The organism is Pseudomonas sp. EU05-FHT14B02 (assembly GCF_058791055.1).
The window spans coordinates 1-56,640 of record NZ_JBYTDD010000035.1 but is presented as its reverse complement, the minus strand read 5'-3'; the positions used below and the strand labels follow the sequence as shown (position 1 = coordinate 56,640).

At 59.9% G+C, this 56,640-nt stretch carries 52 protein-coding genes, 1 tRNA gene and 4 pseudogenes (1 of these 57 only partly in view); 26 read left to right on the top strand and 31 right to left on the bottom strand.

The window, feature by feature from the left end; genetic code table 11:
• Positions 1-177 carry the final stretch of a DUF934 domain-containing protein gene (locus AC3WTM_RS26025; RefSeq protein ID WP_102671342.1) on the top strand. 318 nt of this gene lie to the left of the window's left edge, so 177 of the gene's 495 nt are visible here — the last part of the coding sequence; the start codon falls outside the window, past its left edge; its stop codon occupies positions 175-177.
• A gap of 50 nt (positions 178-227) precedes the next feature.
• On the opposite strand, the gene AC3WTM_RS26020 is transcribed toward AC3WTM_RS26025, so the two are convergent.
• Together AC3WTM_RS26020 and sohB are read right to left on the bottom strand one after the other, a co-directional pair.
• Entirely contained in the window at positions 228-4,115 is a 3,888-nt protein-coding gene (locus AC3WTM_RS26020; RefSeq protein WP_102671341.1) for a dermonecrotic toxin domain-containing protein, read from the bottom strand.
• Between the two features lie 187 nt (positions 4,116-4,302).
• Positions 4,303-5,325, bottom strand: a complete 1,023-nt coding sequence (sohB, locus tag AC3WTM_RS26015; protein WP_090455662.1) for a protease SohB — start codon at positions 5,323-5,325, stop codon at positions 4,303-4,305.
• Positions 5,326-5,526: 201 nt separating this feature from the next.
• On the opposite strand from sohB, the gene AC3WTM_RS26010 reads away from it, so the two are divergent.
• The 5 genes from AC3WTM_RS26010 to AC3WTM_RS25990 all read left to right on the top strand — a co-directional run bounded on the left by AC3WTM_RS26010 (position 5,527) and on the right by AC3WTM_RS25990 (position 9,941).
• Entirely contained in the window at positions 5,527-6,237 is a 711-nt protein-coding gene (locus AC3WTM_RS26010) for a histidine phosphatase family protein (protein WP_102671340.1), read from the top strand.
• Between the two features lie 65 nt (positions 6,238-6,302).
• Positions 6,303-6,617 carry an SCP2 sterol-binding domain-containing protein gene (locus tag AC3WTM_RS26005; RefSeq protein ID WP_007946492.1) on the top strand — a complete coding sequence of 105 codons (315 nt, stop codon included), beginning with the start codon at positions 6,303-6,305 and terminating at the stop codon, positions 6,615-6,617.
• Between the two features lie 132 nt (positions 6,618-6,749).
• Complete coding sequence (locus AC3WTM_RS26000) at positions 6,750-7,613, top strand: LysR family transcriptional regulator (RefSeq protein ID WP_102671339.1); 864 nt, start codon at positions 6,750-6,752, stop codon at positions 7,611-7,613.
• A gap of 106 nt (positions 7,614-7,719) precedes the next feature.
• A complete protein-coding gene (locus AC3WTM_RS25995) occupies positions 7,720-8,865 on the top strand; it encodes a sterol desaturase/SRPBCC family protein (RefSeq protein ID WP_102671338.1) in 1,146 nt (381 codons plus the stop codon).
• On the top strand, positions 8,862-9,941 hold the full coding sequence (locus AC3WTM_RS25990; protein ID WP_102671337.1) for an SMP-30/gluconolactonase/LRE family protein: 1,080 nt from the start codon (positions 8,862-8,864) through the stop codon (positions 9,939-9,941). The genes AC3WTM_RS25995 and AC3WTM_RS25990 overlap by 4 nt, the downstream gene beginning before the upstream one ends.
• 147 nt (positions 9,942-10,088) lie before the next feature.
• On the opposite strand, the gene AC3WTM_RS25985 is transcribed toward AC3WTM_RS25990, so the two are convergent.
• The 4 genes from AC3WTM_RS25985 to AC3WTM_RS25970 all read right to left on the bottom strand — a co-directional run bounded on the left by AC3WTM_RS25985 (position 10,089) and on the right by AC3WTM_RS25970 (position 13,781).
• A complete protein-coding gene (locus AC3WTM_RS25985; protein ID WP_173677945.1) occupies positions 10,089-10,250 on the bottom strand; it encodes a hypothetical protein in 162 nt (53 codons plus the stop codon).
• A 107-nt stretch (positions 10,251-10,357) separates the two neighbouring features.
• The gene (locus AC3WTM_RS25980; protein ID WP_102671336.1) at positions 10,358-10,591 is read right to left on the bottom strand and encodes a DUF465 domain-containing protein; all 234 of its coding nucleotides are present in this window, start codon (positions 10,589-10,591) and stop codon (positions 10,358-10,360) included.
• Positions 10,592-10,815: 224 nt separating this feature from the next.
• The gene (locus tag AC3WTM_RS25975; RefSeq protein ID WP_102671335.1) at positions 10,816-12,927 is read right to left on the bottom strand and encodes a hybrid sensor histidine kinase/response regulator; all 2,112 of its coding nucleotides are present in this window, start codon (positions 12,925-12,927) and stop codon (positions 10,816-10,818) included.
• 164 nt (positions 12,928-13,091) lie between these two features.
• Positions 13,092-13,781, bottom strand: coding sequence for a GntR family transcriptional regulator (locus AC3WTM_RS25970; protein ID WP_007973313.1), 690 nt, complete (start codon positions 13,779-13,781; stop codon positions 13,092-13,094).
• Between the two features lie 140 nt (positions 13,782-13,921).
• Here AC3WTM_RS25970 and AC3WTM_RS25965 point away from each other — a divergent pair, with 140 nt between their 5' ends.
• The 8 genes and pseudogenes from AC3WTM_RS25965 to AC3WTM_RS25930 all read left to right on the top strand — a co-directional run.
• Complete coding sequence (locus tag AC3WTM_RS25965; protein WP_102671334.1) at positions 13,922-15,007, top strand: ABC transporter ATP-binding protein; 1,086 nt, start codon at positions 13,922-13,924, stop codon at positions 15,005-15,007.
• A 1-nt stretch (position 15,008) separates the two neighbouring features.
• The gene (locus AC3WTM_RS25960) at positions 15,009-15,926 is read left to right on the top strand and encodes an ABC transporter permease (protein WP_102671333.1); all 918 of its coding nucleotides are present in this window, start codon (positions 15,009-15,011) and stop codon (positions 15,924-15,926) included.
• Entirely contained in the window at positions 15,923-16,711 is a 789-nt protein-coding gene (locus AC3WTM_RS25955; protein ID WP_057714357.1) for an ABC transporter permease, read from the top strand. The genes AC3WTM_RS25960 and AC3WTM_RS25955 overlap by 4 nt, the downstream gene beginning before the upstream one ends.
• 16 nt (positions 16,712-16,727) lie before the next feature.
• Positions 16,728-17,795: an extracellular solute-binding protein gene (locus AC3WTM_RS25950; protein ID WP_102671332.1), complete on the top strand. Its 1,068-nt coding sequence runs from the start codon at positions 16,728-16,730 to the stop codon at positions 17,793-17,795.
• 136 nt (positions 17,796-17,931) lie between these two features.
• Positions 17,932-19,128: an amidohydrolase family protein gene (locus tag AC3WTM_RS25945; RefSeq protein WP_102671331.1), complete on the top strand. Its 1,197-nt coding sequence runs from the start codon at positions 17,932-17,934 to the stop codon at positions 19,126-19,128.
• Positions 19,125-20,612, top strand: a complete 1,488-nt coding sequence (locus AC3WTM_RS25940) for an amidohydrolase family protein (RefSeq protein ID WP_102671330.1) — start codon at positions 19,125-19,127, stop codon at positions 20,610-20,612. The genes AC3WTM_RS25945 and AC3WTM_RS25940 overlap by 4 nt, the downstream gene beginning before the upstream one ends.
• A 12-nt stretch (positions 20,613-20,624) precedes the next feature.
• Complete coding sequence (locus AC3WTM_RS25935; RefSeq protein ID WP_057714349.1) at positions 20,625-21,287, top strand: flavin reductase family protein; 663 nt, start codon at positions 20,625-20,627, stop codon at positions 21,285-21,287.
• Positions 21,288-21,328: 41 nt separating this feature from the next.
• A pseudogene (locus AC3WTM_RS25930) lies at positions 21,329-21,406 on the top strand (outer membrane lipoprotein carrier protein LolA); the annotation flags it as partial.
• Positions 21,407-21,419: 13 nt separating this feature from the next.
• On the opposite strand, the gene AC3WTM_RS25925 reads toward AC3WTM_RS25930, so the two are convergent.
• The 7 genes and pseudogenes from AC3WTM_RS25925 to AC3WTM_RS25895 form a co-directional block, all read right to left on the bottom strand.
• Positions 21,420-24,518, bottom strand: coding sequence for an error-prone DNA polymerase (locus AC3WTM_RS25925; protein ID WP_173677944.1), 3,099 nt, complete (start codon positions 24,516-24,518; stop codon positions 21,420-21,422).
• Positions 24,494-25,909, bottom strand: a complete 1,416-nt coding sequence (locus tag AC3WTM_RS25920) for a Y-family DNA polymerase (protein ID WP_102671328.1) — start codon at positions 25,907-25,909, stop codon at positions 24,494-24,496. The genes AC3WTM_RS25925 and AC3WTM_RS25920 overlap by 25 nt, the downstream gene beginning before the upstream one ends.
• 7 nt (positions 25,910-25,916) lie before the next feature.
• Complete coding sequence (imuA, locus tag AC3WTM_RS25915) at positions 25,917-26,534, bottom strand: translesion DNA synthesis-associated protein ImuA (protein ID WP_057714343.1); 618 nt, start codon at positions 26,532-26,534, stop codon at positions 25,917-25,919.
• Positions 26,534-27,151: a transcriptional repressor LexA gene (lexA, locus tag AC3WTM_RS25910; protein WP_007987463.1), complete on the bottom strand. Its 618-nt coding sequence runs from the start codon at positions 27,149-27,151 to the stop codon at positions 26,534-26,536. The genes imuA and lexA overlap by 1 nt, the downstream gene beginning before the upstream one ends.
• Positions 27,152-27,316: 165 nt before the next feature.
• Positions 27,317-27,437 (bottom strand): annotated as a pseudogene (locus AC3WTM_RS25905) (gamma-butyrobetaine hydroxylase-like domain-containing protein); the annotation flags it as partial.
• Positions 27,419-28,651, bottom strand: coding sequence for an MFS transporter (locus tag AC3WTM_RS25900; RefSeq protein ID WP_102671327.1), 1,233 nt, complete (start codon positions 28,649-28,651; stop codon positions 27,419-27,421). The pseudogene AC3WTM_RS25905 and the gene AC3WTM_RS25900, both read right to left, overlap by 19 nt.
• A gap of 66 nt (positions 28,652-28,717) precedes the next feature.
• Positions 28,718-28,830 (bottom strand): annotated as a pseudogene (locus tag AC3WTM_RS25895) (gamma-butyrobetaine hydroxylase-like domain-containing protein); the annotation flags it as partial.
• Between the two features lie 444 nt (positions 28,831-29,274).
• Between AC3WTM_RS25895 and AC3WTM_RS25890 the strand changes: the two are divergent.
• A complete protein-coding gene (locus AC3WTM_RS25890) occupies positions 29,275-30,018 on the top strand; it encodes an ABC transporter permease (protein WP_102671326.1) in 744 nt (247 codons plus the stop codon).
• Entirely contained in the window at positions 30,018-30,737 is a 720-nt protein-coding gene (locus AC3WTM_RS25885; RefSeq protein ID WP_102671325.1) for an AAA family ATPase, read from the top strand. The genes AC3WTM_RS25890 and AC3WTM_RS25885 overlap by 1 nt, the downstream gene beginning before the upstream one ends.
• 70 nt (positions 30,738-30,807) lie before the next feature.
• Here the strand turns inward: AC3WTM_RS25885 and AC3WTM_RS25880 are convergent, their stop codons facing one another.
• From AC3WTM_RS25880 to AC3WTM_RS25830, 11 genes are all read right to left on the bottom strand, one after another.
• Entirely contained in the window at positions 30,808-31,086 is a 279-nt protein-coding gene (locus AC3WTM_RS25880) for a DUF971 domain-containing protein (protein ID WP_102671324.1), read from the bottom strand.
• Positions 31,083-32,045, bottom strand: a complete 963-nt coding sequence (locus AC3WTM_RS25875; protein WP_102671323.1) for a HEAT repeat domain-containing protein — start codon at positions 32,043-32,045, stop codon at positions 31,083-31,085. Before AC3WTM_RS25875 ends, AC3WTM_RS25880 begins: the two co-directional genes overlap by 4 nt.
• The gene (locus tag AC3WTM_RS25870) at positions 32,042-32,890 is read right to left on the bottom strand and encodes an ABC transporter ATP-binding protein (protein WP_102671322.1); all 849 of its coding nucleotides are present in this window, start codon (positions 32,888-32,890) and stop codon (positions 32,042-32,044) included. Before AC3WTM_RS25870 ends, AC3WTM_RS25875 begins: the two co-directional genes overlap by 4 nt.
• On the bottom strand, positions 32,890-33,672 hold the full coding sequence (locus tag AC3WTM_RS25865) for an ABC transporter permease (protein ID WP_102671321.1): 783 nt from the start codon (positions 33,670-33,672) through the stop codon (positions 32,890-32,892). Before AC3WTM_RS25865 ends, AC3WTM_RS25870 begins: the two co-directional genes overlap by 1 nt.
• Positions 33,673-33,818: 146 nt before the next feature.
• A complete protein-coding gene (locus AC3WTM_RS25860) occupies positions 33,819-35,225 on the bottom strand; it encodes an ABC transporter substrate-binding protein (RefSeq protein WP_173677943.1) in 1,407 nt (468 codons plus the stop codon).
• A gap of 167 nt (positions 35,226-35,392) precedes the next feature.
• Positions 35,393-35,638 (bottom strand): 4Fe-4S dicluster domain-containing protein, encoded by a 246-nt coding sequence (locus AC3WTM_RS25855; RefSeq protein ID WP_008050632.1) that lies wholly within the window; start codon positions 35,636-35,638, stop codon positions 35,393-35,395.
• Positions 35,639-35,662: 24 nt separating this feature from the next.
• The gene (locus AC3WTM_RS25850; protein ID WP_102671320.1) at positions 35,663-37,393 is read right to left on the bottom strand and encodes a fumarate reductase/succinate dehydrogenase flavoprotein subunit; all 1,731 of its coding nucleotides are present in this window, start codon (positions 37,391-37,393) and stop codon (positions 35,663-35,665) included.
• Complete coding sequence (locus AC3WTM_RS25845) at positions 37,390-38,142, bottom strand: GntR family transcriptional regulator (RefSeq protein ID WP_102671319.1); 753 nt, start codon at positions 38,140-38,142, stop codon at positions 37,390-37,392. The genes AC3WTM_RS25850 and AC3WTM_RS25845 overlap by 4 nt, the downstream gene beginning before the upstream one ends.
• A gap of 231 nt (positions 38,143-38,373) precedes the next feature.
• Positions 38,374-39,342 carry a Gfo/Idh/MocA family protein gene (locus tag AC3WTM_RS25840; protein WP_102671318.1) on the bottom strand — a complete coding sequence of 323 codons (969 nt, stop codon included), beginning with the start codon at positions 39,340-39,342 and terminating at the stop codon, positions 38,374-38,376.
• A 16-nt stretch (positions 39,343-39,358) separates the two neighbouring features.
• Positions 39,359-40,246, bottom strand: coding sequence for a Dyp-type peroxidase (locus AC3WTM_RS25835; RefSeq protein ID WP_102671317.1), 888 nt, complete (start codon positions 40,244-40,246; stop codon positions 39,359-39,361).
• A gap of 93 nt (positions 40,247-40,339) precedes the next feature.
• Positions 40,340-41,380: an AraC family transcriptional regulator gene (locus tag AC3WTM_RS25830; RefSeq protein ID WP_102671316.1), complete on the bottom strand. Its 1,041-nt coding sequence runs from the start codon at positions 41,378-41,380 to the stop codon at positions 40,340-40,342.
• A gap of 208 nt (positions 41,381-41,588) precedes the next feature.
• Here AC3WTM_RS25830 and AC3WTM_RS25825 point away from each other — a divergent pair, with 208 nt between their 5' ends.
• The gene (locus AC3WTM_RS25825; RefSeq protein WP_102671315.1) at positions 41,589-42,536 is read left to right on the top strand and encodes a SphA family protein; all 948 of its coding nucleotides are present in this window, start codon (positions 41,589-41,591) and stop codon (positions 42,534-42,536) included.
• Between the two features lie 105 nt (positions 42,537-42,641).
• Here the strand turns inward: AC3WTM_RS25825 and AC3WTM_RS25820 are convergent, their stop codons facing one another.
• The 3 genes from AC3WTM_RS25820 to AC3WTM_RS25810 all read right to left on the bottom strand — a co-directional run bounded on the left by AC3WTM_RS25820 (position 42,642) and on the right by AC3WTM_RS25810 (position 45,728).
• Positions 42,642-43,850, bottom strand: coding sequence for a DSD1 family PLP-dependent enzyme (locus tag AC3WTM_RS25820; RefSeq protein WP_173677949.1), 1,209 nt, complete (start codon positions 43,848-43,850; stop codon positions 42,642-42,644).
• A gap of 74 nt (positions 43,851-43,924) precedes the next feature.
• Positions 43,925-45,319 carry a D-arabinono-1,4-lactone oxidase gene (locus AC3WTM_RS25815; protein WP_102671313.1) on the bottom strand — a complete coding sequence of 465 codons (1,395 nt, stop codon included), beginning with the start codon at positions 45,317-45,319 and terminating at the stop codon, positions 43,925-43,927.
• Between the two features lie 22 nt (positions 45,320-45,341).
• Positions 45,342-45,728, bottom strand: coding sequence for a c-type cytochrome (locus tag AC3WTM_RS25810; protein WP_256586093.1), 387 nt, complete (start codon positions 45,726-45,728; stop codon positions 45,342-45,344).
• Positions 45,729-45,990: 262 nt separating this feature from the next.
• Between AC3WTM_RS25810 and AC3WTM_RS25805 the strand changes: the two genes are divergently transcribed.
• Together AC3WTM_RS25805 and AC3WTM_RS25800 are read left to right on the top strand one after the other, a co-directional pair.
• On the top strand, positions 45,991-47,616 hold the full coding sequence (locus AC3WTM_RS25805) for an NADP-dependent glyceraldehyde-3-phosphate dehydrogenase (RefSeq protein ID WP_102671312.1): 1,626 nt from the start codon (positions 45,991-45,993) through the stop codon (positions 47,614-47,616).
• 35 nt (positions 47,617-47,651) lie between these two features.
• The gene (locus tag AC3WTM_RS25800; protein ID WP_256586092.1) at positions 47,652-48,701 is read left to right on the top strand and encodes an FUSC family protein; all 1,050 of its coding nucleotides are present in this window, start codon (positions 47,652-47,654) and stop codon (positions 48,699-48,701) included.
• Positions 48,702-48,717: 16 nt separating this feature from the next.
• Here the strand turns inward: AC3WTM_RS25800 and AC3WTM_RS25795 are convergent, their stop codons facing one another.
• Complete coding sequence (locus AC3WTM_RS25795) at positions 48,718-49,611, bottom strand: DMT family transporter (RefSeq protein WP_102671311.1); 894 nt, start codon at positions 49,609-49,611, stop codon at positions 48,718-48,720.
• 136 nt (positions 49,612-49,747) lie between these two features.
• Here AC3WTM_RS25795 and AC3WTM_RS25790 point away from each other — a divergent pair, with 136 nt between their 5' ends.
• Both AC3WTM_RS25790 and AC3WTM_RS25785 read left to right on the top strand, forming a co-directional pair.
• Positions 49,748-50,185 carry an Lrp/AsnC family transcriptional regulator gene (locus AC3WTM_RS25790; protein WP_046038550.1) on the top strand — a complete coding sequence of 146 codons (438 nt, stop codon included), beginning with the start codon at positions 49,748-49,750 and terminating at the stop codon, positions 50,183-50,185.
• A 56-nt stretch (positions 50,186-50,241) separates the two neighbouring features.
• The gene (locus AC3WTM_RS25785) at positions 50,242-50,571 is read left to right on the top strand and encodes a YceK/YidQ family lipoprotein (protein WP_102671310.1); all 330 of its coding nucleotides are present in this window, start codon (positions 50,242-50,244) and stop codon (positions 50,569-50,571) included.
• A 60-nt stretch (positions 50,572-50,631) separates the two neighbouring features.
• Here the strand turns inward: AC3WTM_RS25785 and AC3WTM_RS25780 are convergent, their stop codons facing one another.
• On the bottom strand, positions 50,632-51,303 hold the full coding sequence (locus tag AC3WTM_RS25780; RefSeq protein WP_057714309.1) for a Bax inhibitor-1/YccA family protein: 672 nt from the start codon (positions 51,301-51,303) through the stop codon (positions 50,632-50,634).
• Between the two features lie 123 nt (positions 51,304-51,426).
• Between AC3WTM_RS25780 and AC3WTM_RS25775 the strand changes: the two genes are divergently transcribed.
• A tRNA-Ser gene (locus AC3WTM_RS25775) sits at positions 51,427-51,514 on the top strand.
• A gap of 156 nt (positions 51,515-51,670) precedes the next feature.
• On the opposite strand, the gene AC3WTM_RS25770 is transcribed toward AC3WTM_RS25775, so the two are convergent.
• Entirely contained in the window at positions 51,671-52,132 is a 462-nt protein-coding gene (locus AC3WTM_RS25770) for a hypothetical protein (RefSeq protein WP_102671309.1), read from the bottom strand.
• Positions 52,133-52,542: 410 nt separating this feature from the next.
• Between AC3WTM_RS25770 and AC3WTM_RS25765 the strand changes: the two genes are divergently transcribed.
• The 3 genes from AC3WTM_RS25765 to AC3WTM_RS25755 all read left to right on the top strand — a co-directional run bounded on the left by AC3WTM_RS25765 (position 52,543) and on the right by AC3WTM_RS25755 (position 55,381).
• Positions 52,543-52,752 carry a hypothetical protein gene (locus tag AC3WTM_RS25765; RefSeq protein WP_102671308.1) on the top strand — a complete coding sequence of 70 codons (210 nt, stop codon included), beginning with the start codon at positions 52,543-52,545 and terminating at the stop codon, positions 52,750-52,752.
• A gap of 203 nt (positions 52,753-52,955) precedes the next feature.
• Positions 52,956-53,405, top strand: coding sequence for a hypothetical protein (locus AC3WTM_RS25760; RefSeq protein WP_102671307.1), 450 nt, complete (start codon positions 52,956-52,958; stop codon positions 53,403-53,405).
• Positions 53,406-53,722: 317 nt separating this feature from the next.
• Positions 53,723-55,381 carry an arylsulfatase gene (locus AC3WTM_RS25755; protein WP_102671306.1) on the top strand — a complete coding sequence of 553 codons (1,659 nt, stop codon included), beginning with the start codon at positions 53,723-53,725 and terminating at the stop codon, positions 55,379-55,381.
• A 109-nt stretch (positions 55,382-55,490) separates the two neighbouring features.
• Here the strand turns inward: AC3WTM_RS25755 and AC3WTM_RS25750 are convergent, their stop codons facing one another.
• A complete protein-coding gene (locus AC3WTM_RS25750; RefSeq protein ID WP_371918597.1) occupies positions 55,491-56,285 on the bottom strand; it encodes a transporter in 795 nt (264 codons plus the stop codon).
• A gap of 225 nt (positions 56,286-56,510) precedes the next feature.
• On the opposite strand from AC3WTM_RS25750, the pseudogene AC3WTM_RS25745 reads away from it, so the two are divergent.
• Positions 56,511-56,640: pseudogene (locus AC3WTM_RS25745) on the top strand (transporter); the annotation flags it as partial.

The following is a 56,640-nucleotide window of genomic DNA, read 5'->3' as shown; positions in this document are numbered from 1 at the left end:
CGGGCCATTGGCGACGTGCTGCGTGACCAACTGTTCTACATGCATCGCTGCGGTTTCGACGCGTTCGCCATTCGCGCCGACAAAGACCCGCACGAAGCCCTTGAAGGCCTCAAGGACTTCTCGGTTACCTACCAGGCCGCTACCGACGAACCGCTGCCGCTGTTCCGTCGTCGCTGACCGTCACCCCTTGAACCCCGCCCCGGGGTTCAAGGGGTTTACCCTTCGCGCTAAAACACCGGATTATCCACCAGCGGAATCGGACGCCCCATGGCGACCCAGTCGCGGTACAGCCGGGCTCGATCTTCCAGCACCACGAATAGCCTGAACGGATTGTCCGCATCGGCCATCCGCGTTTCGACACAGCGCAGCAACCAGCCCCACAACTCTTCTGACGCATCCGCTTCGTGGAGCAAGCGCCACACACGCGCCTGCAGCGACCAATAACCAACCCGAAAATCCGCCGTCAGGCTCAATCCATCCACGACCCGGAGCAACGCACTGCCCGATGGCTTGACGGCCAATCGTTGCCAGATCTGTTGCCGCATCTCGCGCACACTTACATCACCCTCCTCCAGCCAGGGCGTCGCACTGCCGTAATCGGCACCCGGCTCACTCAACCACAAGTTGATACCGGTGCGCTCACGATGACTCACCAGGCGCATCAACGTGTCTTCATCCGTCAGCGGATTACCCCACAGTTTCACCCGGTCCCGGGACACCGCCTGATTCAGTATCGAGTAGGGAACCCGACCGATACGGTTGCCTCGCAAGTCGAGCGAGGTGAAGTACGGCTGATCGGCAATGCCTATCGGACAATGGCTGATTCCGGTGTTCCTCAGGTTCAACACACGCAGCTCATTCATCCCCAATACCACGGGCGGTACAGTCAACGGGTTGTCACTCAGATCCAGCATTTGCAAGCTCACCAGCTCACAAAACTGCGAAGCCGTGCGCTCCTGAAGCTGCAAAAAGGTGGAACTCAGATTGAGCGTAGTGAGGTGGGTCATTTGCCGAATCGGTGGGGGCAACACACCTTCCAGCACTCCGTCTGTGCTGAGCCGCCGCAGGTCGACACGTTCCAGGTTCAGGGAACGCAGGTTCGGAAAACTTTCGAGAAAGACGCTCAGGCTCTCGCGCTCGACCAAGTGCAAGCCCCGCATCGATAGCTCGACGACCTCATTGAAGCGCACGTTCATCGTTGGCAACCTGTGGTAATCCTCGAAACTCAGATCCAGCCTGTAACCAGAGAACGTCTCGCCGGACATGACTCTATTGATCTGGGGCGGGCATTTTTGCCAGATGCCCATCAGTTCGTCGCCCAATTCAGTTCGCGTTTCACGCTCAAAGCCGATCACGGTTTGCAGCAGTTCGACATTGTGTGCCGCCACCTGCTCAGGGCTCATGCCGGCGGCGTCATCATCGTCCACCGCAAGAAAATCCACCTCCATGTCATCGACATCCAGCACGGCCTGGTCGATCCACTGGCGCAGATCGGCATGCAACTGCTGCATCTCGAGAATCAGGCGGTCCACCAGCGCTTGAGCACCGTTACCCGCCATCAGGAGCAGCTCATCCGCCTGGGCATCGGTGAAATCCGGATACAGATTCTTGACCTGCAGTCGCATGACTTCATGGGTCAGCGCAGCGGCCTGTGGCGTATTCGGAAAGCCGCCGCCGCGCAACCCCCTGGCTTCGAAGGGCAACCGCGAATCCATTCGATTCAAGCCGAGTATCAGCTCGGAGCGGGACAAGGCATGTGTACCAATACGCAAGCGCAACTGGCTGGCCGCGTCTGGGGAGCGCAGCGACATCGCCGCGCGCTCCTCCCCTGACAATAGATCGACCAGTGCGGTAAACAGGTCCGAACCGTCGCCGTCGGTAGCCGCCATCGTGGAATACCGATAGCGATCACCGACCTTGATCAAGCGCCGGCAATCCGCCGAATCGGGCGGGCCGCAACGGTCCAGGACCCGGCCACTGATTGACCCGTCGTGCACTTCGATGCGTAAGTCTTTCGGCCAACCGGGCAGGCGTGGCAGGGAATGCAACGCCAGGACATCGGTTTCCGGATGGGCGATCGAACGCAAGTACAGACCCTCATAAGCCCGGTTGAGTCGTACATGTTGTTGATACTCCCGCGACTTGCTGTCCAGACGTTTGAACAGTAACAGCGCCTCGTCAGCATCGACGGGGCGATTGATATCAACTCCCGAACGGTCGAGGATTTGCTCCACGGCGCTTTTCGGCAAACCTTGGTATTCCCGCTGAAACAGGCGAACCCACTCATGATCCGAGTGCTGGAGCGCCTGATATCGGGCGTTGAACAATCCGGCACGTGCTTGCGGGTCGGCGACGATTTCGAGTTCCTGATCGAGCTTGAAGCGTGTGATAGTGTCGGCGAGCAACGGCGTCGGCGGGCGGCCAGTCTGCATCAGACGCAGCATATCGTCGTCGACCGTACTGACCCGGGCGATCTGCGCCAATACCTCATCACTGAAGGCAGCAAGGGGGGTACAGACGCCACGCATCAGCTCCACACGTGTCGACACGGGCACCGGAGCCGGTCCGGGGGCGGGCTCGGCCGGCGTTTCGGGATGCGGATCGCTCCCGGGTTCCCGGGGTTCGTGCAACGTTCCGGCGATTTTTTCTTCGCCCTTGAGTGCCGCCACCGCCCCAACCAGCGGGAGTGCATTGAGCAAGCCGAACACCGTGCGCGTCACACCCTCGGAGCGCTGCTCCGGTGTTTTACCGTTGATGGCCTGATCGAGGCCATAGCCGGCGTCGATCAGCCCGGCCAGTACCAGGACGCCCTCGCCTCCCGGAATGAACAATGCCAATGGCCCCAGCCGGTTGATCCACTGAACGAGCGGCTCCACCACCGCGCTCAGGTTATCGCGATTGACCTGGGCATCGTCACGGATGGTTTTGACACTGGCCATGGAGGCCTGCTTCATGGTCAGCACCAATTGCGCGAACGGATCGGTGTCAGTCTTCGCGCGCTCAAGGTCGATGTAGTCCTGGGGGGCCCAGAAACCGTCGTTGTTGAACAACCCTGCGTTCTTTTTCAGCCAGTGTTCCTTCGGGTAAACCGCCATGCCCTCCAACGCCGTCGATACCCCCGCATGGAAGGTACCGTCTTCACGATCGTCCTCGGCAAAATGCGCGACCAGCGCTTGCCGTGTGGCGGCAACCCTGCCTTGGTCCACGATCCATTGGCGCAGGTGCCGGAAGTCGGCGAATTCATGCAAGGGTGAAGAGTTGCCGGGAATGTTCAGCAAGACCCGGCCGCTGTGACGGTGGCGATAACACCAGATATCGTCCGATGTATAGCGATAGATCGTCAGCCGCCCGACCTCGATCGGCGCACTGATGCGGGTGGGCGCCTGCACCTGGCCGATGGTCAACGCATTCCAGGTCTGCTGCGCTGGCAATCCGGCGGCCTGCATGGCCAAGACCAGGCCTTCCTGACTCAAACTGCCCTCCTGATGTTGCAGGCAGGCGCTCATGATAAAGGCGGCCTTGACTGAGGTTCTCAGGTCGTAAGGCGCCGCCTGGACGATACGCTTATCGGAGGGCCACGCGCGATCAAGGTAAGCCTGATAGCGGGTTTGCAGATCCAGATCCCATACCCACTGTTTGAATGCCGCTGGCTTCAGGGCAATTTGCGTTGCCGGCCCATAGACCTGGGGCGTGGTCTGGCGATAGATGCCTTCGTAGGTGTGGTGATTGCCATTGCCGTGATCGGCGAATTCATCGACATGCTCCACGATGCGAACGGACGGACCGACATCGGGCGGTGTGTACAAGCCAAATGCGCTTTCGGCAAAACGCCCGTCACCGACGGTCTGGTAGTTCGCCAGCAACGCCTGCACCAGGGTTAGCGTGTTTGCCACCTGGCCTTGCTCAATACCGCCCTGCGGTGGGTGCCCGCGATAGCGGTAATCCAGGGTGACCAACAGGGCCTTTTGCGGGTCGATGTCTGGCCCCCATTTTGCTTTGATCAACTGGGCACCGAACTGCTCGGGAGACTGCGGCAAAGCCGCGCCCACCACAGACGTCAGTATTTCGCGCAGCGGCGCAAGATCGGGAAAAAGCGGTGTCTGATGGTCATTCATATGCGTTCCATGGCAATTGTTCCGGAACACCAACATAACCAGCCACCGCATTGCCGAAAGCAGGAACGGTCGCCTGCTGCCTACAGAGATTTCGCCGGGCCGTGGAGGACATCAGGCAAGTATTCGCAGGCAAAAAAAAACCGGGGCAAATGCCCCGGCTGGTTGTTTTGCAATATCTCCTGCCCCGTTACCAGAAGCGTTGCTGGGTCAAACGGCTCCACCAGCTCAGCAACACACGATCGACCGAGCCGCTGGCGGCCATGCCAATGCGCTCTTGCAGGCTTTTGCGCTCGGCATAGTGCAGGTGATAAAGCTCGGACTGCCTGGCGCGTTCGGCTAGGTACTCGTCGCTGGTCTTGAGTTCGTCGACCAGGTGTTTTTCCAGCGCTGCCACGCCGAGCCAGATTTCGCCGGTGGCCACTTCATCGATCGCCAGTTGCGGGCGATAGCGCGACACGAAGTTTTTGAACAGTTGATGGGTGATGTCCAGGTCTTGCTGGAACTTCTCCCGGCCCTTCTCGGTGTTTTCGCCAAACACGGTCAGTGTGCGTTTGTACTCACCAGCGGTCAGCACTTCGAAGTCGATGTCGTGCTTTTTCAGCAAGCGGTTGATGTTGGGTAACTGCGCCACCACGCCAATCGAGCCGAGGATCGCGAAGGGTGCGCTGATGATCTTCTGGCCGATGCACGCCATCATGTAGCCACCGCTGGCCGCGACCTTGTCGATGCACACGGTCAAGGGCACGCCGGCCTCACGGATACGCGCCAGTTGCGAAGAGGCCAGGCCGTAGCTGTGAACCATGCCACCGCCGCTTTCCAGGCGCAGCACCACTTCGTCCTTCGGTGTGGCCAGGGTCAGCAAGGCAGTGATTTCGTGGCGAAGGCTTTCGGTGGCCGAAGCCTTGATATCGCCATTGAAATCGAGCACGAACACCCGGGGCTTGGCCTCGGGTTTTTTCTTCTGTTTCTTGTCGGTTTTAGCTTGGGTCTTGCGCAAGGCCTTGAGCTGATCCTTGTCGAGCAGCGTCTGCTCCAGGCGTTCGCGCAGCCCTTTGTAGAAATCATTGAGTTTGCTGACCTGCAACTGGCCCGACGACTTGCGCCGCCCCTTGCTGCGCAAGGCCGCAAAACTGGCCAGGACCACCAAAATGGCGATCACCAGGGTCACGGTCTTGGCCAGAAAAATGGCGTACTCGGAAAAAAACTCCACAGGGACTCCTCAAACGATGCGCGGCTTGAACGCGCGCGGGATACCTCCAGCATACCCATGCGCCGACCTTGCTACCAGCCGTGAAAGCTCTGGTAACAGGCCTGTAACGGCCATTTCAAACAAGCGTATGTTTTTTCATTGACAGCACACCGCCATCCTCATAACCTCGCCAAACCTTCAACGTACCGGGAAGACGCGGACGTGGGCAGCATCTATTTGATTCGACATGGCCAGGCCTCCTTCGGTGCAGACGACTACGACGTGCTGTCGCCGACCGGTATTCGTCAGGCGGAAATCCTGGGTCGACACCTGGCCGAACTCGGAATCAGCTTCGACCGCTGCCTGGCGGGGGATCTGCGCCGACAGCAGCACACGGCCAACAGCGCGCTGGAACAATTCGCCGCGGCAGGCCTGCCGGTGCCGCTGCTGGAAACTGACTCCGCCTTCAATGAGTTCGACGCCGATGCAGTGATCCGCGCACTGCTGCCGGCCATGCTGCCGGACGAACCCGAAGCGTTGCACATCTTGCGCAACGCCGCGCAAAACCGTGGTGAGTTCCAGCGTATCTTCGCCCTGATCATCGAGCGCTGGCTGGCCGGGACCTACGACACACCGGGCCTGGAGAGCTGGCTGGGGTTTGTCGAGCGGGTGCGGGCCGGTCTGCACCGCATTCTCGACCAGGCCGACAACACCCAGAAAATCGCCGTGTTCACGTCCGGAGGCACCATCACCGCCCTGCTCCACCTGATTACGCAAATGCCTGCCCGGCAGGCCTTTGAATTGAACTGGCAAATCGTCAACACCTCGCTCAACCAGCTTAAGTTTCGTGGTCGCGAGGTGTCCCTGGCTTCCTTCAACAGTCATGCACACCTGCAACTGTTGAAGGCCCCGGAACTCATCACGTTTCGCTGAGTCCGGATTATTGTGACCCCTGGCTGTAATCACCCAGCTCTTATTACCCAAGAAAGGATCGAACCATGACCTCCGTAGCTGATGCCGTACAAGCAATGAAAGCCAAGTTCAACCCAGCCGCTGCCGCCGGTCTGGACCTGGTCTTCGGTTTCCGCATCGACGACACCAAGAACTTCTCGCTGATCGTCAAAGACAGCACCTGCGAACTGCAGGAAGGCGAGAACCCGGACGCCCAGGTGACCCTGGTGATGGACGGCGAAACTCTGCAAGGCATCGTCGACGGTTCGACTGACGGCATGCAAGCGTTCATGGGCGGCAAACTGCGCGCTGAAGGCGACATGATGCTGGCGATGAAACTGTCCGAACTGTTCCCGTCGTAAGCACCTGGTTCCCGAACTTCGGGAGCATGCTTGCTGCAAACGAATCCCGCCCTTAGTGGCGGGATTCGTCGTTTTTGCCTGCCCTGTTGCAAGGGAGCTTACAATGCCTGAACTTCCCACACCGGCCACCCCATGGACATCGACCTCGCCCGCACCTTCCTCGAAATCGTTCGCCATGGCAGCCTGGCCGCGGCTGCCGAGAAGCTCCATGTCACCCAGACCGCGATCACCGCACGGGTACAAAAACTCGAGGGCCAACTGGGCAGCACCCTGTTCGTGCGTAATCGTGCCGGCGCCCGTTTGACGCCCAATGGCGAAGCGTTCGTGGTGTACGCCAATCAGCTGGTGCAAACCTGGGAAGCCGCGCGGCGTGATTTGCCGTTGCCCGAAGGTTATCGCGATGTGTTGCACATCGGTGGCGAGGTGAGTCTGTGCAACCCGTTGATGCTCGGCTGGGCCGGCGAAATTCGCAAGAACATCCCCAGCCATGCCCTGCGCATGGAAATCCGCGACGGCGAAAACCTGCTGCGCCAACTGGAGTTGGGCGTTCTGGATGCCGCGCTGGTGTATCAGCCCGAATATTGGCCACGTCTGCAGGTCGAGCAGATTCTCGAAGAAAAACTGATTCTCGTGCGCCTGGCCGACAAGCCCGATCCTTATGTTTACATCGATTGGGGGGCTGATTTTCGACGCCAACACGACGCCGCGCTGCCGGAGAAGGCCAAGGCTGCGCTGAGTTTCAATCTGGGCCCGCTGGGCTTGCAGTATCTTCTCGAAAACGGCGGCAGTGGCTACTTCCGCACCCGCGTCGTGCAGAGTTATCTGCAAAGCGGCGCCCTGGAGCGGGTGCCCAAGGCGCCGGAATTCAACTACCCGACCTATCTGGTCTACTCGCGCGATCGTGACTCGCCGACGCTGCAACGCGCCTTCGACCTGCTGCGTAAAGTCATCGACTCCGACGAAGACTGGTCGCAGCGATGGGATCCGCTGACCTGAGACCGGTTTGCACCGGATCATGGCCGTTGTGTCCTTAAGGTTCGGTCCGTCAAATCACCGGGATCGGCTAATCTGAAAGAGATAACAAAAACGACAGGTGATTGCAGTGAGGCAGACCACCGAAGGATTCCGCGGCCGTTACCGCGCCGACATTCATCCGCTCTACAACCCTTGGCTGCATGGCGCGTTTGTCCTGGTGTTCGGGGCACTGGCGATCAGCGTCTTCTGGAGCAACGTCCATCAGGTGCGGCCAACGGAATGGCTGGCGGTGCCCGTCACGCTGCTGTTATTCAACCTTGGTGTGTACATGGTGCATCGCCACCTGGGGCATCATAAAAAGAGCTTCGCCCGGCTGTTTTACGCCCGTCATGCAGGCGACCACCACAGCTTTTTCACCCCCGGCCACATGACCTACGACAGCGCCCGCGACTGGCGGGTGATTCTGTTTCCAGCGTGGCTGATCGTGCTGCATACCCTCGCCGTCGCCCTGCCCCTCTGGTGGCTGCTCAAGCACATCAATACCAACATCGCCGGATTGGTCGGCGGCCTTCTTGTCCTCGGCTACCTGACTTATGAAGTGTTTCATGCCTGCGAGCATCTGCCGTCGCGCAACCCGCTCACACGGCTGCCGTGGATCCGCCAGATGCGCCGGCTGCACGAACTGCACCACCGCCGTGAACTGATGCAGGCGCGTAATTTCAACATCGTTTTCCCACTAATGGACTACCTGTTCGGCACCCTCTATTGGGAGCCGGAACCTGAGCCACTCAACCCGACGAGAACCCCCATGACCCGCATGCAGCATCAGGTTGTCATTGCCGGAAACCCGATCCAGGTACTTGCCTACGCCAGCACCGTGACCCTTTGGCCGCAATGGCATCCGTCGTCGCTGCGCATCGACGGGCCAAAAGGCCCGCTGCATGCCGGCGCACGATTCGAGGAAGACATCCGTGCCGGCGGGCGCGACGGGCACTTGCGCTGGGAGGTGGCGGAGTACCTGCCCGGGCGGCGCTGGAGCGCCGAGGCCCGGGGTGACCACGGCCTGTCGCTGGTGGTGACCTATGAATGCGATGCCACAGGCGAAGACACACGTTTCGTCCGCACCCTGGAATATCAATTCAGCGGCCTGGCAATGCGCATTGCCAACCGCTTGTTGCTCAAGCGGCGCATCGATCGGGAATCGGCGGCGTCGATGCGGGCATTGCGCGACATGGCACAGAAGTATCTGGCCGCAACAGGAGTCGGCGTGTGAGCAGGACCTTCAAATGTCTGTTGCTGGTCATCGTCGTCATCGGCGCCTTCCTGATGCTGATGCCCACCAAGGTGCGACCGGTGGCCTGGACACCACAAGCCGCGCCGTCCCTCACCAGTGGAATCTACGCCGACAATCAGCGGCTCAAGGAGGTGGAACGTGTCGGCGCCGCCAATATCGACGGGCCGGAAGCCTTGTTGCTGGAAAACGACATGCTCATCACCGGCCTGCACGACGGACGCCTGATCCGTACGAGCCTGGACGGCAAGACCACCAAAATCCTGGCCGATACCGGTGGCCGGCCACTGGGCCTGGCCCGGCATCCCAATGGCCTGTTGGTGATTGCCGATGCCGTAAAAGGCTTGTTGTCCCTCGACGCTCAGGGACGCCTGGTGGCCTTGACCACAGAGGCCGGCGGCGTTCCCTTCGGTTTTACCGACGACGTGGCCATCGACAAACCCGGTCACTACGCTTACTTCAGCGATGCTTCGAGCCGCTTCGGCTATGGCCACGACGATGAGGCCGTGATCGAACACAGCGGCGACGGTCGACTGCTGCGCTACGACTTCCAGACCGGCAAAACCTCGGTTGTGCTGGATAAGTTGGAGTTTGCCAACGGCGTGACCCTGGGACCGGATGATGCCTATGTATTGGTCAATGAAACCGGCGCTTACCGCATCACTCGTTATTGGCTCAGCGGTCCGAAGGCTGGCACTCACGACCTGTTTATCGACAACCTGCCGGGGCTGCCGGACAACCTGTCGTTCAATGGTCACGACCGATTCTGGGTGGCACTGTATGCACCCCGGAACGCCTTGCTCGACGGCACGGCGGCGCATCCGTTCGTGCGCAAAATGATCGTGCGAGCCATGACCGTCTTGCCAAAGCCCGTGGAAAAACGCGGATTTGTCCTGGGACTGGACCTTGAGGGCAAAGTGATTGCCAACCTGCAGGACGGCAGCAGCGACAATTACTCCCCCATCACCACCGTGCGCGAGTATGGGGACTGGTTGTATTTCGGTTCGCTGAAAGCCCGGAACATGGCGCGGTTGCCGTTGAGCAAGGCATTGCAATGAGCAGGCCCCTTCCTGAACTCACCGAAGCCCCCCCCCTGTAGGAGCGAGCCTGCTCGCGATGGACTCAAATGCACTGCGTTTAGTCAGTAAACACGCGGCATCGTTAACGACCATCGCGAGCAAGCTCGCTCCTACAGAGGGCGGTGTTCATTCTGGATCGATGTCGACACCCTCATCATCCGGCCACTCATCGATGCCCGGCTCTTCCTCGGGATTGACCGTGGTGTGTTCGGGGCTCAGGGGTTCGGGATGAGTGGGGATCGGGTCGTAGCCACCCTGTTGTTCACTGGGGTATTTGGGCTGGGTCATGAGGCACCTCGTTGAGAGCCATAACAGCGGTCTCTGAACATTCGAGGTGCCGGTTGTGATGCCGTTCCAACTTTCCCGCCACCGGTCGTCGGTGGCAGCTCGCTGGGTCAGGACGACGAGCCAAGTTGCTTGACGATCTTGTCCTTGACCAGCAGACGTGCCTCCTTGAGCTTCCTTACGGTGTCATCGTTGGACTTGGCCTCCTCTGCTCTCACCACTTCGGCATCCGCCTGGGAATACTTGTTAAGCAGTGAATCCAGTAACGGATCCTTGGTGCGTTTCTGCTGGACTTCTTCCTTTGAGCGTTTCAGATCCTGATAAAGGTCATGGGGCACCGGCATGGAACACCTCCGTTTGTTGATCGGCAGCGAAACGCGATCAATTGCGTTCACCAACTATCAGAATGGCCTCGGTTAGCCTGTTCTGTCGACCACCTGTCAGACCAGCGGTGTCCGTTCGTCGTCCGGTCGCCAATGCGATAAAACCTTGCCTGCACCGGCGCCTCCACGGGTTGACGATCACTCGGTCACCTTTGAAAACCTGCGTGGAGAATCACCTGTTCTTGTCAGCCGTTAAGCACCGTGCGCACCATCTGCGTCAGTGCTTCGGGGTTGTAGGGTTTGCTTAGCAGGTGAGTGTCGGGATTGAGCTGGTGATTGCGCGAGATGATGTCGCGGGTATGCCCCGAGGTGAACAACACAGCCACCGGTGGCTCCTGCACTTTCGCCCAGGCCGCCAGGTCCGAACTCTTGATCAGGCCGGGCATGACCACGTCGGTGAAAATCAGATCCACCGCCAGCCCTTCCAGCAACATTTGCATGGCGACGTCACCGTTGGTGGCCGTGAGGACCTGATAGCCCTCCTCGCGCAACAACTCCACCGCCGATACCCTCACGGCCTCATTGTCCTCGACCACCAGGATGCGTTCGTGCCCGCCCCGTTGCGGCACATCAGGGCCCGACGTTTCGCTGGGGGCCGCGCGCAAGGTGCGCGGGAAGTACAGCTGCACCCGGGTCCCCCGCCCCACGTCGCTGGCGATTTCGATATGACCGCCACTCTGCTTGACGAAACCGAACACCATGCTCAACCCCAGCCCTGTGCCCTGCCCGTCGGCCTTGGTGGTGAAGAACGGTTCGAACGCCTGGGCCAGCACCTGCGGCGACATGCCGACACCGGTATCCGTTACAGACACCCGCACATAGTCCCCGGGAGCAATGCCCTTTGCGGCGCAAAATTTGCGATCGAGGGTGATGTTTTCCGCACAAAGGTCAATCCTGCCCTCGCCTTGAAGGGCATCACGGGCATTGATCGCCAGATTGAGAATGGCGTTTTCCAGTTGATTGCGATCGACAAACACGCTCCAGGAATCTTCAGGTGCCGTCATGTGAACCTGAAGGGTTTCACCCAGGGCACGCAGCAACAGCTCTGCCAAGCCATCGAAAATCTCCCGCAATGTAAAGACCGCGGGTGACAAGGGTTGGCGACGGGCGAATGCAAGCAGTTGCGAAGACAGCTTGGCACCGCGCTCGACGGCGGCAATCGACGCCGAGACCCGGCGCTGCACATTGGCGTTACCCGGTTCATGACGCGCGAGCAGGTGCAGGTTGCCGGCGATCACTTGCAACAGGTTGTTGAAATCATGGGCCACACCGCCGGTGAGACCGCCGATGGCTTCCAGCTTCTGTGACTGGCGCAGTTGTTCTTCCGCCGCCAGCCGCGCCTCGACCTCATCGGCCACCCGCTGTTCCAGGTTGCGGGTGAACTTGAGCAGGGACTCTTCGGCGGTCTTGCGTTCGTGGATGTCGATCAGCACGCCGGGGAAACGAAACGCCTCGCCCTGCTCATTGAACTCGCAACAACCACTGGCGAGTACCCAGAGGTAGCTGCCATCCGGGCGCCGGATCCGGTATTCGACGTTGTAGGGCTCGCCCGTCTCCACCGACAGTCTGACTCGTTCCTGAACCCAACTGCGGTCATCCGGATGGATCCGGCTTTCAGCGATTTCCTGAGACAGGTTTTGCAGGTCTTGCCCAGGTGGATAGGAGAACGCGCGCGCGAAGCGCTCGTCACCCGTCAGCACGTTGGCCTTGATGTCCCAGACAAAGGAGCCGAGCAATGCGCCGGCGTTGAGCGCCAGGCGTACCCGTTCGTTGTCGGCGCGGTAGGCGTCTTCAGCCACTTGTCGCCGTTGCTCGGAGATCACCCGCTCCGTGGTTTCCACCACCATGGACATGACCCCGGCCGGGCGCCCGTCATCGTCGGCCACCGGGCTGTAGTAGAGGTCCATCCAGACATCTTCCGGAACCCCGTCACGCAGCAGCACCAGTTCTTTGTTGCGATAGGACAAGGTGCCGCCCGCCAGGCAGGTGTCGACCACGTGGCGATTGAATTCGGCAACTTCCGGCCAACCCAGTTCCACGGCAGAGCCGAGCAGATACGGATGACGCCCACCGGCAAACTTGGAATAAGCGTCGTTATAGATCATGTACCCGGACTGGCCCCAGAGCATCACCATCGGCAGTGGGGACGCGAGCATCAACTGGACCGCGCTGCTCAGGCTCCTGGACCATGAATCTAGCGGGCCAAGTTCGGTCAGGCTCCAGTCGAACGCACGAATGCGCCCGGCCATTTCGCCGTTCCACCCGGAGCACCCGTGGCTTTCCTCTAGAAACTGCATCGGCTGGCTCTATCCCGGTAAGTTGCACCCGTTTGTTTCGAGCATCCTGCACGCTATTCGTTTCATAGAGGTATAGCTGATTCTCGCGGGCCACTGGAGACCCCTTGTGGGAGCGAGCAAGCCCGCTCCCACAAATTGGTCCTCGATAACCGAGAGTCCGTGCACTACACCTCGATCAAGTGCTTCAGCGGGTTGTAACTGCTTTTCAGGGTGGCCGCGACATCCAGAATGGCCTTCTCGATGCCATTCAAATGCATGCAGGTCAGCTCGATGGCCGCACTCTGGTTGCCTGCTTCGATGTATTCGATCAGCCGCAAGTGTTCGTCGTCGCGGCAGGCTTCGTGGCTGTCGTCATCCAGAGCGGCGGCATACAGCGACGCCCGGGAAATCAGCTTCTGGAACCAGTCGAGCAGCACCGGGTTGTTCAGGCTGCGGGCCAGTTTGATGTGGAACTCGCCGAGCAGGTGAATCAACCGCTCGTGATCACCGCTTTGATGCGCTTCATCCTCCAACAGCAAGTGATCGCGCAGGTCCTGGGTTACCGCCGTGTCGCGACGACGGCACAGTTCACTGACGATGCCGATCTCGACCAGACGCCGGGTTTCGAACAGCGAACGGATCTCTTCATCACTGGGCAGCGACACCGACGCACCTTTATTGGGCTCGGTGGTGACCAGTCCGTCGGCCTCCAATTGCTTGAGCGCGGCCCGGACAGACGTGCGGCTGACATTGAACAGCTCGGCCAAAGAGGCTTCGCCGAGCTTCATGCCCGGACGCAACGAACGCTTGCTGATCGCCTCGTAAACCCCTTGGTAGACGCGGTCGACCGTGGTTTCCAGTTTCTTTTCCGTCATTCATCAACTCCTTGCGCCCTGTGCAAACGACCCTGGCGAATGAACGGCCATTGAAAAAGGGGCTTGCACGGACAGATTAATCCGGGTATTTCTAAATTGCATCCAGATTTTGCATACAATAATTAGAGGAATGCACCATTATGGGTCATCCAACAGCAATCGAAGTGCGAAACGTCTCAAAGCGATATTCCGACGATCCGGGGCTGGCACCAGCTCTCGATAACGTCTCGGTGGACATTGCCGACAACGAATTCTTCACCCTGCTCGGCCCCTCCGGCTGCGGCAAAACCACCCTGCTGCGCACCATCGCCGGCTTCGAGCATGTCAGCGACGGTGAAATCCGCCTCGCGGGCGAACCGGTCAACGATTTGCCGCCGTTCAAGCGTCGGGTCAACACGGTGTTCCAGAGTTACGCGCTGTTTCCGCACATGAGTGTTGCGCAGAATATCGCCTTCGGCCTAGAGATGCAGGGCCTTGATCGCAAACTGATTCCGCAGCGGGTCGATGAGATGCTCGCACTCGTGCAAATGCAGCACCTGGCCAAGCGTAAACCGGCCGAACTGTCCGGCGGCCAACAGCAACGGGTGGCTCTGGCCCGGGCCCTGGCGCCAAAACCCAAAGTGCTGTTACTGGACGAACCGCTGTCGGCCCTGGACCTCAAGCTGCGCAAGGAAATGCAGGTCGAACTCAAGCGCGTACAGAAAGAAGCCGGGATCACCTTCATTTTCGTCACCCACGATCAGGAAGAAGCGCTGACCCTGTCCGATCGCATCGCCGTGATGTCCGCCGGCAAGATCCTGCAAATCGGCTCGCCCAATGAAATCTACGAACGGCCGCAACACCAGTTCGTCGCGCAATTCATCGGCGACATCAACTTCCTTCCCGGCCATATCAAACGTGGCCAACAGAACGAAAAGCTCTTCGTGCCCAACGGCATGCCCGTGGAAATCCCCTGCCCGGCCCATGGCTTTGACGGCAGCAAGGTGCAACTGGCGTTCCGCCCCGAGCGTTCGCAACTGGTCGAGCCGACGCAGCCGCATCACCTGCGCGGCGTGATCGAGGCCGTGCTGTATGTCGGCACGGCCACGCTTTATCAATGCCGCCTGAACAACGACATCAAGGTCATGCTGCGCGAGAACAACGAAGGCCTGAACCACGGTCGGGTGGTGGGTGATCGCGTCGCAGTCAACCTGCCGCCCCACGCCTGCCTGTTGATGGAGGCCTGAGATGAGTGTCAGCAGCACTTCCCCAGCCCTGAACCGTGCGCTGTTGCTCAGCCCGGTGGTCCTGACCCTGTTGGCCCTGATCGCCATTCCGCTGGGCATCATGGGCTACATCAGCCTGCTGCCGCGCAACGTCTATGGCGGCGTCGACTGGCAGGCCGACTGGCAATTGCAAAGCTACGTGCAACTGTTTTTCCAGGAAGGTTTCGATGGCGAACTGGAGCTGAACTGGGTCTACGCCCAGGCATTGCTGCGTTCGGTGTTCCAGGCCGGTGGCACCACGGTCCTGTGTTTCCTGTTCGGCTTCCCCGTGGCGTTGTGGATGTCGAGCCTGACACCCCGTCGGCGCAACCTGATGGTGTTGCTGATCACCATCCCGTTCTGGACCAACCTGCTGATCCGCAACTACGCTTGGTTGATCATTCTGCGCGAGCACGGCTGGGTCGCCCAGAGCCTCAACGCGCTGTTGCCGCAGGCCGGCGGCATCACCCTGCTCTACAACGACTTCGCGGTCAGCGTCGGACTGGTCTACAGCTTCCTGCCATTCATGATTCTGCCAATCTACTCGACCCTGGAAAAACTCGACTGGCGTCTGGTGGAAGCCGCCTATGACCTGGGTGCCAATCGCTGGCACGCGTTGCGGCGGATCATCCTGCCACTGTCGATGCCGGGGGTGATCGCAGGTGCCTTGCTGGTGTTCGTGCCAAGCCTGGGAGCCTTCATTACCCCGGCGATCCTTGGCGGCGGCAAGACGCTGATGATCGGCAACCTGATCCAGCAGCAGTTCGGTACCGCGCGCAACTGGCCGCTGGGCAGTTCGCTGTCGTTCCTGTTGCTGGGGATCATGTTGCTGTCCCTGGTGCTCTACGCCCTCTATAGCCGCAAAGCCGCCAAGACCCAACGCCCGGGAGCACAAGCATGATCGCCCTGCACCTGAAGAAACTGCCGCTGACCCGTGAAGTCAGCCTGTTGATGCTGGCCTATCTATACCTGCCGATTTTCGTGTTGATCGCCTACAGCTTCAACGCCAACCGCTCGGCAACGGTGTGGACCGAGTTCTCGTTCGACTGGTACGGGCGAATCCTGGCCAACCCGTCGATCCAGACCGCGGCGCTCAACTCGATCATCGTCGCCAGTATCGCTACGGTGTGCGCCACGGCGATTGCCCTGCTCGCGGCACTGGCGACCTACCGGCCGTTCTACGGACAGAAAATGGTCGAGGGCGGGATCAACCTGCCACTGATCCTGCCGGAGATCGTCACCGCCGTGGCCACCCTGCTGCTGTTCATGGCATTGGGGATCAAGCTTGGTCTGCTGACGGTGATCGTCGCGCACATCGGCTTCTGCATTCCCTTCGCCTACCTGCCGATCCGCGCGCGGCTCAACGACCTGGACAAGAGCCTGCTGGAAGCGGCGAACGACCTGTACGCCAATCCCTGGCAGGTGTTTCGCCGGGTGACCTTGCCGCTGCTGTGGCCGGCGGTGCTGTCCGGTTCGGTGCTGGCGTTCGTGGTCAGCCTCGACGATTTCATCATGACCTTCTTCGTCGCCGGGCCGGGTTCGACAACCTTGCCGGTATACATCTTCTCAGCCATCAAGGCCGGCGTAACGCCGGAGATCAATGCGATTTCGACCCTGATGCTGGTGATTTCCATCGTGCTGGTAGTGCTGGCCTTCTGGCTGGGACAGCGCGGCAAACAACAATAAGCCTGGAGACTTCTATATGAGCAAGAAAGTGAAAAGCATGAGTTTCGCCGTTGCCGGTCTGGCCTTGAGTTGCGTCACCGCGTTCACGGCGTTCAGCGCCCAGGCCGCCGGGCCCAAGGAGCTGTTCTTCTATAACTGGACCGACTACTACCCGGTCGACCTGCTGGCCAAGTTCGAAAAGGAGACCGGGATCAAGGTCACCATGGACGGCTACGACAGCAACGAAACCCTGTTGGCCAAGTTGCAGGCCGGCGGCGCGGCATACGACGTGATCGTGCCGTCGCAATCGATCATGCGCACCCTGATCAACCAGGACCTGCTGCTGGAAATCGACGCCTCGGCCCTGCCCAACTTCCAGTACGTCAAACCGGCGTTCCGCGACCCGAGCTTCGACCCCGGCCGCAAGTTCTCGGCACCGTACCTGTGGGGCACCACCGGGTTTTCCTATGACAGCGCCCGGGTGCCCGGCGGCAAGCTTGACGACTCGTGGAAAGAGTTCTTCGAGCCGCGCAAGGAACTGCAAGGTCAGCTCGCCGCCCTCGACACCTCCAGCAGCGTGATCAACGCCGCCAGTCACTACCTGAATGTCGACGAGTGCAGCGAAAACCCGCAGGACGCCAAGCGCATCCTCGAACTGCTGCAAAAACAGAAACCCTTCCTGAAGATGTACAGCTCGGACAACACCGTCGACCGCATGGCCAGCGGTGAAGTGATCATGATGCAGAACTGGAACGGTTCTACAGCGCGGGCCACCCTGCAGAAGAGCACCATCAAGTACGTCTACCCCCGTGAAGGCCTGGCGATGTTCCAGGACAACTTCGCCGTACCGAAAAGCGCACCGCACCCCGGCAACGCGAAGATCTTCATCGACTGGATGATGAAACCGGAGAACGCCGCCGCCGTGTCCAACGCCATCGCCTACGCCAACGGCATCCAGAGCGACAAGCTGATCGACGCCAAATGGCGGGTGATGGACGCCATCAACATGCCCGACGAATTCGCCGCGCGCCTGCGCCCGGAAAAGGAATGCAGCAACAAGGCGCGGGAGCTGCAGGACCGCATTTGGGCCAAGCTCAAGGGCTGATTGCCTTTAGACCGAGTCGCGCCCATCGCGAGCAAGCTCGCTCCCACAGGGATTTTGTGAGCGTCAAAGATCTACTGTGGGAGCGAGCTTGCTCGCGATGAGGCCCGCCAAGACACCACTGAATTTGAGGTTTGCAATGAATCAACCCCACTGGCTGCGCAACGTGCGCCCCTACGGCGCCCCCGCCGAAGACCTGCTGATCGAAAACGGCCGCTTCAGCCAACGCCGACCCGCTTCGAACGAAGCCCTGTCGGCCACCGACATCGACGGCCAGAACCAGTTGCTCACCCCCGCCCTGGTGGAAAGCCACGTGCACCTGGACAAAACCCTCTGGGGCCAGCCCTGGCGCCCCAACAGTGCCGGCCCGACCCTCAAGGACTACATCGCCAACGAACGGCGCATCCTGCGTGAAGTCACCACACCGATTGCGCAACGGGCCGGCGCCCTGCTGGAAAACTGCATCGCCCGCGGCTCGCTGACCATGCGTTGCCACGTCGACATCGACCCGGAATTCGGCCTGCGGCATGTCGAGGCCATGCAGCAACTGCGTGAAAACTACCGCGACCTGATCGACCTGCAACTGGTGGTGTTCCCGCAAACCGGCCTGATCAGTCGCCCCGGCACCGCCGAACTGATGCGCGAAGCCATGGCCCTGGGCGTGGAGAACGTCGGAGGGCTGGACCCGTGCGGTATCGATAACGACCCTGTCGCACAACTGGATTTCGTCTTCAAACTGGCCAGCGAATTCGACCGGGGCGTCGACATTCACCTGCATGACAAAGGTGAGCTGGGGCTGTGGCAGATCGCCCTGATTGCTGACTACACCGAGCGCTTCGGCCGCCAGGGCCGGGTGATGATCAGCCACGCGTACTGCCTGGGGATGTTGCCGTGGAGCCAGGTCAAACCGGTGGCCGAGCGCCTGGCGACACTGGGCATTTCGCTGATGAGCTCGGCCCCGGCCGATTGCGCGGTGCCGCCTTTCCTGGCCCTGCGCGAAACCGGCGTGAATGTGTGCCTGGGCTCGGACGGTATTCGTGATGCCTGGTCGCCCATGGGCAACGGCGACATGCTGGAGCGGGCTATGTTGCTGGCGTTCCGCTTCGACTTGAACAAGGACGAAGAACTGGCGGCAGCGTTCGAGGCGGCGACCGTCAATGGCGCCCAGGCGCTGGGTTGCCAAGCCAATCGCCTGGAGATTGGCCAGCCGGCGGACTTCCTGTTGATGCCGGTACAAACACTGGGTGAGGCGGTGGTTTCGCGGCCGCTGCGCCAGGTCTATCGCGCGGGCCAGTTGATTGCCGCGGGTGGTCGCTTGCTGGAAAGCCGTTTGTGAAGCGCATCGGCTTGCGGGCCAGTTGCGTAGTCGGCTTCGACGGCACGCGGCATGTGCTGTGGCGCGATGGCGAAGTGGTGTTCGAAGGCGCACGCATCGAGTTTGTCGGACGTGGTTATGCGGGGCCGGTGGATCAGTGGGTTGATTACGGTAATGCGCTGATCGGTCCCGGCTTCATCGATCTGGATGCCTTGGGCGATCTCGATTCCACGGTGCTGACCCTGGACAACGGCGACGAGCGCGACATGGGCCGGATGTGGTCGGCACAGTATCTGGCGCGTGGATCGCGGGAAAGCTACAGCCCCGAAGAAGAAGTCTTCAAATACCGCTACGCCTTCACCCAACTGATCCGCAACGGCATCACCACGGCCATGCCGATCACCTCGATGTATTACCGCGAATGGGCCGAGACCTACGACGAATTTGCGGCGGTGGCAGGTGTGGCCGCCGAACTGGGGCTACGCACTTACCTCGGTCCCTGCTACATGAGCGGCATGAGTTACTGGCAGGCCGATGGAACCCTGGCGCACCACTGGGACGAAGCCCGGGGCATGGCCGGGCTCGACGCCGCCGAGCGGTTTTTCCGGGATTTCGACGGTGCGCACAACGGCCTGATTCGCGGTGCGCTGCTGCCCGATCGCATCCAGACCTGCACCCCGGCGTTGCTGCAACGCACCGCCGCGTTGAGCCGCGAACTCAACGCACCGATGCGTTTGCACTGCTGCCAGGGCCTCGGTGAAGTGGCGATGGTCGAGCAACTGCGCGGCACCTCGCCACTGGGCTGGCTGCAGCAGCTTGGGCTTTTGACCCCGCGCAGCCTGCTGCCCCACGGCATCTACACCCGAGGCGATGACGACCTGCAACGGGTGGTGGATGGTAGCGCAAGCCTGGTGCATTGCCCGGTGGTGTTTGCCCGGGACGGCGAGGCGCTGAATTCGTTTGGTCGCTATCGGGCCAAAGGCATCAACTTCGCCCTGGGCACCGACACCTGGCCGGCGGACTTGCTGGACAACATGCGCCAGGGCCTGAACATCGCTCGCCTTATGGAAGGCGGTAACGATCTGACCAGCACGCTGGACCTGTACAACGCCGCGACCCTCGGCGGTGCCAAGGCACTGGGCCGCGACGATCTCGGACGCCTGGCGCCCGGGGCCAAGGCCGACATCACCGTGTTCAACCTGCGCGGGATGCACCTGGGGCCGCTATTCGATCCACTGAAAAATCTAGTCCTGGCCGGTCGCGGTGACGACTGTATCGCCAGTTACATCGACGGCCGCTGCGTGATGCGGGACGGCCAGGTCGAGGGCCTCGACTACCCCGCCCTGCAACGCCAGGCCCAACGCCAATTCGAAAAATTGATGCGCAGCCACAGCGACCGGGCCTTTGGCCAACCGGACTGGAAAAGCCTGTTCCAGTCCGCCATCCCGTTCGCCGACGACTACAGCGCACAGGCGCCACTGAGCGCGATTGATCCACTTCTCTAGAGATTTCTGCCCATGCAAAGCTTCGACTTCAGCACATTGAGCCCACGGGACAAATACAAGATCCTGATCGGCAGCGTCGTGCCACGGCCGATAGCCCTGGTCACCACCGTCGACGGCGAAGGCCGGATCAACGCGGCGCCGTTCAGCTTCTTCAATGCGCTTTCCGCCGATCCACCGATCCTCGCCCTGGGCGTGGAAAACTACGGCGACCAAAGCCCCAAGGACACCACTCGCAATATCCAGCTCAATCAGGAATTCACCGTAAACATCGTCAGCGATGCCCTGGTAGAAGCCATGAACGTCTGCGCCGTGCCCTTCGCCCCCGGCTTCGATGAACTGACCGCCGCCGGCCTCACCGCCATCCCCGGCACCACGGTCAAATGCCCGCGCATCGGCGAAGCTCCGGTGGCGCTGGAGTGTCGGCGGATGATGGCCCTGTCCATCGGCCAATCCCGGGAGATTATCTTTGGTGAAGTGCTGATGGCCCATGTGCGTGACGAACTGATCGATCCGAAAACCCTGTACATCGACCAGTTGGGGCTGGATGCGATCGGACGCATGGGCGGGCATGGCTATGCGCGTACGCGGGATTACTTCGACTTGCCGACACGCTCGTTGCAGGCCTGGACGGATGCGCCGGGGGGTGGCGAGCGGTTTTGGCCTGCCACCAAATAACCAGAGATTGCACAAAACCTGTAGGAGCGAGCTTGCTCGCGATGGTCGTCAACGATACCGCTGGTAACCTGACACCCCGCGGCGCTCTCAGGTTCATCGCGAGCAAGCTCGCTCCTACAGGGGAACGCGTCGTCAGCGGAAATCGCGACTGCGCACACTGATACCGTCCAGTAGCGGGCTCAAATCACTCAAGCGCCCGGCTATCAGATGCCGGACCTCGCCCTCTTTCTCCCAGCGCCCATCGACCTTGAGCAACTGCGAGCCGACCAGCACCTGGCGCTGACGCTCGGCCAGGTCGCGCCACACCACCACGTTGACGTTGCCAAACTCGTCCTCAAGGGTGACGAACGTCACGCCGCTGGCGGTGGCCGGGCGTTGTCGGCCGGTGACCAGCCCGGCAACGCTGACCGGCCGACCGTGCTCGACGTCCAGCAACTCCTTCGAACTGCGGCAGCGCCGCGCCTTCAACTCACCGCGTAACAGGGCCAACGGATGCGGCCCGAGGGTGGTGCCGACACTGGCGTAATCGGCTTGCAGGTCTTCGCCCACGGTGGGTTTGGGCAACGACACCGCATCCTCCTCCCGGCTCGGCAGGCCGGCAAACAGGCCCAGCTGCTTTTGTACCCCGGCCACTTCCCAACGTGCCCGATGCCGGTCGCCGGCCAGGCCACGCAACGCGCCCGCATCGGCCAGTTGCTCCTGGGCGCGGGCATCGAGTCGCGCCCGTTCGCCGAGGTCGGCAATGTCGGCAAACGCCCCTTTGGAGCGTGCCACCTCGATGCGTCGGGCATCGTCCTCGCGAAAGCCCTTGATCATGCGTAGCCCCAAGCGAATCGCCGGTTGCGCACCACTGATCGGTTCCAGGCTGCAATCCCAGTCGCTGGCGCGCACGTCCACCGGGCGAACCTGCAAATGATGGCGCCGGACGTCCTGCAGAATCTGGTCCGGGCTGTAGAACCCCATCGGCCAACTGTTGATCAGCGCACAAGCGAAGGCCGCCGGCTCGTGGCATTTCAACCAGCAACTGGCGTAAGTCAACAAGGCAAAACTGGCCGCGTGGGACTCGGGAAAACCGTAGCTGCCAAAGCCCTTGATCTGCTCGAAGATCTGCGCGGCGAACTCCGGCGTGTAGCCTTTTTTCTTCATGCCGGCGGCCAGTCGATCCTTGTGCGGTTCGAGCCCGCCGTGGCGTTTCCAGGCAGCCATGGAGCGGCGTAGCTGGTCGGCCTCGCCGGGGCTGTAGTCGGCGGCGACGATGGCGATCTGCATCACCTGTTCCTGAAACAGTGGCACGCCAAGGGTGCGTTTCAACACCTCCCGCAACTCTTCGGAGGGGTAGGTTTCAAGCTCTTCCTTGTTTCGACGACGCAGGTACGGATGCACCATGCCGCCCTGGATAGGTCCGGGGCGAACGATGGCCACCTCGATCACCAGGTCATAGAACTTGCGGGGCTTGAGCCTGGGCAGCATCGACATTTGCGCCCGGGACTCGATCTGGAACACGCCGATGGTGTCGGCGCGACCGATCATGTCGTAGGTTTGCGAGTCTTCAGAGGGGACCGTCGCCAGACTCAAATCCAGATTGCAATGACGGCGCAACAGATCAAAGCAACGGCGTATCGCACTGAGCATGCCCAGAGCGAGGATATCGACCTTCAGTAGACCGACCGCGTCCAGATCGTCCTTGTCCCACTGAATGATCGTGCGTTCGGCCATCGCGGCGTTTTCCACCGGCACGAGGTGATCCAGCGGCTGCTCGGAAATGACGAAGCCGCCGGGGTGCTGGGACAAGTGCCGGGGGAAGCCGATCAGTTGCTGCGTCAAACTCAACACCCGGCGCAACACCGGGCTTTCAGGGTCGAAACCGCCTTCACGCAGGCGCTCCACGGGCGGCGTTTCATCACTCCAGTGACCACAGCAATCGGCCAGGGCATTGATCTGGTCTGGCGGCAGCCCCAACGCCTTGGCCACATCGCGCACCGCCCCGGCCGCATGGTAAGTGCTGACCACGGCCGTCAATGCCGCGCGGGTTCGACCATAGCGCTGGAATACGTACTGCAAGACTTCTTCGCGGCGTTCGTGCTCGAAGTCCACATCGATATCCGGCGGCTCGTTGCGCTCCCTGGAGAGAAAACGCTCAAACAGCATGTTCATGCGCTCGGGGTCGATCTCGGTGATGCCCAGGGCGAAACACACCGCCGAGTTGGCCGCAGAGCCTCGGCCCTGGCAGAGAATCTTCTCGCGCCGGGCGAAGGCGACGATGTCCTGAACGGTAAGGAAATAGCTTTCATAACCCAGCTCGGCGATCAGCCCGAGCTCCTTGTCGATGAGCCCGCGAACCTTGTCGCTTGCACCGTCGGGCCATCGCTCGCGCATGCCACGCTCGGTCAACGCCCGCAGCCAGGACTCTGCGCTGTGCCCTTCTGGCACCAGTTCGCGAGGATATTGATAACGCAACTGGCCAAGATCAAAGGTGCAGCGCCGGGCGATGTTCAGCGTTTCTGCCAGCAACTCTGGCGGATAAAGCGCCTGCAGCACATCGAGGCTGCGCAGATGGCGTTCGCCGTTGGGATGCAGGCGCAACCCGGCATCGGCCACCGGCAGGTGATGACGGATCGCCGTCATGGTGTCCTGCAAGGCGCGTCGGCCGCGAGCGTGCATGTGCACATCGCCACTGGCCACTGGGGGAATCCGCAGCTCCCTGGACAGGGTCAGCAGATTATTCAAACGCTGGGTATCGTCCTGACCGCGGTGCAGTTGCACCGCCAGCCACAGGCGTTCGGCGAAGACCTGCTTGAGCCAGCGGCCCTGTTCAAGGGCATCGACAGCGTCCGGCACCCACAACGCCAACAGCCCCGGCAACGGTTCGCTGAAGTCTTCGCGCAGCACCTGATACTGGCCTTTCTGCGTGCGCCGCCGGGCGCGGGTGATCAATCGGCACAGCGCCTGATAGCCCTCGAGGCTCTCCACCAGCAGCACCAGTTTCGGGCCGTTCTCGATGCGTATTTCACTGCCGATGATCAGCGGCAACTCCACGGACTTCGCCGCTTGCCAGGCGCGAACGATGCCCGCCAGGGTGCATTCATCGGTGATCGCCAGGGCTTGATAACCCTGTTGTTTCGCGCGCTGGAACAGCTCGAGGGCACTGGACGCCCCGCGCTGGAAGCTGAAGTTCGACAGGCAGTGCAATTCGGCATATTCGATGCTCATGCGAACCAGCCCTGCAGCCACAACGGGCCATCCTCACCGACCGCCCGGTAGGCCCAGCCCTGCTGGCCGGCACGGGTTTCGATCAGGTAATAGTCACGGCGTACGTCGTCACCGTCCCACCAGCCGGACTCGATACGCTCCGGCCCCATGAGGATGCGCGCCGAGCCCTGATGCACAGCCAAGGGGTCAGTCAGCAGCCAGCCCGGCCGTTTCACGGCGGCCGGCACCGCGCAAGGCTGGCTGGCGGCACTGGCCCGCCACGCGCACTCGGGGCGGTGATCGGCCTGGAAACCCAAGCCATGCACCGCGTCATCCCCTAGCCGTGCCCGCAGGCGCTCGCGCAGTTGCTCCCAGGGCAAGGACTGCTGCGGGCGATCGTCGAACAGTTCCCGATGCTGGGGCACGAAGGCCGGCAAATCCTCGGCGCGCAAGCGAAAGCTGCGCACCGGCGCCTCGACCTGGACTTGCTCCAGCCGCCCCCGGGCCAGCTCGAAGAGCATCGCCGGATCGCGCTCGGCGCTGAGCAGGCCGACCTTGATGACCGTGTCCGGCAACCCGGCATGCTCCAGATGCAGGTCGAAACGCTGTACGCCGCTGTCGCGACCGCAGAGGAACGCCGACAGGTCGCCAGTCAGCCGGCGCAACGGAAACAGCAAGGCTTGATGGGACTGCACATCGAAATTGAGCTCGATACGCACATCGAAGCGGTCCGGCGGCAGGTAAAACGCCAGCGCCAGCCGCCGCAAACCGAACAGGGCATCCAGATGCTTGAGCACCTGGACCTCGAAACGCCGGGCCAGGCTGTGCCTGGGCAACGCCTGCACCTGGCTCAAGGTGCGCAGGCCCATGCGCGACAAGGCCGTGGCGACCGAGGTTTCGAGGCCGATCCGGTCGACAGGCATTTGCCCCAGGTGATGCTGCAAGGCTTGATCGTCCGGCACCACCAGACCGTCATAGGCGTTGGCCAGCACCCGCGCCGCCACCGGGTTGGGCGCGGCCACGATGCGGTGCCGAAATCCCAGTTCGTCGAGCTCACGGCGCAAAAGCGCTTCGAATTGCGGCCAGGCGCCGAACAAACCGAGGCTGGATTCGATCTCGAACACCACGGCCCGGGGGTAATGCACACTGACCTGGGAACTGAAGCGATAGGCCCAGGCGGCAAGAAACTGCTGCCAGTGTTCGATGTCAGCGGCGTCGTATTCGGCCGTGACAAAACCTTTGCTCAAGGCCTGTGCCGCGCTCATGGACTGGCCAGGACGCAAGCCCAGCGCCCGCGCCGCGCCGTTGACCGCCTGCAGCACCCGACGCTGGGCCGGGCCGGTCAGCAACGCCAGGGGTTCATCGGGATCGGCGCGCTGACGCAGTACCGCATCCAGCGCCAATTGCGGGAAAACAATGCAGACCCAGCGCATGGCAACCTCAATGCCCCACGGCGAAGGCAATCGGCGCCGAACGGGCCAGGCCACCGCGGCACTTGAGCACACGCAGTTGTGCCGGTCGGGCATCGATGGCAATGCGCAGGGCCGCCGGCGAAGGGTTGATCGCTTCACTGAGGGGGCGATAGGCGAAGGCCAGGGTCTGGCCGGTTTCCGCCGCCACCTGCAAGCGGCGCAAGGCGCGGTCATCGGCCTTGTGCGGCCAGCACAGCACCGCGCCGCAACTGCCCGAACGCAGGCATTGTTCCGCGGCCCACAGCGCATCGCGCTCGCTGGCCTGGATGATCGACAACTGACGCAGATCGACCCCGGCACCCTGCCACGCCTGGGGATACGGCACATAAGGCGGCGCCACCAGCACGATGCGCTCGCCCGCCGCCGACAGCCGTGCCAGCGTCGGCCACACCAGTTGCAACTCGCCCACGCCCTGCCCGGCCAAGAGGATTTCCGTCAGCGCCGCCTCCGGCCAGCCTCCGCTGGGCAATGCGGCGTCCAGCGCGGCATGCCCGGTGGGTTGCGGGCTGGCAGCCGGTGGCGCAGGCCGGCCCTTCCAGACCTGGCCGCCATTGAACAGCGTATCCAGCGCAACGACGGCACCCATCAGCCTTGCCTCACCAGGCCACAGAACACGCCTTCGATGGCCAGGTCCCGGTCGGCCTCGACAATGATCGGCTGGTAGGCCGGGTTGCGTGGCAGCAGGCGAACCACATCGCCGACCCGCTCGAAGCGCTTGATGGTGACTTCGCCGTCGAGTCGCGCCACGACGATCTGGCCATTGAGCGCCTCGGGGTTGCGATGCACGCCCACCAGATCGCCATCGAGAATGCCGTCCTCGATCATCGAGTCACCCCGGACCCGCAGCATGTAGTCCGGCACCCGCGAAAAGATCGACGGATCGAGCAGCAAGCGGCTATGGACCTCCGCATCGGCCCCGATCGGCGCACCGGCCGCCACCCGGCCGAGCACCGGAATGTCCAGCAACTCGGGACGCGGCGGCTGCCCGAGCAGGCGAATGCCCCGGGCCTGATGCGGGTTGACCTCGATAAACCCGGCTTCGGTCAGCGCCAGCACATGCTTGCGCGCCACGCTACGGGAGGCAAAACCGAACGCCTCGCTGATTTCAGCGAGGCTCGGAGGCTGACCGTGCTCGGCGATGCGATCGCGGATAAAGGTCAGGATGGCGGTACGGCGGGGAGTCAGAGTCGTCATGGAGTACATTTGTACTCTTTTGGCTTTTGCCTGGCAAGGACCGTCAATCATCTGGTGGCAGGACCAGTGACCTGTGGGAGCGAGCTTGCTCGCGATGGTCTTTCATTCAACATGTGTGTCGACTGACCGGGCCTCATCGCGAGCAAGCTCGCTCCCACATTGGATTTCAGTGACTCAAGAGGTGAGTCGTGCCAGATACGCCCACGGATAAATCCCGCGCTCATGCCCATCGCTGAACACCGGTTGCAGGCCATACCCCCTGCGAGTGCAATTCGATCACCCGAACCCGCGCATCCTTGGCATGAGCGTAAAGGACACCAGAACAATTAACAGTGTGCCTACGGCGCTGAGGATTGCCGTGAGGGAAAGGGTCTGGGAATAACCGACCATCCCGCCGACGATTCCGCTACCGAGATAAATGAAGGGGTGCACGCCACTGGTAAAGAACGTATCGACTGCCACCACTTTGCCAAGGTCCTTCTCGGGAGACAGTGTCTGCATCGCCGTGGCCCAACCAGTCAACCAGGACGCTTCGACAATCCCCACCAGGGTCGCCCCCAGTATCGCCATCCAGGACGAGCTTCCCATGCCGAGAAGGGCCATCGCGCCAGCCAGGAACAAACCGCAGGTCACTGCAAGTCCAATCAGTCGTTTATGTCCGGAAACAAGCACCGTGATGATTGATCCAATGCACGCACCGAATCCCGAGGCGGCCAGACACACCCCCCACATTTCTTCGTTGAATCGATCGCTGATCGCATAGGGCGCGACGACCAGGAAAATCGGGAAACACAATACGTTCACCACGAGGGTGGCCGCGAAGCCCAGCAAAAGCGTGGAGTTGCCGGTAACGATAGCAATGCCATTGACCGCTTCTCGGATCGAGAACTCCTCTTCGAACTCATGGGCCTTCACATTAGGCAACATCGCCGTATAAACGGCGGCGCAGAAGAATGTCAGACCATCGATCAATATGCCCCAGACCGGATCCCAGAAAATGATGAATACACCCAGCGTCGCGGGAAACAGCACAGCGACCAGGTTGTCGACAAAGTTCATCGCACCATTGCCAGCCACCAGTGCTTGCTTGGGCAGCAAATTGACGAGTAGTACCTGAGCGCACGGACGGGAAACCCCTATACCGATGCCAAATATCAGATAGGCAAAGACCAGCCACCACCAGGGCGCACCGAAGACGATCAGCGCCACCGCGGCCAGTTGCGCAAAACCCCTCGCCGTGTCGGTGTAAATCAGTACTTGCTTCGGCGACTTTCGATCCGCCAGCAAACCTCCGACCAGGGCCCCGATCAGGCTCCCTACCCCGACTGCCGCCATAACAAAACCGAATACTTCTCCTCCGTAGCCGGTCCGGATAAGCGCTATTGGCAGTGCGGCTAGACAAATAGCGTCGCCGGCCATCGAGAGACTTTGGCCGATGAGCAACTTGCGAAAAGACGAGACGCTCAGTGCTTCAGCATAAGGTGATAAGCGATCGGCAATGGAGATCATAAGTAATCTTCCTTGAGACCAGAGCAAAAAGATCGCAGCCTGCGGCAGCTCCTACAGGAGGCCGGTTCAGCCTGTGAGTCCAGCCAGATAGGCCCACGGATAAATCCCCCGTTCATGCCCATCGCTGAAGATCAGTTGCAGGCCATAGCCCTGGCGTGCAACTCGATAACCCGCAGACGTAAAGCCCAGTACTCCTTACTCGAACAAAACGGACGATCAAAAAAACAAGATCTACCGTTCGTCGCCTTTCTAAAAAAATCAGCATCTGAAGAAAATAAAAATCCATACAAAAGTACAAAACGCACATTTATTCCTACAGAAATATTCTACTCAACATAGCAGGATCATTTCTGCTTGCCGAAAACTAAAATACAGATTCAAAAAGGAATTCCACAGTTCCACACTAGAGACTATCCACACTAAAACCAAACCAAGCCACCAAGATTCCTAACATCATGTAGGACGCATCTTAAAAGCATGCAGGAATCCCCCTACAACACAAAATTCTCTCGCTTGCACCCAACAGTAAAATCAACTAATCCTTGCAGCACCACTTAATACCAAGCGGCAACCCAACAAATAAAAGCAAAATAAAAAACAACAATCCTGAAAAGCACAACCCAATGACTAAAAATATCTTACCCAGAGTTTTTTCCCTAACCTCCATATTCATGAAAGAACAATTGAAAGAGCCCATTGCCTTTTTCTGGATCATGATATCACCTTGTGCGATGTTCTATTTTCTTGCAACAACCAGGCAAGACCCCAACTATTTCTCGAGCAACTACATTACTATTTCAGCATGGTTTTATGCCTACATATCCTCAAGCGTCGCATTATTCGGATTCGCCTTTTATATAATCGGAAGAAGGGAAAGTGGATTCACTCGATCATTTATTTACTCCAAGGAATCAAAACTTATTTTTCTTTTATCGCACTTCATTGCCTACTCACTAATATCGATATCTTATTGCACAACCTTTTACTTAACGACCAAGTTTCCATTTGGGAACTACGACCTGAATGAACTACTGAATATCGCACTACGCTTTTACATCTGCTTTTTGATGTTTTGCGCTCTCGGAGCTGCATTCTCATTGCTACCGATCAATTTTCAGAACTCGAATACTTTGCTTTCCATTTTTTCGTTCTGCATGTTGATCCTCGGAGTAATGAGTGCCAGCAGATCAAACCCCATTACCGACGCTTTGAACCTCGCAAACCCACTGACACTTGCAAGCCAGATAATGGAACAAGGCCTTGAATCCAACAAACTCACCACAACAGGAATAATTATTTTATTTATTTCAGTACTGCACAAAACGTTCAAACACCTAAGAATCAATCCCGTATGGAGCCGATACTGATGAAAAAATTCACGGCGCAGAGCATTGATTTCTCCTATTCAGACACCCCCCTCTTGACCCAGGCATCTCTTGAGGTTGCTCAAGGCGACATTGTCGGCATTCTGGGACCCAATGGCTCTGGAAAAACAACTTTTTTCGATATCGTCTGTGACCTTAAAAAAGCAAAGTCCGGTTTCATAAAAAACGACTTCAGTCACTTTTTATACCTTTCTCAAATCATCACCACTCCCCCACCGCTGCGAATGCGCGACATTTTTAAAATGGTGACTGCGCTATCATCAAACGATCCCATGACACAAGATAAAACCTTAAAAAAACTAAGTGCATGGAGCCCTGCGATAGTTAACCGATACCAAGACATATGGAACAAAAAATCATCGTTATGCAGCTACGGAGAGACACGCTGGTTCTTTACTCTCTCTCTTCTTTCAATTTCTGCAGACTTCGTGATTCTTGACGAGCCTACTGCCGGTGTAGATCCAGAGTTTCGTAGTTATATTTGGCAATGCCTTCAGGGCGCCGCCAGGGAGGGCACCGCTATTCTGGTTTCCTCGCACAATGTTGATGAGGTAATTAACCATTGCGATTATTTTTATATGATTAGCCAGCAACGCTTCAATCGCTTTGCCAATGGTAGTGAGTTCATGCATAAGTATGGAGTAAAGACTGTGGACGATGCGTTTATCCGAGCCGTTACTGAACCTGTATTTGCAACATAAGCAAACAGAAGCGCACACGAGGGGAGCTGTCGCAGACTGCGACAGCTCCCGATGATGAGTGAAATTTGATTCAGTCGGTGAGGCTGGAGAGATACGCCCACGGATAAATCCCGCGCTCATGCCCATCGCTGAACACCAGTTGCAGTCCATACCCCTGCGAGTGCAATTCGATCACCCGAACCCGCCCATCAACCATCGGCGTCAGCCCCCGCATGCGAAACGCCCGACACTGCGAACACGGGCACTGGCGACGCAATTCGGCATGATCCAACACCTGTTCGCGACCATCCGGCCAGTTCAGTCGCAACTGCTGTTTGCTTCGAGAATTACCCACCGCCAGCGGATTCATTGCAGTTGACTCAAGGCAATGCGCACGGCCTTGCGCACTTCCGGGTCGCCGTCGTCCTGCGCGGCCTGCAATGCCGCGATGGCCCGTGGGTCGTTCAATTCACCCAGGGCCAGGGCGGCTTCCTTGCGCAAGTTGCTGATGCGGTGGCCGAGGGTGTCGATCAACGCATCGAGCGCAGGTACAAAACGCAAGCGACCGAGGCTGCGGGTGGCGCGCAGACGCACTTGCCAGTAATCGTCGCCCAAGGCGTCGATCAGGGCCGGGCCGGCGTCGAGGTGGCCGACCTTGCCCAGAGTAGTGGCGGCTTCTTCGCGGACTTGCCAGGCAGCGTCGCGCAAGGCCTGGCGCAGGGCCGGCAGCACCTGCGCGTCAGACGCCAGGCCCAACGCCCCGGTGGCGGCACGCCGAACTTCAGTGTCCGGGTCAGCGCTGGCCAACCGCGCCAGGGCCGGCAAGGCATCGAGTTGCTTGAGCCAGCCGAGCACGCCCACCGCCTCGCGGCGCACACTGGCGCTTTCATCGTCCAATGCAGCGGCAGCCGCCGTGGCGGCATCGGGGCAACGCAACTCGCGCAACGCCCTGAATGTGGCAATGCGTACACCGCTGTCGGCGTGCCCGGTCCACGGCAGAATGACCCGGCCCGCCGCTTCACTCTTGAGCAGGCTAAGGCTCTGCGCTGCGGCCGCCTGCACCGCCGGGGATGGATCCGTCAGCGCCTGGCACAACGCCTCGACTACGGGCTCGTCCTCCCAGGCTTCCAGCAACCGCGCGGCTTCGGCGCGAACGTCTGCAATCGGGTCTTCGGCCAGCCGATTGATCAACCACTGCAGGCCATCCGGCTCCTCGAGATCGGCCAGTTCGATCAGCGCGATCCGGCGTATGCCGGGGTCGTCATCGGTCAGGCGCGGTTGCAGGGCAAGAATGTCGTCGTTATCGGTTACATCGAATCGTGAGGTCATAGGGCAAATCGCGGCAGTTTGTTTTCAGGGGGAAGTCCGAGCGGGTTCAGGCGCGGCAGTTGCCGACCGTCTTCGTGGCGCAGGAGTTCGAGGCAATGGCGCTTGAGGTGCGAGAATTCAGGGCGGGTCATCAGTTCCGTGCTGCGCGGCCTGGGGAAGTCCAGGCACAGGTCTTCGATGATTCGCCCGGGGCGCGAGCTCATGACCAACAGGCGATCAGCGAGGAACAGCGCTTCGTCGATGTCATGGGTGACAAACACCACGGTGGTGCGGATGCGCGTCCAGATGTCCAGCAGCAGTTCCTGCATGTTCAACCGGGTCAGGGCATCGAGGGCGCCAAAGGGTTCGTCCATCAACAACAGGCGCGGACGGTTGACCAGCACCCGGGCGATTTCCACCCGTTGCTGCATGCCGCCGGAGAGCTGGTCGGGCCAGCGCCCGGCAAAACCTTCGAGGCCCACCAGGGCGAGGATTTCATCCGCCGCCTTGTGCCGTTCGGCCTTTCCGACGCCACGCATTTTCAGGCCGAAGGCGACGTTGTCACGCACCGTGCGCCAAGGAAACAGTGTGTGCTGCTGGAACACCATGCCGCGCTGGGGCGATGGGCCCGACACCGCTGCGCCATCGACTTTCAGCGTGCCGGTGCGCGGTTGCAGGTGGCCGGCCAGGGCGCCGAGCAAGGTGGACTTGCCGCAACCGGACGGCCCAAGAATGCACACGAACTGCCCTGGCTCGATCTGGCAGTCGAGGCCCTGTACCGCTTCGAAAGCCGCGCCCCCCTCGCCCAGGCTGATCGACAGCCCGCGAATGTCGATACGCCCTTCCAGGTGTTGAAAAACGCTCATCAGGCTTTTCCTCGAGGCCGATGCCAAGGCGTGAAAAGCCCGCCCAGACGCTTGATCAACAGGCTGCTGCCCATCCCGAGCACGCCGATCAGCAGCATGCCGACGACGATGTCGGCGTAGTTCTGGATTGTGTAGGACTCCCAGGTGTAATAGCCGATGCCGAATTGGCCGGAGATCATTTCCGCCGTCACCAGGCAGAACCACGAGGTGCCCATGCCGATGGCCAGGCCGGTGATGATGCTCGGCGCAGCGCCCGGAAGAACGACCTCCAGCAGGATTGCCCGGCGCCCTGCCCCGAGGCTTTTCGCCGAGGCGATCAGCCGTGGATCGACGCCTTCGACGCCGTGCACGGTGTTGAGCAGGATCGGGAACAATGCGCCGGTGAAGGTGATGAACACCATCGACAGTTCCGACGAGGGAAACATCAGGATCGCCAGGGGAATCCACGCCACTGCCGGGATCGGGCGCAGCACCTCCAGGGGCGGCAGCAAGAGATCTTCGGCCCATTTCGAGCGACCGATGGCCAGGCCCAGGGCCACGCCAATGATCAGCGCCGCGAGGTAACCGGCGAACACCCGGCCGAGGCTGCTGCCCAGGTGCTGGGCGAGCTTGCCCGAGTCGCCGAGGCCCAGCGCAGCGTCGATAACGGCAAGCGGGGTCGGCACATTGGCGAAGGTCACCAGGCCGAGGTTCCAGTGGTGGCTGGCGGCGAGTTGCCAGAACAGCAGGCAGAGCAGCAAGGACGCGGCTCTGGGGATCCAGCGTGAATATGATCGGTACACAATTATTCCTCTCAACCCACCTCCTGTAGGAGCGAGCTTGCTCGCGAAGAACGCCAACGATTACGCGCGCTGTCTGACGGATCGCGTTGTCTGGACGTTTTTCGCGAGCAGGCTCGCTCCTACAGGGGGCTGTGGTGTTTCGGCTGTTAGCGAACAGCCACGGCCTGGGCAGTGGCATCGGTAAAGTCAAAGACCTTGCCGCCCTGCGCCGTGGCGAACTGTTGGGCCTGGCCTTTGAGCAGGAACGCGCTCAGCTGCCCTTTCCCGTCGGTGGCAAACCACGCCTGATCCGCCAGCAGCTTGATCCCGCTGTCACTGGCCTGGGCGTACACCGCGCGGATGCTCCGGCCTTCCTGCTTGAGGCTGGCCAGCGCGGCAAACGCCGCTTGCGGCGAGGCGTACTGGCGGACTTTCGGCTCGCCGCGCACCCAGATTTCCGCCACGTGGCTGAAGTCGGTGATGGCTTGGCCGCTGGCGGCATCGACGGCCTTGAGCGGCGCCAGACCGTAACTGGCCAGTTGCGCGCTGTAGTCCAGGTTCGAGGCCTTGAAGGCGGCGCGGATGTATTGGTCGTCAATGAAGGTGTTGAGATCCAGACCGCGATCGGCCTTCTTCAACAACTTGAGGGTATCGATGGCGGTGCCCACGGCCTGGCGGTATTCCGGCTTCCAGCTCAGGTCGCGGGTCTGCACACCGAGTGGCCCATGGAACAGATAATTGACCTCGGCATCGACCCCGGTGACCTTGGCGATCAACTCGCTGTATTTCTCCGGCTCAGCCGCCAGCAGCTGGTTGGCTTCGATACTCGCCCGCAGGTAAGCGACGACGATTTCCGGGTACTTCTTCGCATAGGCCTGATCGACCAGCGCACCGTGGAAGGTCGGCGCGTTGGCCTGGGCGCCGTCATAAATCTTGCGGGCGAAACCGCGGCTGGGGAACAGTTCGGCAAAGGGCACGAAGTCAGCGTGAGCATCGATCTTGCCGGCCTGCAATGCGGAACCGGCGACTTCCGGCGGCTGGGCGATGATGTTCACATCCTTGAGCGGGTCCCAGCCCTGGGCCGCGACGGCGCGCAGCAGCATGCCATGGGCCGTGGAGGCGAACGGCACGGAAATGCTCTTGCCCTTGAGCTCGGCCAGCGACTGCACGCCGGATGCACTCGGCACCACGATGCCGTTGCCGCTGCCTTTGGTGCTGCCCGACAGCACGCTGATAAACAGACTGTGCTTGCCCGCCGTTTCGAACGCCACGCCATTGAACGCGCCGGGGAAGTCGGCCATGGCGCCGAAGTCGAGTTTGCCGGCCACCATTTCGTTGGTCAGGGGTGCGCCGCTGGTGAAGTTTTTCCACTGCACCTCGTATTGGGCATCTTTGTATCGGCCGTCGTGGGGCAGGTATTTGTCCAGCAGGCCCAACTCACGAATCAACAGACCACCGGCGGCGCAGTTGATGGTGGTGTCCTGGGTGCCGATGGCAATGCGGATGGTTTCGGCTGACGCCGGCAAGGTGAATGAAGCCAGTACCAGACCGGCCAAAGCTGCACGCAACATCATGAGTGTTTCCCCTCGAATCATTTATTGGATGTTCGTCTCCGCCACGATCAGGGCGTGGTGGGAAACGAGGGGTGTCTTGAATCAGGCGTCCGGTGGTGCCGGATGGCGTTTTGGGTTGTTCGAGCGGGCCTCATCGCGAGCAGGCTCGCTCCCACATGGACTGCATTTCAGCGCAGCAGGTAAGGGATCTCCACTTTCACCGCCCCGGTCGGACAGTCCTTTTCACAGGGCATGCAGTACCAGCATTCGTCGAATGCCATGTAGGCCTTTTGCGTGGCCGGGTTGATCGCCAGCAGGTCCATCGGGCAAACGTCGACGCACACGGTGCAGCCTTTGTGGGCGATGCATTTGTCCTCGTCGACGGTGACGGGGGCGTTGGAACGGAAGAAAATTTCCTGGGCTTGATAGGCCATTTCACAGTCTCTCTTGGGTGATGCTCAGGCCGCATCCGCGCCGACCCGCAGTCGGTCGTAAGCCTGCATCTCGTCGGCATCGAGCGGGATGATGTAAGGCTCGACGGCTTTCTTGAAACTGCTCATCAAACCGTTCTCGTCTTTCTTCAGGTGGCAATGGCAAAACCAGTCGCGGTCGTTACGTTGCGGGTGATCGACGCGATGGTGGTAAAGCCCCCAGCGGCTTTCGGCGCGGAACAATGAAGCGCGGGCGGCCATTTCGGCGCAGTCGCGGATCATGCTGACTTCCATGGCGCGCATCAGCTCGTGGGCGTTGTGGGCCTTGATCTGGTCGAGGTCGCGCTGAATGTCGCTGAAGCGTTGCAGGCCGATCTGCATCTTCTTCGTCACTTTCGGCGGTTGCAGGTAGTCGTTGACCAAGCGCCGCAGCTTGTACTCGACCTGCGCTGGCGGCAGGCCGTGTTCGCGATCCAGCGGTGCGTAGACCCGTTGTTTTTCGGTTTCGATCTGCCGGGCATCCAGCGCTGAAAACTCGCGTCCGGCGACAAAATCCGCTGCGTTGTGGCCAGCGAACCACCCATAGGTGAACGCACCGAGCATGTAGTTGTGCGGCACCGCAGCCATGTCTCCAGCCGAGTACAAGCCCTTGACCGAGGTCTCGGCCTTCTCGTTGACCCACACCCCCGACGCCGAATGCCCGCTGCAAAAGCCGATTTCCGAGATGTGCATCTCGACCATCTGCGTGCGGTAGTCGGTGCCGCGATTGGCGTGGAACTGGCCGCGACTCGGACGCTCGTTGCTGTGCAGGATCTCTTCGATGTTCTGGATGGTTTCCTCGGCCAGATGATCGAGCTTGAGGAACACCGGGCCATTGCCGCTTTCCAGTTCCTGATGGAACTCCCACATCATCTGCCCGCTCCAGTAGTCGCACTCGATGAAACGTTCGCCCTTGTTGTTGGCGGTGTAGCCGCCCAAGGGGCCGGTGACGTAGGCGCAGGCCGGGCCGTTGTAATCCTTGATCAGCGGGTTGATCTGGAAGCATTCCAGGTTCGCCAGTTCGGCCCCGGCGTGGTAGGCCATCGAGTAGCCGTCGCCGGCATTGGTCGGGTTTTCGTAGGTGCCCATCAGGTAGCCCGAAGACGGCAACCCCAGGCGTCCGGCGGCACCGCAAGCGAGGATCACCGCCTTGGCCTTGATCACGTGGAAGTCAGCGGTACGGCAGTCAAAGCCCATCACGCCGTTGACCGCACCCTCTTGATCCGTCAGCAACCGGGTGCAGACCAGCCGGTTGGTAATGGTCACTCGCGCGCGCTTGAGCTGCCGATACAGGACTTTCTTGATGTCGTGTCCTTCCGGCATTGGCAACACATAAGCACCCATGTGGTGGACCTTTTTCACCGCGTAGTCACCGGTTTCGTCCTTCTCGAATTTCACGCCCCAGCGGTCCAGTTGTTCGATCGTTTCGAAACTGTGGGTGGCATAGGCGTACACCGCGGCCTGGTTGACGATGCCGTCGTTGGCGATGGTGATTTCCTTGGTGTACTGCTCCGGTGTCGAGTGGCCGGGAATGATCGCGTTGTTCAGGCCGTCCATGCCCATGCTGATCGCGCCGCTGCGCTTGACGTTGGCCTTGTCGATCAACAACACCCGCAGGTCGCGGTTGCGTTCCTTGGCCTTGATCGCCGCCATCGGGCCGGCGGTGCCGCCGCCGATCACGACGATGTCGTATTCCTGCTCCAATGTACTTCGGGTCATGCCTGATCCCCTTTTTGCCGGTCGATCCGCAGGCGGTACTGGAAGGCATCGCCACGGTAGTAAAGGTGTTCGAAGTCCAGTGGACGACCCTCGACATCGTGGGTCAGACGCTCGATGCGCATGATCGGCGAGCCGGGTTCGACGTTGAGTGCCTGGGTCAGGTCGCTGTCGGCCAGTACCGCATCGATGGCCAGGTCGGCGTGCCCCAGGGCCAGGCTGCAGTCGTTTTCCAGGATCAGGAAAATGTCGCGGGTGACCAGGTCGGCTTTTTCCAGGCGCTCGCCAATGGCCTTGGGCAGGTAAGTGATCTCTAGGGAAACCGGCTCGCGATTGATCAGGCGCACACGTTTGATCTGCGCCACGACCTCGCCTTCGGCGACCTGCAAACGCTCGGCCACGAGCTTGTCGGCGGCAATGAATTTGAAGCTGCGCAGGCGGTTGATCACCTCATAGCCGCGATCGGTCATGGACTCGGCCAGGCCTTGCAGGGTGCTGACGTTCTGGAAGGTTTTCGGCTTGGCGACGAAAGTGCCCTTGCCGTGGATCTTGAAGATCAGCCCTTCCTTTTGCAGATCGCCCAAGGCCTGGCGCACGGTGATGCGGCTGACCTTGAACAACGCGCCAAGCTCGCTTTCTGAAGGCATCTGGCTGTCTTGCGGGTATTCGCCGTCGAGGATGCGGGCGCGCAGCACATCTCGCAGCTGGGTGTGCAACGGGACGCTGCTCAGGGATAGAACGTTATCGGTCATGGCAGATCACTTGTTATAACGAGTTATGACGTGATCTTAGATAAGTTATGACAGGGTTGAGAAATACCGAATGCGCATAAGGTTAGATGCACAACGCAATCCAAAACTGTAGGAGCGAGCCTGCTCGCGATGGTCGTCAACGATAACGCTGGAAGCCTGACACCCCACGGCGTTCTCGGGTTTATCGCGAGCAGGCTCGCTCCTACAGGGGATTGTGTGTGATCTGAAGAATCAGTGGCGCTTGAGGATCTGGTCCATCACCCAATCGGTCTTCAGTGCCTGCTCGGCCACGGCGGGGTGTTGCGTCTCGCCACGAATATGCGCATTCATACCCAATACGTGGTGCCATTGGATATGTGCGTGATGCTCGATGGTCAGGCTGAGGTGTTCATCGGCGTGCAGCTCGACCGGGTGTTCATCGAACACTGAAAAAGTGATCCGGCCTTCGCTGCCAATCACTTCGACCCGGTCTTCGCGACGGTCTGCAACGAAGTTCCAGCAGCCCATGCCCAGTGCCCCGCTGGCAAACCGCCAAGTGGCGCTGACGGCATCTTCGGCCGCGTACAAACCAGCCTGCCGCGCAGTGAATCCGGCGACTTCGACGATATCGCCGAACAGGTACTGAAACAGGTCCAGGCCATGGCTGGCCAGATCGGCGAAGTAACCTCCACCGGCAATTGCCGGGTCGGTGCGCCAGTTATCGGTGCCGCTCCGGTCCGCTGCCGACGGGGCTTTGGTGAGGGTCCAGCTCAGGTGCCGGACCTCGCCGATCCGCCCCTCTTCCAGCCATTGCCGCACTTGCCGGAAGCGTGGCAGCGAACGTCGGTAATAGGACACGAACAGGTGCAACCCGGCATCGGCAAACACATGCTGCATTTCACGGCTTTGCCCGGCATTCAGCGCCATCGGTTTTTCCACGCAGCAATGCTTGCCGGCCGCGGCCACTTGCAAAGCATAGGCGTGATGGCTGTCGGGCGGCGTGGCGATGTACACCGCGTCGACCTCGGGATCGTTGATCAGCGCCTGCGCATCGGTGTAGACCCGAGCGATGCCGTGGCGCGTGGCGTAGTCGGTGACGGCGTCCAGGCGTCGGCCCATCACCGCGACCAACGCCGATCCGGGCGCCTTGTAGAAGGCCGGCCCGCTTTTGCGTTCAGCGACACTGCCACAGCCGATCATGCCCCAGCGCACCAGGTTCATAGGCACTCCTTGCGGCTCAGCCGACGCGCAATGCGCGCAGGTCCAGTCGACCGTCCTTGAGCGGCGGGCACCAGTAGTAGCCACCGGTGATCGGACGGCTGATGCGGTACAGACCGTCGGTGATGCCGTCTTCCAGGCCACTCATGCGGCGCAGTTGGGCTTCGAAGGCGTCGAGGGAAAAACCGAAGGCCAGGAACATCAGGCCGGCACGGTCACCTTCGATCCACGGCATCGAGCGGCGCACCACGAAAGCTTCAGGCGCAAAGCTTTCCTGGGCGGTGCGTTTGACGTGAGCGGAAACCGGCGCGTCGTCGATCTCTTCGTTATCGCTCAAGCGGCGACCCATGATGTTGTCTTTTTCATCCGCCGACAGCCCATGGAAACCTTTCAAGTCATGCTGCCACTGCTGGATCGCGGCGAAGCTGCCACCCACCGTGCCGTCCAGGCCCTCACCCACCAGGGCGGCGGTCACGGCGGCCGCGTCGTGGGGGTTCTCGGTGCCATCTTCGTAGCCGGTCAGGTCATGGCCGGTCATGTGGCGGAAGGTTTCGTTCATCTGCACCAGGCGCAACGCCGGGGCCAGTGCCGCCGAGATGGCGTTGCTGCGGTTGAGCAACTCACCACGATCTTCACCGTGCAGCCAGCACCAGAGCGCGTGTTGGGTCGACGGATTGTCGACACCGACGCCAGTCAGTGCCGGGAAAGTGCGCAGGCCTTCGATCTGCCCGTCCAGCGCCTTGACCAGGGATTCACCGAAGCCGACCACCACCGATTTGCCGTCCACCAGGCCTTGCAGGTTATCGAGCGCGATCGGTAGAGCAGTGACGGATTCGAGGGCGAAGAACATATGGCGGGCTTGAGGCGGAACGGGGGTGGCGAGAATGCCCGGCTGGTAATGACTCATATGAACTCCTCGAAAAAGAGTTCGGAGTTTAACCGGAGTACGAGGGTTTGTGTGCTGCCAGAGGCCACAGAAGCCCCTCTCATCACAAGGAGATCAAACCTCGCTGGGGCTTTCGTTGCGAAACGCACTCGGGCTCTTGCCGGTCCAGCGCCTGAAAGCCCGGCGAAAGCTGCGCACGTCGCTGTAGCCGACTTCCTCGGTGATGCGTTCGATGGACATGTCCGGGTTGGCCAGCAGGCTCATGGTGCGGGCCTGGCGCACTTGTTCCAGCAGCGTTTCGAACGTCAGCGCATGTTCGGTGAGACGGCGGCGCAAGGTGCGACTGCTCATATTCAGGTCGCCGGCGATTTTCTCGATGTGGCTGCCCTCGGTCAGGTCCCGGGCAATCGCCCGTTCCACCGCCTGGATCAGATCCACTTTCTGGTGCACCTGCGCGGCTTCCAGTTCGAGCAGTTTCACGGCCTGACGCAGGGCCAGGGAATGGTGATTGGGCAAGTGAACGCCCAGCCAATGCGCATCGATCACCATGCGGTTTTGCAGGCAACCGAAACGCACGTCCGGCCCCAGCAGGCGCGAATATTCGCCGAGATAGTCCGGCGCGGCATGCACGAACTCAACGACCGTCGGCTTGAAATCCGCCCCGACCAGCGCCCGACCGTACACCAGCAGGCTGGCGAAAAACTCCTCGACCGCGAACAACTGCACGTCGGCGAACGGTAAGCGGCATTCAACGTCGATAAACACCCGATCCCCCGCCTCCTCCACACTCGACACGACAATGCCGCCTGAGGTGTGTTGATGGCGAATGCCCAGTTCGAAGGCATCGCGCAGGGTCTTGCACAGCGACAACACATGCCCCAACAGCCCCAGCGTGCCGAGCACATTCTGCGCGCCGACCCACAAGCCCAATCCCTGATTGGGCAAGACCTTGAGCGCCCGTTGAATCATGGCCACGGCCTGGCGATAGGAAATACGCTGCGCCGGATCCTGCAGGTCTTCAAAGGTAAAGCCCAACCCTCGGCACAGGCTCTCGGGGTGGATGCCTTTTTGCTCGGCGACTTCGGCCAGGGTCTGCAGGAGAAACGGCGACACCAGTGCCAGCTCAAAGGTGGGATCGATCACTTTCATTTGCATGGGGTTTTACATTCCGGGTCGAGCTGCATTCTTATTTTTGTAACCAGTTATGTCGAAGGAAATTAGCACAGGGTTCAAAGGCTGTCCGCAGAAGTCCCCCTAAATGGCCGCCAATACCCTGCCTTGCAGGGCGCAGACAGCTTATTTCTATGTTGCGGCCCTCGTATGGATGCCGGACAGCCCGCTAACAATAATAACGAGAACACCCATGATCCCGACCCGCACGACAATTCCCCTACTGGTCATTGGCCTGGCCGGCGTCTGCGCCCTGCAATCGGCACTGGCCACCGAGGCCGGTGTGGACAACATCGGTCCCGGCACCGACGGCTACTTCATGTTGCCGCTTTCGCCCGACAGCCTTCCGGACAACATGGTTGCCTTCAACCTCTACTACAACCACTACAAGGCCACGAAGCTGAACATCAGCTCGTTCGGCGGCAAGGTGCCGAACGTCGAGATCGAATCCACGGCGGTCATCCCTCGTCTGGATTACCTCAGCCCGGTGCGTGTGTTTGGCGGCCGGTTGGCCGGCTACATCGCGCAGCCCTGGCTCAAGCAAGAAGTCTCGGTGTTCGGACTGCCGCAGGACACCCGTGAAGGCATGGGTGACACAACGTTTGCGCCGATCATTCTCTGGGACATGGGCCCGAACCTGACCCTCGGCGCCGCCATTGAAGTCACCGTGCCGACCGGCGAATACAGCGTCGATCGCCTGGCCAACACCAGCAACAACTTCTACACCTACAAACCCTTGTTCTCCTTCACCTGGCTGCCGACGGACAGAACCGAGGTGTCGATGAAGACCACCTACAGTTTCAACGAGAAAAACAAGGACACGGACTACAAGTCGGGGCAGATTTTCCACTTCGATTATTCCGCCAGTTTCAAGATCAGCGACGACCTGATGCTCGGGTTGAACGGCTACTACCTCAAGCAAACCACCGACGACAAACAGTTCGGCCACACCGTGAAGTTCAATGGCCAGGACGTGAACGACGGGGTACGCGGCCAGGTGTTTGCCATTGGCCCGGCACTGCATTGGACCTTTCTCAAATACGCCAGCGCGGAGATTCGCTGGGCCAAGGAGTTTGACGTGGAAAACCGGCCTGAAGGGGAAATGCTTTGGGCCAAGCTCAGTATTCCCTATGCGTTTTGACTGAGCTGACGTCATCGCGGGCAAGCCCGCTCCCACAGGGTGCAGCGTTGTCCTTGTGGGAGCGGGCTTGCCCGCGATGGCGGTGGCACATCCACTGAAAATCCTTCAGGAATACACCGCCCAGCTATCCACAATCTTCCCACCCCGAACCGCCAGCAAATCCCCGAACTGCAACAACACCGACTCCGTCTGGGCAGGCCGCAAGAACACCTGATCCTCAACCGTCAGCCCCACCGCCGCCGACCCATTGACCATTTCCTGATTCGAGCTGCGGCCATACACGCCATTGCTCTGCAACCCCGCTGGCGATTCGAACTCCGCCATCCAGTTACCGCCATAGATGAAATACGTCCCGCGCTGATTGGTGTCCCACCAGGAAAACAGCCTGGACTTGCCATCCAGCGCCGGGATGTTTACAGCCCCGGTGCTTTTCAGCACCGGCGTGGCGATATAAGCGGCCGGCACATGTTCCGCCAGTGACGGCAAATCATAATGAGTGGGCTTGAGCAGCCCCGTCCCCACCGACACTTCGCTGCTGAGCTGTTCGTGTTCATGCATGCGATAGCTCGGGCTGCCGGCCGTATTGAGGGTCAACCCTTCGCGCCACAGACCGGGGTATTGCTGACGGGTGAAATCGACGCAGCGGTTGTAGATCACCATCACCTTGGCGAACAGCTCCTCGGGCGAGCCCAGGATTCCGGGCACGCCCATGCCCACGAACGGGTCGTAGCCCATGTACCCGGCGAATTCCAGGTGCTGCGGGTGTTGGCTGATCAGCGCCAGCATCTGCCCGAGTACGCCAAGGTCGCTGACGCCACCGCGATGCAGCCCGACATCCAGTTCGATGTTCACCCGTATTCGCGTGCCCAGCCCTTGAGCCAGGGCGAGGTATTGCTGCAAGCGTTGCGGCGTATCGAGCAACCATTGCAATTGCTTCGAAGGGTCGAAAGAACCCTTGTGCGATTGATAGAACAACTCGGCCGAACGCACCGGCAGCGGCTTGCCCAGCAGAATGTCGGCCTTGGCAAACTGCACCGCGTCATGATTGAGAAACGGTTGGTGAAACGACATCAGCCGTTGCGTACCGGCGCGCTGGGCGATGTAGGCCAGAAGCCCCGGTGCCGGCAGTGACTTTTCCACCAGGCGCAGGTGCTTGCCGGCGCGCTTGACCGATTGCATCACCACATCGATGTTGTGATCCAGCCGATCAAGGTCGATCAGCATCACCGGTCGCATCGGCCCGTGGTCCTTGAGTTCGCGGTTCAGCGCAAGGAAGTAATCGCTGTACGGCGCGCCTCGGTCACCCGGCCGCAGCCACGCCCCGACACCCACCAACAAGGCGCCGACACCGGCGGTGCCGAGCAAGAAATTGCGGCGATTGACGGCCATCAGCTCACCCCCAGAATGGATGACAAGTGCGCGTTGAGAAATTTGCCGCTGGGGTCGAGCGCCTGCCGCACCTGGATGAATTCCTGCCAGCGCGGGTACAGCGGCTGCAGGTTTTTCGCATTCAGCGTGTGCAACTTGCCCCAGTGCGGCCGGCCGTTGTACTTCCAGAAAATCGGCTCGATGGCGGCGAAGAAGTTGTGATGATCCATCTGGTAATGCTGGTGGACCGAGATCGAACAGCTGTCGCGACCTTCGAACATGCTCAGGGGAATGTCGTCGGCCTTGACGTAACGGTACTCGATCGGAAACCAGGTGCGCAGGTCCTTGTCCTGGACCAGCTTGAGGATCTCGCGCAAACAGGCTGGGCCGTATTCGGCTGGCACGGAGTATTCCATTTCATTGAAACGTACCGTGCGCACGTTGGCATAGATGTCGAACGAGTCACCCACCCGGTCATCGAAACTGGCCAGGTGGCGCAAGTTATTGAGCATCGTGCGACGCAGGTCCGGGAAGTCGCTGGCGTATTTGTCGATCTTCTCGATCAGCGTGACAAACTCGTTGCCGCCCTCCTCATCCGCCGGGACCGGTGGTGTAGCCGGGTCGCCGGTTTCGTTCAGGGCGATCGACAAGGCGTAGTCGGAATGGGTCACCACGAGCATTTCCCAGTGCTGGTTTTCCCGGGTGTTCTTGTCCAGGTCTTCCAGCAGCTCTTCGGTTTTAGCGATCCATTGGCGCTCCCGCAATCGATACGCCGGGCGGTTTTGCAGGCGCACCCTGGTGGCCACGCCCAACGCGCCCAAGGACACCCTCGCGGCACTGAACACTTCAGGATGGCGGCTGGCATCGCAGTCCAGCACGTCGCCGTTGGCGGCCACCAACTGCATGCCGCAGACATGCGCCGAATACGATTGAAAGTGCTTGCCGGTACCGTGGGTCGAGGTCGAGATTGCGCCGGCAAGGGTCTGGTAATCGATATCAGCCATGTTTTGCAGGGCCTGGCCGATGTCTTTGAGCGGTGTGCCCATACGTGACATCGGGGTGCCGGCGGCGAACTCGGCTTGCAACGTTTTCGCATCGTGATCGAGCAAACCCGAGAAATAGCTCAGCGACAGCAAGGTCCCGTCAGTGGGCACCAATGCGCTGAAGGAGTGTGCCGAGCCCACCGGACGAATCCTGCCGGGGGCCTGGCGCACCACTTGCGTCAACTCATCCAGGTTCTTGGGCGCCAACCGCGCAGCCGGCAGGCAACTCTGGCCTCCCGACCAATTGCGCCAGGGAATCAGGCGTGGCGCGCGCAGCAGCTCGGCCAGTGCCGGCGTTGAGCCGAGCGCGGTAAAGGCGCCAATGACGCTCGCCCGTTGCAACAACTGACGCCGTGTCAGGTCCATCGTCATGAATCGCACCCTGCCGTTCTTGTTATTGGATTTGCTGGCCGGACATAAAGGCAATCAGCGCCAGGAACTGTTCTTGCGAACACTGCATGCACATCCCCATCGGCGGCATGCCGTGGTAACCGTTGATCGCGTGATCGAGCAGCGTGTCGGCGCCCTGTAACACCCGTGGTTGCCAGGCCTTGATATCGCCGGTCAGCGGCGCCCCGGCCGCCGGATTGGCATGGCAAAGCTTGCAGCTGTTGTCGTAGACCTGCTCGAGTTCCGCGTCGGCGGGCCTCGCGACACCTGCTTCGCTGCGGGTCGGCGGGTTGTTCGGCTCTTTGCCGCACCCTGCAAGCAACGCCGCAAAGACACAGCCCACCAAGGCCAAACAAAGGCTAGGCTTTTCAGTTAATCGGCTTGCCCGCATGGCTGTCCTCTCAATGGCTGCCCGGCCAGCCGGGTGCACTTTTTTGTTGTGATCAAGGAGAGTCAACATTAAGGCACCCCGCGCAGGCAGGTTGAGGGCATTGGGGGCCAACAAGGGGCGCTTCTGAGGCCATGACGCAAGGCACCGACAAGTCCCCGACATCATGCTGTTCGGCAAAACCCTGAGATGAGTCATGACAAGCGTTGCTGAGGTCTGCTAAAACGATTCATCAGTGCATCAGCCAATCCAGAGGGGTAGCGACATGACCACAGCCAATAATCTGCAGAACCTGTTCCCTAGCCCCGCCGAGATCCCGGAAAAGTACCGCCTTGACGGCCAGACCGAGCAGCGCGAGTACCTGGTCGATGGCCAACTCAGAACCTGGAACGGGCCGCTGGCCCTGGTCCGCAGCCCGGTGTACCTGGCAGGCCCGAATGGCGATGAACAGGTGATCCTCGGCAGCACACCGCTGCTGGATGCCGACACCGCCTTGACCGCCCTCGACGCCGCAGTCCGCGCCTATGACCGTGGCCAGGGCCTGTGGCCGACCATGCGCGTGGCCGAACGCATCCAGCACGTCGAAACCTTCCTCGGGCGCATGCGCGAGCAGCGCGAGGCGGTGGTCAAGTTGCTGATGTGGGAAATCGGCAAGAACCTCAAGGACTCGGAAAAGGAGTTCGACCGCACCTGCGACTACATCGTCGACACCATCAATGCGTTGAAAGAACTCGACCGCCGTTCCAGCCGCTTCGAACTGGAACAGGACACCCTCGGTCAGATCCGTCGCGTGCCGATGGGCGTCGCCCTGTGCATGGGGCCTTACAACTATCCGCTGAACGAAACCTTCACCACCCTGATCCCGGCGCTGATCATGGGCAATACCGTGGTGTTCAAACCGGCCAAACTGGGCGTGCTGCTGATTCGCCCGCTGCTGGAAGCCTTCCGCGACAGCTTCCCGGCCGGGGTGATCAACGTCATCTATGGCAGCGGCCGCGAGACGGTCAGCGCGCTGATGGCCAGCGGCAAGATCGACATCTTTGCCTTCATTGGCACCAACAAGGCCGCCAGCGACCTGAAAAAACTCCATCCCAAACCACACCGCTTGCGCGCGGCGCTCGGCCTGGATGCGAAGAACCCGGGCATCGTCCTGCCGGAAGTGGATCTGGACAATGCGGTCAGTGAAGCGGTGACGGGCTCGCTGTCATTCAATGGCCAGCGCTGCACAGCGTTGAAAATCCTTTTTGTCCACGAAGACGTGGTCGAGTCCTTCATCGACAAATTCAATGCCAGACTTGCCAACCTCAAACCCGGCATGCCCTGGGAAAGCGGCGTAGCCCTGACGCCACTGCCGGAATCGGGCAAGGTCGACTATTTGCATGCACTGGTAGCGGATGCCGAAAGCAAAGGCGCCAAGGTGGTCAACCCCAACGGCGGTGAGGCGCGTGCGTCGTTCTTCTACCCGGCGGTGCTTTACCCGGTCACGCCGCAGATGCGCGTTTATCAGGAAGAACAGTTCGGCCCGGTCATCCCCATCGTGCCATACCGTCATCTGGATACCGTGATCGATTACGTGCTGGAGTCGGACTTCGGCCAGCAATTGAGCATCTTCGGCACCAATCCGGTGGCGGTCGGCCGGCTGGTGGACACCTTTGCCAATCAGGTCGGGCGCATCAACCTCAATGCCCAATGCCAGCGCGGCCCGGACACCTACCCCTTCAACGGTCGCAAGAACTCGGCCGAAGGCACCTTGTCGGTCCATGACGCGCTGCGGGTGTTTTCGATCCGTACCCTGGTGGCCACCAAGTTCCAGGAAACCAACAAGGACCTGATCAGCGAGATCATCAGCGGCCGCAGCTCGAGCTTCCTGACCACCGACTACATCTTCTGAGGAGAGCCAGCCTGAGTACATCCAGAGCCCAACGATTGCCACCGCTGCTGCGCCGACTGCTGCGGCCGTTGCTGGACCCGTATCGGCGCTACCGCCATGCCCGGGTAATCCATGCGGTGCGGGTGTCGCTCGGGCTATTGGCGACGATCCTGTTGACCACCGGCATCCATCTGCCCCACGGTGAGTGGGCGTCGGTGACGATGCTGGTGGTGATCGGCGGCTTGCAGCACCACGGCAACATCGGCAAGAAAGCTGCCGAGCGAGCCATCGGGACCTTGATCGGCGCCGGCGTCGGCCTGGTGTTGGTGGCACAACAGGCCTGGCTCGGGATGCCCTGGCTGACCTATTTCGCGATGTCGGTGGTCTGCGGGTTTTTCTCGTATCACGCCATCGGCAAGGGTGGTTACACGGCGCTGCTGTCGGCGATTACCGTCTTCATCGTCGCGGGGCACGGCGACAATCCGGTCACCGATGGATTGTGGCGCGGGGTGGATATCCTGATCGGCATTGCCCTGGCCCTGGCGTTTTCCTTTGCCCTGCCGCTGTACGCGGTTTATTCCTGGCGCTACAACCTGGCCGATGCGCTGCGTGATTGCGCGAAAGTCTACGGGCGCATCATTGACGGCAAGGCCATCACCGCAGACGAACACCTCAAGCTCATGACTCGCCTGAACGCGGCGATGGTGCAACTTCGCTCACTGATGCCCTCGGTGTCCAAGGAAGTGAAGATTTCCATGACCGAACTCGATGCCATTCAGCGCAACCTGCGCATGTGCGTCAGCACCCTGGAAATCCTCGGCAATACCCGACCGGATGCCAATGACCTCGAGGCGATGTCGCTGATGCAAACGGCATTGAAAGCCGAGCATCGACAGATTCGCGTGCAATTGATCGGCATGGCCCGGGCGTTGAAATCAGGCGCCGCCCAGCGGCTCAATCGCCCCGCGGATGTGCCGCTTGTCAGCCTTGATGCGCCGGTCTACAACACGCTGGACGGGTATCGTTTGCTGACCCAGCAACTGGCCGCCAACGCCGGGGAGATGCGCCAGCGCTTGGCCAAGAGCACGCCGCGCTGGAACATCTGACGCCCCTGGTTGACACTCAAGGCGTCACCGTGCGCCGAAACTTCAGCGTCCAGCCTTGTTGCATGCCGGCAGCGGCCAACAGAATCGCCGCGACTCCAATCCATTGCAGTGGCTCCAGGCGATGACCGAAGGCAAACCAGTCGACGAAAATCGCCGCGATCGGGTAGATGAAGGACAGCGCGCCCGTCAACGCCGTCGGCAGCTTTTGAATCGCGCCGTACAACAACACATACATCACGCCGGTGTGCACCATGCCCAGCGTCACCAGGCTGGCCCACGCGCTTGGCGCCTGGGGCAATACGGAAAGATTCGCGAAGGGCGCGAGCAACAGCACGCCTGTGCTGACCTGGATCAGCGCGATCAAATGCGGTGGGGTTCCAGTCAGGCGCTTGATGATCAACGCGGCAATTGCGTAGAGAAACGCCGCGCCCAACGCCAAGGCAACACCCGTCAGGTAATCGCTGCCGCTTTCGCCCTGGCTGCCGTGGGCACTGACAATCGCCAGCATCCCGAGAAACGAAACGCCCAGCCAGGTCAGCTTCTGCGCGGTGATCTTTTCATTGAGAAACAGCGCCGCCAGCCCTACCAGCATGAACGGCTGGACGTTATAGACAGCAGTGCCGATGGCAATCGACGCCCGGGAATAGGACGCGAACAACAGCACCCAGTTGCCGACGATCGCCACACCGCTGAGCACTGCGAGCAGGAACGTGGTGCGGGTCAGAATGCCGGGGCGCAGAAAGCCGAAAGCCGCGCAAATGAGCAGCAAGGTGCCAGCACCGAACAGGCAGCGCCAGAACACCACATCCAGCACCGGCTGCCCGGACACCAGCACGAACCAGCCTATGGTGCCGGAGATCAGCATGGCGGCCGTCATTTCGAACGAACCGCGGCGTAGGGTTTTGTCCATCATCAGACTCCTGTGTTTGTGGCCAAAGTATGCCAATGCACCCAGGGGCTACTCCAGAGCAAAAAGCAGGCTAAACTCGGAATCTGCCTTTTTTATCAAGGCATTTTTGAAAAAATGCCTAATGGAGGGTTTCGCCATGACCGATGACATCGACCAGCTGCTGATCACGGCGCTGATGGAGGACTCGCGACGTTCGCTCAAGGCCCTGGCGCAAATCAGCGGCCTGTCTTCCCCCAGTGTTGCCGAGCGTCTGCGCCGCCTGGAAGAGCGAGGCGTACTCAAGGGCTATACCGTTGAAATCGACCCGAAATGCTTCGGCTATCAACTGCAGGCCATCGTGCGTATTCGCCCGTTGCCGGGGCAATTACAGGAAGTGGAGCGGCAAATCATGGCCATTCCCGAATTCACCGAGTGCGACAAGGTCACCGGCGACGACTGTTTCATCGCGCGCCTGCATGTGCGCTCGATGGAACAACTGGACACCCTGCTCGACCGACTCAACACCCACGCTGAAACCAATACGGCGATCGTCAAGAAAACCCCGGTCAAACGCCGGTTACCGCCCATGGCGTGAGTGATATTTGTTTCAGACTGAAGTAGATTGAGGGTTTCCGGCGAAGGATTGACGGCATGAAAACTCAGGCAATGCTACTGGTGGCTACGATACTGGCGGGTTGCGGCACGATTCAGACGGTTGTGCGCAGTGACGAAGTGGCCTCGAAAAGTCTCAAGGAACAAAAGAGTTACTGCGGCGCGGTACCGCGAATCTACAGCGGCGTGACCTATGACTTCTGCTACCTGAACGCGCCCCTCGAAGACGGCCGGGATGCGCAGGTACATGGTCCCGCCCCCGCTATCGTGCTGCTCGACGTGGTCGTGTCCGGGGCGATGGACACACTGCTGCTGCCCTACACAATCTACCGCCAGCAAGCCGACGGCAGCATCGTCATTACAGAGTAATCCTGGATTGGTAGTAATAAAAAACCCGCCTGAGCGGGTTTTTTAGTTCAAGGCCGAGGATCAGTCATCGCGGCTCATGATGCCGAACAGCTGCAACAGGCTGACGAACAGGTTGTAGATCGATACATACAGGCTGATGGTGGCCATGATGTAGTTACGCTCGCCGCCATGAATGATGGCGCTGGTCTGGAACAGAATGCAGACCGAGGAGAACAGCACGAAACCTGCGCTGATCGCCAGTTGCAGGCCGCTGATCTGGAAGAACAGGCTCGCCAGCGTCGCACCCAGCAGCACGAAGAAGCCTGCCGTGATGAAACCGCCGAGGAAGCTCATGTCCTTGCGGGTAATCAGCACATACGCCGACAGACCGCCGAACACCAGCGCCGTCATCGCGAAAGCCGAGCTGACCACTTCAGCGCCGCCCTGCATACCCAGGTAACGGTTGAGGATCGGGCCAAGCAGGAAACCCATGAAACCGGTCAGGGCAAATGCCGACACCAGGCCCCAGGCCGAATCACGGAGTTTGTTGGTGAGGAAGAAAAGACCGTAGAAGCCGATCAGCACCACGAAAATGTTCGGGTAGCCAACATGCATCTGCTGGGCAACGTAGGCTGTCACACCGCTGAAAGCCAGGGTCAGGGCGAGCAAGCCGTATGTGTTGCGCAGGACGCGGCTAACCTCTAGCTGCTCAGCCTGCACGCTGTTATTAACTGCGTAATCCTGTTCGCGCATGGCGACACTCCTGTTGGTTTGAAACGTTCAGTCGCAAAGATCATAACAGACGCTCTGTAACAAGCTATGCAGAGAGTTTGACAGTGTGTTTCATTCAGGTATTATGGCGCCCGCAACGCAAACGGAGGTGTGGCCGAGTGGTTTAAGGCAACGGTCTTGAAAACCGTCGACTGTAACAGGTCCATGAGTTCGAATCCCATCGCCTCCGCCATATTTGTACCGACAAAGCCCTGATTTTTCAGGGCTTTGTCGTTTCTGGGGTTTGAGCTGTGAACCTCGGCGTGCGAGGTGTTCCATAACTATTATGGACGTGTTCCAGAACTCACCACGTTTTTACTCCCTCCCCCAGCGTATTTGCTGACTGAAATCAGGGACATGGTTTTCCGGTTACCTTGGTGACTAACCCCCCAACCATGTCTCGCGCCAACCTGTCTCTCCCCCCTGTAAAATTGAGAACTCGCGTCTCCTGCCAAACTTTCTTCGTCTCCACATCCCGGCACACCGCTGAAACGGACTCAAAAAAATTGTCCACATCAACATTGACCTCAACGAGACCAATCACATTTTTGTTGTACAACGCGAGGTTTCTGGCAGCGAAAAGAGAAAGGTCAGGCGCAATCGCATTTGCACTCAGGACGCTCGCGACATCTTTTGCTGCCCAAGGGAAACCCGGTGTAGCGATTACGATGACCGTACCTGGTGGATACTGATTTGTCGGACCTGAGGGAATAATTGCCACCTGGGGATCCCTAACAAGCGCCTGCTCAGGCTGCGAGGCACAACCACCTATTGCAAGTAACGCGATTATTAACACTGCAGCCTTTTCCATGATCCACTCCAATTCAGACGGAGCCAAAGTGCCATCAGCTGCGATCGCTGCCTATGAGTTGTCATTTAGCCCTGAAAAATATGAGCGGGTCGGTCGCATTGATGGAAGGCTACTTCTGGCTCAGTTCTGTTGGTCACTCGGGTAGCCTGCCGATTATCTGCAGAGACCTAAGCGCACTAGCACCCCATATTGGGGACACAAATCACCTACGTTATTGTTTTAAAAGGAATAACATCGCAATCTAGGGTGGCAAAGAATCCGCTTGTTTGTGATTTCGCAAACGGTAATCCGCGGCTTCCAGCGGAGGTTTTGCGCACAATCTGCCTCTCACCCTGCAACTTTTTGCCCCTTCCCCTACCCACCCCGATCAGCACCAGCTGCTACGCTGAAATCTCCACGGAGGTTTCGCGATACCAAACTCAGATCTACTCCCTTCCCTGCTGTCCAAGCTCAACGAAAATCAACTCGCCTTGGAAGCCTCCATCATGGAGCTCACGAATTGGGTCGAGCAGCAGGGAGTTGCAGTTGTCACCGATAACGTACGCGGCGCCCTGAATACGATCGATAAAAATGAAGAATTCATCAAGATGACGCTCGCAGTGATGATGACACCGGAGTGACTGATTCTTTTTCGGCTCATTGCGACAGGCAACAGTCGGCCAAAAGAGCCCCCCCCCCTCACTACGGTGCACAAAGTCTGACTGATAAACCGGGGGCACCCTAGGATTTTGGGGGGTAAAAAAGTAGGTTCTCAAGAATGCGTATTAATGAGCTATACCCAATAGTTCTCCCCATGCACTTCTTCCATTACTGGAGATTGGCAATGAAATCCTGCATTCCTCTAGCAGTGCTATTGTTCACCGCAAGTCTCGTAGGCTGCACCAATTCATCAAACCACTCGATAAACCTTACGTTGGCACCGACCCATGAGAATCTCGGGAAGATTGCCAATACCACGTTGACGAGCGTGGGCGATCAAACCAACTTTGACTTCTATATCTCCGGCGTTCCCAACGGAACCATCCTGCCCCCGCGCATATACACGTTCATCAACAAAGGCAGCTGCCAGCAACCTGGGCCAGTCGCCTACGCAATGAACGATAAGGTCAACACCGAACCCAATGCAGGCACCGGTGGATGGACCTTTTACAGGAGCGCGCCGATAACCCTGCCAGACCTGCTTTCCGGCAAATACTCGGTTGTCGTGCGCACTTCACCCGAGGATGGCAGCGCCGATATTTTCTGCGGCGATATTGCACACGCGACTCGATGAACCACCCGTAGTCATTTTGAGTCAAGTCGCGTCGTATATAGCGATTGTGTTTAGCGTATTCAAGTGGGTGTTTATTCGGTTGTAATCCTGGTGTTACATACACCGGTAAAACACTGCAATCGCTCCGTCCACTTGCCAAATAGGCACTAGACTCCTTCCTGCGCCTTAATCCGTGCACGGTCATGCAACAGGGGGGGGGAAATGATTCTGTACGCAGTACCTAGGCTAATTGCTCGGTGGTCAATGCACCAAGGGTCAACATTGATGTGCACTCATCACCCGGTTGCCAGCACCATGAAACAACGAGGAATCCTGATATGGAACAGCTATCGGATCGTTTCAAACTATCTATAGTGTTTGCTGCGCTTTTGTCATTGAACGGAGTAGCCCACGCGGCTCAAACGGAAAAGACCAATATTCTGTTTATCGTGTCCGACGATACCGGCTATGGCGACTTGGGCCCTTACGGCGGTGGGGTCGGTCGAGGCATGCCGACGCCCAGCATCGATGAGCTGGCGGCAGAAGGGGTCACTTTTTACTCGTTTTATGCCCAGCCCAGTTGCACACCTGGTCGAGCGGCCATGCAAACCGGGCGTATTCCCAATCGTAGTGGCATGACCACCGTGGCCTTCCAGGGCCAGGGCGGCGGCTTGCCTGCAGCCGAGTGGACATTGGCCTCAGTGTTGAAAACAGGCGGCTATGACACCTACTTCACCGGGAAATGGCATTTGGGCGAAGCCGATTATGCGCTGCCCAATGCGCAAGGTTATGACGTGATGAAATACGTCGGCCTGTACCATCTCAACGCCTACACCTACGCCGACCCGACCTGGTTCCCGGACATGGACCCGGAAACCCGCGCAATGTTTCAACGGGTGACCAAGGGCGCATTATCCGGCAAGGCGGGTGAAAAACCGGTCGAAGAATTCAAGGTCAATGGCCAGTACGTGGACACGCCTGTTGTAGATGGCAAACCCGGCGTGGTCGGCATTCCGTTCTTTGACAACTACGTCGAAAAAGCCGCCCTGGAGTTTCTCGACACGGCAGCCAAATCGGACAAGCCGTTTTTCATCAACGTCAACTTCATGAAGGTCCACCAGCCGAACATGCCGGCCCCGGAGTTCGTTCATAAGTCCATGTCCAAGTCCAAGTATGCCGACTCTGTCGTCGAACTCGATACCCACATCGGCCGCATCATGGACAAGCTCAAGGCGCTCGGGCTGGATAAGAACACTCTGGTGGTTTACACCACTGACAACGGAGCCTGGCAGGATGTTTACCCGGATGCTGGCTACACGCCGTTCCGGGGAACCAAAGGTACCGTGCGTGAGGGGGGTAACCGGGTACCGGCCATTGCCGTCTGGCCAGACAAGATCAAGCCGGACACAAAAAATCACGAGATGCTCGGTGGCCTGGATTTGATGGCGACCTTCGCCTCTGTGGCTGGCGTGAAGCTGCCGGAGAAAGACCGCGAGGGGCAGCCGATCATCTTCGACAGTTACGACATGACTCCAGTGCTCACCGGCAATGGCCCGTCTCCACGTAAGGAGTGGTTCTACTTTACCGAGAACGAATTATCCCCGGGTGCGGCCCGAGTTGGAAACTACAAAGCCGTGTTCAACCTGCGCGGCGATGATGGTGCACAAACCGGCGGCCTGGCTGTCGACTCCAACCTGGGATGGAAAGGCGCAGAAAAATATGTGGCCACCGTGCCGCAAGTCTTTGACTTGTGGCAAGACCCGCAGGAACGTTATGACCTCTTCATGAACAACTTTACCGAGCGTACCTGGACGATGGTGCCGATCACGGGCGCAATCATCAAGCTGATGAAAACCTACGTGGATTACCCACCACGCAAACTGCAAAGCATGGGTTATGACGGGCCGATCGAACTATCGCAATACCAGAAATTCCAGTACGTGCGTGACGTCCTGAAAAAAGAAGGTATCAACCTGCCGATGCCAGCGGGTAACTGATCAAACAGGCGAAGCATGGCGACCTCATCAGGGGTCGCCACTTCGCCGTTTTGACGTTTGCGAGCAGCCACCATTCGTGATGCCTGCAGATGCTTCAGCGGGGCTGGAATCACTTAGGAAACAACAGCGTATACGCCACCCGAAATCCCCAGCCTTGCGCGCCATCTTTCGGGCTATCAGCCCAATACCGCGGGCCAACTTGCAAGCTCATGGGTTGATGACCCACTTTGAACAGCTGGGTGACGAACAGGTTGATCGGCACCGACCATTCGCGGGTCTGCCAGTCGTAGGTTGATTCGGTGTTGATGCCGAAGGTTGTATAGGTATGGGTGGTGTAGCTGAAGAACGGTTGCAGAAAGGTCTGGTTGATTTTGTCTTTGTCGTCAGGCGGGCTGTTGTCCAGCGACCAAATGTGATTGGCCAGAATACCGCGGGTCCAGCCGTTACTTTGTTTGAGGGCAACCACTGTAGGCCCGGCCCCCCATTGTTCACCGCTCAATAGCTCATCACTGCCGGTTGGCACCAGGATTACCGGTCCAGCCCCCCAAATCCAACCGCTCGCGGTCGGGTGTTTGGGTGAAAAAAAGAAGCTCTGGGTCACATCACCGACCCCGGACTTGTCCGCCTGCCCACCCGGTACCAAACCGTGTTGATCGATGACTGGCAGGATGGTTCGGGAAATAAGGTTCCACTCGTCATTGAGGGTGAAGGGCAGCACCGGCTGGATATTGGTGACGCTTTGGTAGCCCTCGCCACTGGGGCCGAGTTTCTGGTTCCAGTTGTACTGAATCGGCACGCTGTAGAGCGCAGCAACCGGATTCAGTGATTGTTTGGCCAACTCGGCCTGGCTGTCGGCAGTTCGGCCGATGTTAGGCCAAATAATTGCCAGGGTCATGACAAGCATAAGGTGAAAGACTTTGCTCATCAGTAGCTCCTTCTCGAAGTTGAGAATGTGCACTACCACTTTGGTGGGACCGCCTCGATTCGAAGCGGCCCCCGAGAGCTTAGTTCAGGTTTTCTTGACTAGTATCAATTCGACTAGAGAGGGCGCGTGGGGAGCCTGTTGTTGACTCCAGACAAGTGTGCGTCCGCTACGTTAATTCGAAAATGGATAGTACCGAGGTTAACCATGCTAACCAGAACCACTGGCCTACCTGCCTTTACACTCCTCGCACTGTGCTACCAGCAAGCCTGGGCCGGCGGCATCATGCTCTATGAAATCGGCACCGATAACGCCGGCCTGGCCAACGCCGGTGCCG

Excerpts from the sequence above, each read along its gene's own strand:
- AC3WTM_RS25825 (WP_102671315.1), top strand. The coding sequence starts at position 41,589 with ATGATCCCGACCCGCACGACAATTCCCCTACTGGTCATTGGCCTGGCC.
- AC3WTM_RS25945 (WP_102671331.1), top strand. The coding sequence starts at position 17,932 with ATGAATCAACCCCACTGGCTGCGCAACGTGCGCCCCTACGGCGCCCCC.
- AC3WTM_RS25970 (WP_007973313.1), bottom strand. The coding sequence starts at position 13,781 with ATGACGGAAAAGAAACTGGAAACCACGGTCGACCGCGTCTACCAAGGG.
- AC3WTM_RS25815 (WP_102671313.1), bottom strand. The coding sequence starts at position 45,319 with ATGACGATGGACCTGACACGGCGTCAGTTGTTGCAACGGGCGAGCGTC.
- AC3WTM_RS26020 (WP_102671341.1), bottom strand. The coding sequence starts at position 4,115 with ATGAATGACCATCAGACACCGCTTTTTCCCGATCTTGCGCCGCTGCGC.
- AC3WTM_RS25855 (WP_008050632.1), bottom strand. The coding sequence starts at position 35,638 with ATGGCCTATCAAGCCCAGGAAATTTTCTTCCGTTCCAACGCCCCCGTC.
- AC3WTM_RS25850 (WP_102671320.1), bottom strand. The coding sequence starts at position 37,393 with ATGACCCGAAGTACATTGGAGCAGGAATACGACATCGTCGTGATCGGC.
- AC3WTM_RS25890 (WP_102671326.1), top strand. The coding sequence starts at position 29,275 with ATGACTAAAAATATCTTACCCAGAGTTTTTTCCCTAACCTCCATATTC.
- AC3WTM_RS25755 (WP_102671306.1), top strand. The coding sequence starts at position 53,723 with ATGGAACAGCTATCGGATCGTTTCAAACTATCTATAGTGTTTGCTGCG.
- AC3WTM_RS25975 (WP_102671335.1), bottom strand. The coding sequence starts at position 12,927 with ATGCAGTTTCTAGAGGAAAGCCACGGGTGCTCCGGGTGGAACGGCGAA.
- AC3WTM_RS25955 (WP_057714357.1), top strand. The coding sequence starts at position 15,923 with ATGATCGCCCTGCACCTGAAGAAACTGCCGCTGACCCGTGAAGTCAGC.
- AC3WTM_RS26005 (WP_007946492.1), top strand. The coding sequence starts at position 6,303 with ATGACCTCCGTAGCTGATGCCGTACAAGCAATGAAAGCCAAGTTCAAC.
- AC3WTM_RS25885 (WP_102671325.1), top strand. The coding sequence starts at position 30,018 with ATGAAAAAATTCACGGCGCAGAGCATTGATTTCTCCTATTCAGACACC.
- AC3WTM_RS25950 (WP_102671332.1), top strand. The coding sequence starts at position 16,728 with ATGAGCAAGAAAGTGAAAAGCATGAGTTTCGCCGTTGCCGGTCTGGCC.
- AC3WTM_RS25960 (WP_102671333.1), top strand. The coding sequence starts at position 15,009 with ATGAGTGTCAGCAGCACTTCCCCAGCCCTGAACCGTGCGCTGTTGCTC.
- AC3WTM_RS25750 (WP_371918597.1), bottom strand. The coding sequence starts at position 56,285 with ATGCTTGTCATGACCCTGGCAATTATTTGGCCTAACATCGGCCGAACT.
- AC3WTM_RS25770 (WP_102671309.1), bottom strand. The coding sequence starts at position 52,132 with ATGGAAAAGGCTGCAGTGTTAATAATCGCGTTACTTGCAATAGGTGGT.
- AC3WTM_RS25810 (WP_256586093.1), bottom strand. The coding sequence starts at position 45,728 with ATGCGGGCAAGCCGATTAACTGAAAAGCCTAGCCTTTGTTTGGCCTTG.
- AC3WTM_RS25920 (WP_102671328.1), bottom strand. The coding sequence starts at position 25,909 with ATGCGCTGGGTCTGCATTGTTTTCCCGCAATTGGCGCTGGATGCGGTA.
- AC3WTM_RS26000 (WP_102671339.1), top strand. The coding sequence starts at position 6,750 with ATGGACATCGACCTCGCCCGCACCTTCCTCGAAATCGTTCGCCATGGC.
- AC3WTM_RS25760 (WP_102671307.1), top strand. The coding sequence starts at position 52,956 with ATGAAATCCTGCATTCCTCTAGCAGTGCTATTGTTCACCGCAAGTCTC.
- AC3WTM_RS25965 (WP_102671334.1), top strand. The coding sequence starts at position 13,922 with ATGGGTCATCCAACAGCAATCGAAGTGCGAAACGTCTCAAAGCGATAT.
- AC3WTM_RS25870 (WP_102671322.1), bottom strand. The coding sequence starts at position 32,890 with ATGAGCGTTTTTCAACACCTGGAAGGGCGTATCGACATTCGCGGGCTG.
- AC3WTM_RS25980 (WP_102671336.1), bottom strand. The coding sequence starts at position 10,591 with ATGCCGGTGCCCCATGACCTTTATCAGGATCTGAAACGCTCAAAGGAA.
- imuA (WP_057714343.1), bottom strand. The coding sequence starts at position 26,534 with ATGGGTGCCGTCGTTGCGCTGGATACGCTGTTCAATGGCGGCCAGGTC.
- AC3WTM_RS25860 (WP_173677943.1), bottom strand. The coding sequence starts at position 35,225 with ATGATGTTGCGTGCAGCTTTGGCCGGTCTGGTACTGGCTTCATTCACC.
- AC3WTM_RS25935 (WP_057714349.1), top strand. The coding sequence starts at position 20,625 with ATGCAAAGCTTCGACTTCAGCACATTGAGCCCACGGGACAAATACAAG.
- AC3WTM_RS25805 (WP_102671312.1), top strand. The coding sequence starts at position 45,991 with ATGACCACAGCCAATAATCTGCAGAACCTGTTCCCTAGCCCCGCCGAG.
- AC3WTM_RS25880 (WP_102671324.1), bottom strand. The coding sequence starts at position 31,086 with ATGAATCCGCTGGCGGTGGGTAATTCTCGAAGCAAACAGCAGTTGCGA.
- AC3WTM_RS25875 (WP_102671323.1), bottom strand. The coding sequence starts at position 32,045 with ATGACCTCACGATTCGATGTAACCGATAACGACGACATTCTTGCCCTG.
- AC3WTM_RS25985 (WP_173677945.1), bottom strand. The coding sequence starts at position 10,250 with ATGACCCAGCCCAAATACCCCAGTGAACAACAGGGTGGCTACGACCCG.
- AC3WTM_RS25830 (WP_102671316.1), bottom strand. The coding sequence starts at position 41,380 with ATGCAAATGAAAGTGATCGATCCCACCTTTGAGCTGGCACTGGTGTCG.
- AC3WTM_RS25790 (WP_046038550.1), top strand. The coding sequence starts at position 49,748 with ATGACCGATGACATCGACCAGCTGCTGATCACGGCGCTGATGGAGGAC.
- AC3WTM_RS25845 (WP_102671319.1), bottom strand. The coding sequence starts at position 38,142 with ATGACCGATAACGTTCTATCCCTGAGCAGCGTCCCGTTGCACACCCAG.
- AC3WTM_RS25795 (WP_102671311.1), bottom strand. The coding sequence starts at position 49,611 with ATGGACAAAACCCTACGCCGCGGTTCGTTCGAAATGACGGCCGCCATG.
- lexA (WP_007987463.1), bottom strand. The coding sequence starts at position 27,151 with ATGTACTCCATGACGACTCTGACTCCCCGCCGTACCGCCATCCTGACC.
- AC3WTM_RS25840 (WP_102671318.1), bottom strand. The coding sequence starts at position 39,342 with ATGAACCTGGTGCGCTGGGGCATGATCGGCTGTGGCAGTGTCGCTGAA.
- AC3WTM_RS25835 (WP_102671317.1), bottom strand. The coding sequence starts at position 40,246 with ATGAGTCATTACCAGCCGGGCATTCTCGCCACCCCCGTTCCGCCTCAA.
- AC3WTM_RS25785 (WP_102671310.1), top strand. The coding sequence starts at position 50,242 with ATGAAAACTCAGGCAATGCTACTGGTGGCTACGATACTGGCGGGTTGC.
- AC3WTM_RS25780 (WP_057714309.1), bottom strand. The coding sequence starts at position 51,303 with ATGCGCGAACAGGATTACGCAGTTAATAACAGCGTGCAGGCTGAGCAG.
- AC3WTM_RS25900 (WP_102671327.1), bottom strand. The coding sequence starts at position 28,651 with ATGATCTCCATTGCCGATCGCTTATCACCTTATGCTGAAGCACTGAGC.